The following is a 57,671-nucleotide window of genomic DNA, read 5'->3' on the forward strand; positions in this document are numbered from 1 at the left end:
GGTAGTTGTGATGTTATTATCATTGATGATTTTCCATGTCTGTCTTCAATAATTTCCATAAGTGATTGTCGGCTTTGTGCATCGAAGGGTTGTATACCAAAGTCGTCAAGTATTAGCAGGTGTTGACGTTCTATTTTGGTTATCTCTTTAATGTAGGAAGCATCGGCTTTCGCCATTTTGAGCTTGGCAAAGAGTTTTGGGGTATTAGCATAGAGTACGCGATAGCCTAACATGCATGCCTGGTGACCTAAAGCAGATGCGATATAGCTTTTACCAATACCTGTGCTACCTGTTATAAGCAAGTTTTCGTTTCGGTTAATGAAGTTGCATTCTGCCAGGCGCATCATCTGGTTACGGTCGATGTTGCGATTAGCATGATAATAGAGGTCTTCTATCGAAGCTTTATAGCGGAAGCGTGCATTAAGAAGTTGCCGCTCAATACGCCTGTTCTGTCGGTCATCCCATTCAGCATCAACAAGATGAGCCAGTAACTCATCAGCGGTGTAATCAATTGTCTGCCCGGTTTCCAGGCTGCTTTTAAAAGCGTGGAACATGTCAAAGAACTTCATCTTGCGCATTTTGTCCAGAGTGTTTGTGTTCATATAGTTGTTGTTTTTAGAAAGTTCATTTGTAGTAATCTTCTCCCCTTATATTATCATGAATGGGCATTGAGAGTTCCTCGGCAAAGAGGCTGTCCTGATAACTGTCCATCTTATTTTCAAGGATTGACTGAATGGTTTTATAATTATACACCCCATAGTCCAAAGCCCTTCTGCAGGCAATTACGAGCCGCTCGTTACCGGCTTTACGAGAAAAACCAGATAGTTATCAGTGAAACACAACGGCAATAGATGAATGTAGCGACTATCATTGTGATATGCTGCTTGCAGTGGTTTCAATTTTAAAACCCTTTCGCATGGCAACCTCCAACTAATACATCAATTTTTTATTTTTGTTTCTACTAGATCTTGTGCTTTAAAATGGGGGATAAAAAAAAGAAAGTAACAGTAGAAAGAATAAGTACATTCTATTTCTGCTACAGTTTGATCAGCTATTAAAGATATATATTTTATTTTATATTTGAAATAGTAAAGGACGTTTCAGATTTCTCTTGCATCTATTGAAATAATCTCTAAAAAAGCTTTTTGAAATGCAGTGTAGTCAAGAAGAACAAGATATTATGTAATAAATTGCTAATGGAGAGGTTGTCGATTCCTTCTTAGGCATCCTTTTTGAGTTTCTCAAAAAATAAGATTCTTTTACCTTCGACAATACCTGCAGGTGCTTACCGAGCTCTGTGTGTTACAATTAATTGCATCGATCTTCAGCCTCCCAGACCTTTCAAACAATTACGTTAATCACCTAATTCCAACTGGTTTTTTACAAGCTCGTAATAAGCTCCTTTGTTATGTGTTAATTGAAGATGAGAACCTCTTTCAACAATTTCGCCATCTTCAAGTACTATCAATTGGTCTGCATTTTTGACCGTACTTAAACGATGCGCCACCACTACTACTGTTCTTCCCTTGAAATATTCACTAAGATTTTCAATTACAGTTTTTTCATTATTTGCATCAAGGGCGCTCGTAGCTTCATCGAGAAAAAGGTAAGATGGATTTTTATAAATAGCACGGGCGAGAATAATTCTTTGTGTTTGTCCTGAACTGAGTGATACCCCTTCATCGCCAATTTCTGTCATGTAGCCTTTAGGCAAACCAATAATAAACTCATGGATGTTTGCAATTTCTGCTGCTTTAACAATAGCTTCAAAATTTTTCTCATGGCCCATTGCTATATTGTCAGCAATTGTAGCACTGAATAGCCTGCTATCCTGCAACACTACGCCGCACTTTTCTCTCCACCTACCGTGATGCAAATCTCTAAAGTTGCGGTTGGATAATGAGACTGATCCGTTAATCGGATCATAAAAGCGAAGGAGTAATTTCATGAGAGTTGTTTTTCCACTGCCACTTGAACCTACAATAGCCGTTATTTTGCCTGCAAAAATTCGGAGGGAAATATCTTTTAATACCGGCTCGCATTGTTCACCGTAACCAAATGTTACATTCGACAAAACAACATCTCCTTTATCTGGAATTTCCTCTGCAAGCCCTCGTTCTTCAGTATCTTCGTCTTCCTGTTTCATAACATCACAGATGCGCTCCATTCCCATCTTTGCGTCCTGCCACGAAGTTAAAAGTTCTTGCAACTGCTGAAGAGGACTGCTCAACTGGCCAATAATCATAGTTATAGCAAACATAGTTCCAAGGCTAATATTTCCATCCATAACGCTTTTTGCAGTAATGAAAGTAATGGTGATGGTTGTCCCCTGCTTAAAAATATCTGATCCTATTTTTTGCAATTGGGCGAGAGTTAGAGATTTGATTTTCAGTTTATATAACCCCGACTTGATTTTTTGCCACTCCCACCTTTTATGCCACATGCTGTTACTGATTTTGATATCCTGTATCCCGGTCATAATCTCTATTACTTTACTATTCTCCTTTGAATAGTATCCAAAAAGCTTGTAATCAATACTTCTTCTTTTACGCATGAACAAAAATGCCCAGGCAAAGCCGAGCAAAGACCCTGATATAAATATGGAGAAAACTAAGGTGCTATAGACTTCGAGAACAATACTTAGCACTACAAAATTTAAAAACGAAAAAATAGTATTTAGCGAGGCGACAGTTAGCAAATTTTCAATCTTGTGATGATCTGCGATGCGTTGTATCAGGTCGCCTGTAACGTGTTTATCAAAAAAAGAAACAGGCAGTTTCAGAATCTTGGTAAGAAAGTCAGACACCATAGCGATATTGATACGAGATCCCATGTGTAATAATAAGTTACTACGAAGAATATCAGTTATACTGTTTCCGATAAACAAGACCACCTGACCGAAAAGTATTAGATAAACAAAATTGAGATTGTGGCTGTTGATTCCTTTATCAACAAGGGCCCGTGTAAAATAGGGGGTACAAAGCATAATCAAACTGCCAATAATCATAATGAAAAGCAGTTTTATAAATATGTTCTTTTGGGGAACAAAGTATTTCCATAATGAATTTAGCTCATTTTTTTTATCATACTGTTTTGTATTTCCCTTATTAAAAAACGCCGAAGTAGGCTCCAGAAGCAGGGCGTATCCTTTTTGTTCCGGGCTTATCTCAGTAACTGAAGCAGCTTCATCGCTTTCACGTTGTCTTCCAAGCCAACTTTCCATAAATTCTTTCTCGCCAAATGTTACTAGACCACGAGCCGGATCGGCTACATAAAAAGTTCCCCTTTTGTTTGGCTTTGGTAGCTTGTACACTACTACAAAATGGTTTTCATTCCAATGCAATATAATGGGCGCCTCCTGCCCAGCCTCTTTTAGCTGTTCCAAATGCATTTTCATCCCAATGCAATGTAATCCTATTGCTTCAGCGGCTTTGCTTAGTCCTAAAAGCGAAACTCCAACCTTCGTCACCTCACACTTCTTTTTAATATAATCTAAAGAGTACTCCTGCCCATAGTATTCTGCCATCATTTTCAAACATGCCGGGCCACAATCTCTTGCCCCTAATTGAGTGGTAAAAGGAAATCTCATAACTTCTCATTTTTGCGGTTAAAGGCTGTATTGGGAAATTGTTTAAATTTCTACAAGCCGTTGGAATTAAAGAAAGAAGACCAAAAAGAGATGAATACGTCAGAAAACTTCTAAGGTCTTCTTTTTTTCGCGTGCTATTCTTGACTCGTAATATTTGAGGAGGTAATCATATATGACTAGTTCTACCATTCGCTGCTTGCTTAAAAACATTCGGTTAACGAACATGTGAAGGTAGCTTGACATTAATCTCAGTAGTTGAGATTTATCGTAACAAACAGATGAGGAAGACAAAATTTGTTCAATCGTATTTCTGTAATTATCGCTATTAATGCGAAATGCATCTATCGCTGTTTTTAAATCCTTGTTGTCATCTAAATTTTCACTCATTAATTGATGAATGAGTTGTTTGTTGCTGCTAAAACGTTCCGAAATTTTTTTCTGCTCTTGGGGACCTATTTTAAATTCACTTGAAAAATTATTATGGAGTATTTTTATAAGATCACGTTTTTGTTCTGTATTGTAATAAAAATCATCCAGAATAATATCAATCGCCTTCAACGCCACTTGCCATCGATACTGCTCTCCAGCATCGCCGTCAAGCATAGATATAAAGTTCAAAATAGCTACTGAATGATGATAAAAAATGCTTTCGCTCAATTCCATCGTATCGAGTCCATAACGTTCTATCTCGCGCTTATATGTTTCAAATTGAAGGTTATGTACTGCATGGTTATTCACGTAAGGCTGCAAAACAACTCGAAGCATATACACCACATGTTTCCAAAAGTCTTTCTTATTAGAATGATGAAAACGAATTCTTATGTGCTGCCCATGATCATAATACCTTATAAAAAAATAAGAGTCGATATATTTCTCAGAAATCAACTTTTCTGTTAGAGGTTTCAAAACATCCGATAAAATTTTTTCAGCGGTCTTTGTGCCGCAATATATTTTTGCGTAAAGCCATTCTGAGCCTACCGGAAAATATCGTTTAATTACATGTTTAACTTCGCTGTTAAATTCTTTATTTCTTGTTTCAGAATCAATCCTTTTATTCTTGTCAAAGGCAACAATAATTTCGCCTGCATAGTGTCCTTCTGAGCTTTCAATCCAGCAATCACCAGGAAGATCAAGCGTTTCTGTAAGTGTTATGTAACCCCTTTTAGTAATTTCTGCTAATAACAGCTTAACGCAAAATATATTTTCAAGGTGCAGCAATAGTGCGTTATCACCGTTAGACAGAAGCACATATGGCGGAAGGTTTTTCTTTTTCACAATTTTGGAAAATGCCAAAAACAGGTCATTATCATTTTTCTCATCACAACCTTTTATGTCCTCTTTTGTTACAATCCAGCGTGCCTTGGAAAGAATGTATTTTCCGTAACTCACGCGTGGAAGAAATGGACTGCTTTCAAGCGCACCCCAGTTCCAGCCCACGGTACGGATTTGCTGATACTGGAGATCGCAAAGAAACTGGTAAATAGGAAGGGTACTCATCGAAAAATTGTGCGCGGTGGTCATTCTTGGAATAACCTGCTTATTCAAGCGTTGAGAACGAAGTATTACTTTGCCGTTTTCAATTCCAACGACGAGGTCAGTTACAGGGATTTGATGTTTGTCATCTAAGGTTGAGCCACTTAAATAAGGAATTTCGTAATTACGTAAGACAGGACGCATTAGTATGTTGCCAATTCGAGATTCAGGCAGATGAACAATTTCAGCAAAAAGGCAGTCCTTTTGATGCGCTTCCTCTTTTTGCAAAATAGTTTTTGTAAAGTTTTCAATTTCAGGATGAAGATGACAAAATCTTCCAAGCAAGTTCCCTCCTGAAGGACCGGACGGGGACTGAAGAGTTATTTTATAATTTCCCTGGTTAATGTCTTCTGCTGATTTTGCATTGATCCGTACCATTGTACACATTGCATCGGGAAGCCTTGTCGGTTTAATTTCTTTTTTTGATAATTTTTCAAGCAGTTGATCAGTAAGTACTATTTCAGTTTTCCCTTCTGCGACTGCGTCATAGTAGAGCTGCAATTTAAAACCATCTGTTTCCGCGCGTTGCGTTGAATTTGCTTTTGCAGACCCGTTTCCAATGGGAAGGCCGTCAATCAGGGGAGATTCTTCCATTCCATTAGTTGCAAATTTTCCATAGCCAATGCCAGACTCCGTATCAAGTACTTCTACCAGCGGAATCCACTGGCTATCATAGCGGGTCAGAAAGGCATTTTTAAAATCAGCAAATGAATCTTGTTGTGCTACACTAGGTGAAACGAGTTGCATTAGTGTGCAACCAAATAATATCTCGTCCATCACCTTTTTATGTATAACCGCCGACGAAGCAGGACGGTAGCTATCCACCTGAACGAGTGTTTTTAAATGAACCGGAATTTCCAATTGTTTAAGATGATGAATAATTTCTAAATATAAATTATGATTATTTTTATTTTTTGGATTTGCCTTCAAGTGAGCAAATACTTTACTAACTTCTTCAAGGTGAGTAGAGTAATTATTTAGATGCTGCAGAGTTTTAAGTTTTTGCAGAAGAACAGTAAAATATTCCTCTCCTGTTACACTTGGCTCCATCTCGCTTACAAGTAACTGTCCAAAAATTAATTCATAAATATATTCAATAGCTTCATCGTGTGAAGTTGTAACATCAATAATCGCAGTTGCAAGTTCTAGCGGTGTAGCTCCTTGCCTGGCTACCAATAATACTTTTTCCAGGTAAGGTGATTTTTCTACCTGCACAAGATGATAACTGCGTCCGCTTTGCTCAGTAAACCGATGTTCTATATATCTTAAATTGTTGCCTAAAGGGTACATCGAAGAATTTGGATAAAACTTTAGCTGGTTACATACCTCTTTCTGTTTTAGCAAATGCGAATATAGCTGGCACACATAATCCATGTCGAGGCGTCCGAAACGTTGCAGGCTCTCTTTTTCTTCAAGTTTAATTGAGGTTGTGTCGGAAATTTTTCCCAAAGTACAGGAAGCAAACAAACCATAAGGTGTGCACCGGGTACACATACGGATCATATATTTTGCAAGTGCCAATTCGGTTTTCTCCCTCTTATCAGACTTCTCAATTTTGTTCTCAAGCCAGAGTAATAGTTGTTCGTACAAATCTGGAGAGCCAATATATAACGCTTCCGTTGCGATCGGTTGCTGATAAAATTTGCGCAGTGCCTCCCTTAGGATTTCTTTTGAAGACTCTGTATTTATTCCATTTGGACTTTTCCATTTAAAAAATACTTCTATCGGAAATAACGGGTTGCGAACTACAAATGAGGTATGGGGTGTGTACCATTCTCCAAAGTGATTTTTTATTTTAAACATTAGTCAGAAATATTAAGTCCCAATCGGGGTTTATGTTGAAGAAATACGATAAGTAAACCAAGGCAATGCCTGCACTTCCGTCAAGAAGGCCATATTGAGAGGTTAATTCAAAACCTTTTTTCTCTTCCTTAAACAGGGCCGAATAATAACCTCCTACATATTCTCCAGGCTTGTAGAACTGGTTCATTGTAATGTCAAGCCATCGTTGAGTTGCACTTTCAAAAGCATCATGTTTTGTAAGTTTATAAAGCTGGTGATATTGATGGATGATACCAGTGGAACCATGACAGAACGGTGCATCTGAACATGAAGAATTTTTAAAAGTTCGCAGGGTGGTTTTCAAAGCAATTTCAATTCCTTTATTCTTCCACTTATCGTTTTCTAAAGCTCTGCCGGAATGAATAAGAGCATTAGCCATACCCAAATCTCCATAACACCATGCAAGTCGCGTTTCAGTTCTGCTATCCCATCTTCTTCCCACTTCAACTGAGCCAGGAAAGCAATAAACAGGGTCATCAATAATTTCATATTGCAATAAAAATGGAATGCATGACATCAATATTGTCTCAATTTGACCTTGACGTATTCCAAGTCGGTGCACCTGTGCAAGAAATGAAATAACGCCAGGCATACCGTGAGCCATTCCAAAATTAAAATTGTCTTTATGGTAATTTTTGTAAGCCGGAGTAATCCAAACCCAGTGGTTGCCAATGGGGACGCTCATATCAGCAAGAAGATCTACAACCTTTTCAAGATACTTTTTTTCACCAGTCTCTTTATTGCGTTCAAGAAAATAAATACCAAGCCCGACGATGCCATGTAAAGGGTCCCAGTTGCCAGACTTAAAATCATAGTCCAACCCACAATCAATAAAGCTATCTAGTTGCGAAAGGTTTAAATCATCATCAGCATCAAGTAAGCCCATATTTCTCAGATGCTGAAAGACAAATGCAATGCCGGCGACGCCCCAGGACATGTTATAATGTAGCCCATCGTTTGCCAGACAATCAGCCAACTCATCTAAATAATCCATTGTGATTTGCCCGTACTCCTCCCGTGGAAATACTTTAGATAAATAAGCAAACAATAATGTTATTCCGGCTTTTCCGCTAAGCAACCCTACATTATGTGTTTTGTTTTTTCCCTTTTGTATTTCAGTTGCTATTATTTTAACCTGTTGAAGCAATGATGCACACACAACTGTAAATTTTATTTTATAAATTATTATTTAAAATTTCATTACCGGTTTTGGTAAATTCTGAAAAATTCTATGCTTGTACATATTAAGAAAAGCACCGGCATTATTTCAATTTTTATGATAGGGAATAATAACCGATGCTTTTGGCGATAAAAGATCGAAGTGCAATCTTATTATCTTAATAGTTTATCGGACAGCATATAGAGCCGAAAGTGCCTGGACAAGTGCAAAGCGTATTAAGTGTTACGCTACAGTCCAGGTTTTGGGTATTAGGCTTTGCTCCACCAAAGCGTTGGTTCATTTCAGATGCATCAAGGTTAGAGATTGTCATTTTGTTCAATCTTAGCTTTTTTACTTCTTTTTTCATTTTATTTGTTTTTTTATTTTTTGCGCCTACTCTGGTAAAGGATTTTCGGCTTCCTCCTTTCTTTAGTAAAAATAGTAGGGCGGAATAGCTTGTAAAATCGCTAATGATTAACTGGCAGGAATTACCTATTTGACGGTGGAGAGCAAATGATATTTGGACCCTATAAAAAAGTGCTACAACAGCAATTAGAAATCGTAGAATTATCTGTAGGAAGAGATTTGACTAAACCATAAAGCAGAATTTTTCAAGTAGATATATGGACGACAATAATATTATTATTGTAATAATGTTTGTGAAAAACAAAGAAATAGTAGCATGGTCTTTTTTAAAAAAGGTTAGACATCTGATGATTATCTAAAGCAAGATAATTGATAGAGCAAAAGCTTAAGTGATTGAAACCTGTTTAAAAAAAGTGAAGATATCGATATAGGTAATGTTATGATAAGAAAAAGAACACCAAATAAGTATACAAACCTAACCTGAAAAACTAATCGCATTTGCAGAAGCTGAATTGACTTAAGGAGTTTAAGGATAGCTACATCTTTACAAAACTCTTCTTTAAAAAAGATAATAATTAGCTGCTGTATTCCATTACACCTATGTCGGGTGAAACCCTCTGCATTCAAATATTTTTTATTGTCATCTTCTTTATATCGTCACACATTACTTTCCTTTCCGCTTACTATAGTTTTGTTTACCTCAATACTTCCATACGCAACTTTTAAAGTGGGTTTTCCTGCTTTCAGGCTGACAGTTCCAAAACCTGTTGCTGTAGAGATAAAGCTTGTAAAGTCTCCGATTTTAGAATCTATATACAATGTTTTGTCTACTGCATCATATCTAACACCTGTCAGTCCTTCTATCATTCCGTAGCTTGACATAGCACGAGCATACCAATGTCCACATTCGTACTCATTAAATGGATTTCTTGTTCTTCCGTCGTAACGGTCACGACAGGCACGAATTATATCAAGTGCTTCCTGCACTTTTCCCATCAGCATCAAGTGCGATGCTACCTGGTATTCGATGCCTGTCCATACTTCGTCACTATATACAAACGGCAGTGATAACTTCCCTCCTTTCGGCCATGTGCATAGTAACAGCCCGCCTTCGTTTCCTAAAGCATATGATGGTCTTTGCGGATTAGGATGGTCTGTAAGGTCTTTCTTCAAATTGTATTTATGCACTGATAGTAAATGGCTTTGAACTTTTTGCCTGTCAATAAAATTTTCTAACCCGCACATTTTTCCAATCCATGCACCTAATACACCATCGCTGAGGCAGCCGATTCCATATTGATATTTTGGTCCTTCTTTTTGCAAAATCGTTTTTGCTTCTGCTGAGTATTCACCACCAAAAGATTTTGCTGTAGCCGGGTCGGGCGCATTTAAATTCTTGTATTCAATATCCTGGATAAAATATTCGCCATTATACAATTTTGTTTCGATGTACTGTTTGCCCTTGTCGTACAATGCCTGGTATTTTCTTACATCTTTTTGTAGAAAAGTTCCCATTTTAATCACCGCAGTCAAAGCGCCGAGGTAAAAGCTGGTACACATACCATCAGGCCCCCAAAATTCAATATCATAAGTATTGTGATGTGGCTCTTCTACCACTCCTTTGCTTTTAGGATCCCAGATACCAATACAATAGTCCATACTTTTTACAACCATTGGATAAATGTTAGAAAGCCATTTGCTGTCTCCACCTATCCGCCATTCGCGGTGTACTTTCATTATGCCGCCTAACTGCCCATCTGCTGCTGCATGAAAATCATGTTTTAGAGGACTAATAGGGAGATTTGCTCTGAAGCCCTGGTGACCTTCCTTATTCTGGTTTTCGCAAAACTCTGTGTTGCGTAAAGTTCTTTCCAGTGTTGGAAACAAATGAGGTATTGCTTGCGCATAATTCCATACATGGGTACAGTTGCCGTGGCAACAGCCATTATCATCACCACAACCTTCCCAACTCCATAACCGGCCATCATATTGCCTTAGGACTGTCGGAGATTTAATGATAGTGAGGTTGGCAGCAACAGCTTCTATTATTTCTGCAGGTAACGTGCTTGCATAAAAGGCTTCTTTAAAAAGATTGGATTTTCTTTGTAGCTCTTTATAATTTTTCGCCCAGTAATCAACAACTTCGTAAATGCTGCTGAACTTGCTGCTATACCAAGGCTTGTAATTAGGTGAGGAATTTTGTTTGCCTGTTGCAACACCAAGGTCTGCCGGACCACCGCAACAACCTGAAGCAGGGTCGCAACTTTTCTTTTCGTCTTTTACTACTTCGCCTATATGCATGTCAGTTTCCGGAACATACCACGCCATCATTACCCGTATTGTTTTGCTCGCTCCTGCCGCTAATGTAAATGGTACGTACAATGAAGCTCCCGGTGCATTTTTTTCTACAGGCTCAACTGCCTGTACAATGCCATCTCTTACATTGTTCCATGCCATTGTTAAAGGGTCCCACCAACCACCGCGGAACCAGCAATAATCAACAACCGTTTTTGCATCGTCTGTAAATATTGCAAACTCACCTTTGTATTGTGGCTTATCTTTTGTTTCATCCTGGCTAACAACAAAACCATTATCTATTTTTTTTATGCTGTTCGTTGCTCCTTCATTAGCAGCTAAAAAATTTTTTGAATTGTATGAAAATACAGCATTTACACTGGCGGTACGGTTGTTTACAAACTTGTATTCAATCGCTCCGACAGGCAGGCTGGAGTTATCTTCATCTGTTGGTACAAACGGACTCCAGCCCTTAATTTGCACTTTAAGCGGCACATCAGAATCATGAAGATTGATGGTGCAAAAAGGAAATTCTGTAATAAATTCCGCAGTCTTAAATCTCGGCAGTCCAAAGGTTGTACCTGCTGCACCATTACCTGTTCCGCGTTGACCAAAAAATTTCCATTCAGGAACCTGTCCCTCCAAAACCTTTGCACCATTTTTCATTCCTTTTACAGAAATAGCAGCAAACATTGCAGGCTCATTAAAAATCTCAGGTTTGTTTCTAACGCTCATGTGAGATATCGCCCCAGTACCTTCCAGACAAAACATGCCCGCACCAATGCCTCCTATCGGGAAAGCAACCCGGTTAAGATATTCATCTTTATACGCCGTGTTATACTTTCTTTTGTGCGAAGTTTTTCCGGGATTATCTGCAGTTTCATCTTTCTTTTCTTCTGCTTTGATTTGTTCAGAATCGTTGGCTTGTAACAAAGAAGTTGGCGCTACGGCAGCGCCTACAGAACCTATTGCAATATTTTTTAAAAACGAACGTCGATTGTTATTGTCTTCCATAATATTCTTAATTATTCTATTAAAATAATGCAGCTAAATCCTCTCTTAACAAATAACCATTTAATGAACTGCATATATTGGTTCCTCTGTTGCATACTGTCCCTTGTGTTTTTTCACGCCCCATATTGCATAAAAACCAATGAAAGCAAAGCAGAAAAGAGGAAGTAAAAAAGCTATAGACATGCCTGAATGGTCAGCGATGGCACCCATTACCGGAGGACAAAACGCTCCCCCTGCAACTGCCATAACAAGGAATGATGCTGCCTTTTTTGTTAATGGTCCGAGCCCCTTAATCCCTAAAGCAAAAATGGTCGGAAACATAACTGACATAAAGAAATAAGTTGAAAAAAGTGCTATTACGCTTACCCATCCCAAGCCCATAACTACGATGCCTGTTAAGACTGTATTGATGATGGCATAAACCGCAAGTAACCGCTTCGGCGATATAAACTTCATTATATAAGACCCTGTTAAACGGCCTATCCAAAAGGAACCCATACCACCTATTGCAAGAATCAGTGAAGCCGCCTGTTCAGGATTTTTAGGCATGAAGACCTGGCCAAAAAGACCTAAGTGCAGCATCATACCTGCTATAGTTTCTTGTAAACCGGTAACAGTTTCGGTGACAAAATTGATAAAAAAAGAATTTACACCCGTTTGTGCTGCCACGTATAAAAACTGGGCGATTACTGCAAGTATAAAGGATGGATGCTTAAGTAACTCGCGGGTGGGTGCATTTGTTGCTATACCCTCTTCATTATCCTCTTGTATCGCCGGTAGCCGGGTGAAGGAAAATATAAGCGCTACAAAAACTACTATACTGCCAACATACATATAAGGTTGAATCAGTGAATCAAAGGTGCCTGAATTGCCCGACTTCTCTACGCCAAAAATAAAAAGCCCGCCCATTAAAGGTCCGAGTATCCATCCAAGTCCATTAAAGGACTGAGCAATATTAATGCGTCGGGCGGCGCCATACTTTGGACCAAGAACAGTAGTATAAGGGTTAGCAGCCGTTTCAAGACAAGATAAGCCACAGGCTATAATAAACAGTGCAACCAAAAAAGGAACAAAGGCAGCGAATTTAGCAGCGGGATAAAATAAAAAAGCGCCTAAAGCAAATAAAGATAGACCAAGTATAATCCCTTTTTTGTACCCGAACCGTTTCATAAACAATCCGGCGGGATAAGCCATTACCAGGTAACCTATATAAAGAGAAAACTGTACAAAACCGGATTCTGCTTTAGATACGTGAAGTGTGTTCTGAAAATGTTTGTCAAGTACATCCAGCAATCCATGAGCAAATCCCCATAGTAGAAACAAGATCGTTATCATTGCAAATGGCTTTCGATAACTTGTGCCATCAGCAGCCTTAAAAAGGCTCTTAGTTGTATTTTTCATATGTCAGTCGTTTTAAAAAATCATTTTACCCCCATCCTAAAGGGAGAGAAACAACAAGCGTTAAAATATTAAATTTTGTTCATAGCTCGGCAGCAATTTATTTGTATAATGCACCGTAGGTAGCACAGGCACGATAATCTGCACCTTCAGTATCTGAACCAAAGGCATTCCATGAAGATGGACGGAATATCTTTTCTTCCTGCACGTTGTGCATACAAACGGGTATGCGTAACATAGATGCTAAAGAAATCAGCAAGTGACCAATATGTCCATAGCTGATCGCACCATGGTTTGCTCCCCAGTGAGACATTACGTTGTATACATCTGTAAATGCTCCTTTGCCTGTCAGACGCGGAACAAACCATGTGGTTGGCCAGGTTCTGTCTGTTCTTTCGTCTAATATATTATGAACATTTTCAGGCACTTCAATCGTTTCACCTTCTGCAATCTGTAGTACGGGACCAATACCTTTTACGAGATTTAGACGACACATTGTTACCGGCATTCCGCCTTTGGTTACAAACTTTGATGAATAACCTCCTCCTCTAAAGTATCCGTTGTTTGCAGGATACCAGGTCGTTGACTGTAAACATGCATCAGCTTCTTCTTTTTGAATTTCCCAGAAAGGTTTCATTGCAGGTTTGCCATCGATGGTTTGCTGACCACTTCCATCGAGTGTAGCTGAACCGGAATTGATCAGATGGATAAAACCATTGGCAGCAGCTCCTTCAGGTCTCCAATTGGCAACTCTTTCAACAGCAGCCGGACTCCAGTAAGTTCGAACATCGGCAAAAATCTGGGCCGTGTTAGTAAGAAGATAATTAAACAACATGCTTACACCGTTGAGTGAATCGTTTTCGGTTGCAACCATAAATGGAGCACGAATGCCATTCCAGTCGAAAGATGAGTTAAGAATGGCTTCAGCAAAATCTCCGTTAGGTAAAAAATCTGTCCACTGCCTTTGCCCCTGGAAACCGGAAACAATAGCATCATGCCCAAAAGCTTCTTCACCAAAACCTTTTTCTTTCAGTTTAGGATTGCCAACCATTAGGTCACGTATAATAATGGTCATTTTGACTACAAATTCCCAGTCTTTGTCTTTTTGTTCGCGCGAAAATTGCTTTTCCTGCGGATTGAAGTCTTCGCCTTCTTTACAATTTTCTTTTACCCACGCCAGGCCTTTCTGAAACTCATCTTCATCATAAATATTCTTTTCTATTCGCCTGTATACTTCTGAAGAATCTACATACTCATTTCGCATTCCAAGATACTCTCTAAACATATCAGGAATAACAATAGAGCCGGCAATACCCATAGAAACGGAACCTATAGCGAGATAAGATTTACCACGCATAATAGCAACGGCAAGTCCTGCCCTCGCAAAATTTAATAGTTTTTCTTTTACATCTTCGGGTATAATCTCATCTCCTAAATCCTGCACGTCTCTGCCATAAATACCAAAAGCAGGTAGTCCAAACTGGTTATGAGCAGCTAAAGTCGCAGCGAGGTATACTGCCCCCGGTCTTTGTGTTCCATTAAAACCCCAGATTGCTTTTGGCAAAGTGGGATTCATATCCATTGTTTCACTTCCGTAGGCCCAACAAGGCGTAACCGATAAGGAAACACCAACATTACTTGTTTCAAACTTTTTTGCACACAAATTTGCTTCATGCACACCTCCTATACATTGGTCTGCGATTACACATTGTACAGGCTCTCCATTGGGATAGCGTAATTCGTTTTGATATAAGGCTGCTACATTCTGAGCCATCTTCATAGTCGTTTCTTCCAACGACTCTCTTACACCGCCAAGACGACCATCAATAATAGGTCTTATACCAATTTTTGGATAATCTGTTTGTTGAATCATATGACAAGTTGAAAATGAATTTAAAATGCTTTTATAATGTCATCGAGAGATACGCCAAACAGCTTTTTGGCAATACCATCTAATGCCTGCTCGCTTCCGGTAAAATGGAAAACCGAATGTTTGTGAGAAAGGGTTTCATTAGGCTTTAAAAATGCAGCTGGAGACACACTCTCTATTTCATAAAAGGGGCCCATTTGAGAACCATCGGCTAATGGACCATCATTATAGGCATTCACAGCGTCACCAGAAAAAGGTGGCTTGGTTGTATTCCATTCCTGGTTTAAATATTTAGCACCCGGTTCTACATCAAACATGATGGCAGTTAATACTTTGTTTTCTGAATCATAACTGCCTGCAAACGGCTTTGCTTTGCCAGGTACAACGCCAAGTTTTCCCCTGCTTTTTCCATCTGCTTTAAAGTAAAGAACATCATCAGTATGTTTTATTCTATCTGCAGGTATTTCACCAAAATAATTTGTTGTAGCCACTTTACTAAATGGCTGACCGGCGGCATTTTTAAAAGGAACGACAATAACCGTTGCAGGTGTTGGTTTAAACATATCCAACAACCACATACAGGGCATACCTGTTGATTCTGTCCATGCATTAGTACCTTTGTTTGTAAGTACATTTACGGTCTCATAACCTACTACTTTTACGGATGTATCTAATGTAGTTCCAAGGTCATTATTAATTTGCTTGCTGTCTAACATTTTAATGGTCCGATCAACCATCAACTGCATTTCGGTGCCTTTGTAGTTCGTCAGTTTCATTTCTTTTTGCATAGAAACCGAATTATTACTTTTATTGGTCACGTTCCATGTTTCCGTATCTATTGGAGCAGGTGTTTTCCAATTGTCAAAAACCATTTTAGAACCTGGCTTGAAATACAGTGAAAACCTTCCACCTTCAGGGCCAAGCCAAAAACGATTTTCGCCACCGTAAGCATTCATGTGTGCATCAACGGGCCCGCTAAATGCTTTATAATTGACCCATCCAAAACTTAATCCTTCGTTACCATCTGCGGTTGACGTAAATACTTTTGCCTGGTACTTAGGTGAGACAATGATCTGCGAATTATCACCCTCTTTTAAAACAACAACACTGTCATGCTGCTTTAAAAAATGCAGGTCGTAACCAAAAGTCCCTTCTTTATATAAAGTCGAGTCTTTGTTTTCACCCTGCTCATTTGGAGCAGAATTATTGCATGAAGAATTTATCATGGTAAAAAGTAAAAGAATGTGAAACCAGCTTTTTCTCATTGAGAAATTTTTGTTTAAATGTTTTTTACAAGTCTTTTGAATAATGCTAATTCACTTCGAGATGATCCTTATCTGTCAGCTTCGGAAAACTATTGTGAGGCTCCGACTGGTACCAAAAAGCTGTGGTTGCAATATCATCCTGCAGAGGCAAATAACGCCCGTCATGTCGCCATCCTAAAGCCTGGATAGTTACTTTTAAATTCTTTTCAAATCTTATAGGATCCATAATGTGCCAGCGGTACATGCCAAAACGTTGTGCAATTTCATAATGACCATCTCCTTTGATAACCTGGTGAAGGCCGACATACGGTGTTGAATATTCAGTGTAATTCACTTCGTCAACTCCTGCTGCATTTTTTTTCCGGGTATCAAAATCATAAGCGCCATTAAAATAATCTTCTGTGCCGGTACCGTTAATAGTTGGGTAATCAGTATCTCCGTCCATAAAAAATTTAATTTCCCCTTCGCCCCACCAGCCGTTGTTGTGTGAGCCGTAGGCCATGTATGTTCCTACATATTGACCTTTACCTACAATACTATCTACGATTACAAAATCTTTTTTATAAGGCAAAGGGTTTACTCTTCTAAACTGGGCATGAAAATAAGCAGCATCTTTAGGAACATCGGTTAGTGTATAATCGACCTGGTAATACAAAACCATGTCCTCATTATTAATGTTTTCCATGGTAATTCTGCATTTTCTTCTAAACGGCATCGGCCAGTAGCAATTAAAACCACTGCCGGGATTTACATTAACTGCCAGTGAATTAAGATGCGAAAATTTGCCCCAGCCCATTCCAAAAAAATCACCTACAGGCACTTCTACCGAAGGTTTGGTTTCGTCATCCCAATAAAAACGGAGTATAGAATAACGCCAGTTTCCGGTGGGAGTCATCCAGATGTGTTGAATAGATCCGGGACCCGTAATTTCCGCAACGTTAAAAGTGGTATGTGCTTTTATAACGACGCTTGGGCTTACTTTCCATCCTTTACCTAAATCTCGCGAAGCGTTTTTTCCTGTGCCTTCCGTAGCCATACCTCCTTTACCTTTTTCACCGGTAAAGTTTTCAGGACTTATAGAACGCGTTTTTGCATCCGACATCATGTAGATGTTGCCCATATTCATATTGAGACCATTAAAACCTGTTTGACTAAAAACTGTGAGAGATAAAAAACTTGAGGCAAGAATTAGTATTCTTCTTTTCATATGGAGTTGTTATGGGTTAATAATTATTTTGATAATGGATAATTAAAAATCTTTCATTTGTTTTTACAAAAGCTTTCAAGCAATTTTTAGTTCATTTCAACAATAGTTAGTTTATAAAGAATCCGGGCAGGATCTATGCTATAACTGTTTATAATGCCCAAGATAAAAATATTGTTGGCAAGTACATTAAAAATTATATAAAATGAATATTCAAGCTGTTACAGTAAAACATTTTTTTTGACAGCCCGAATATACTGGAAAAGACATTGTTATGTTGATGATATTATTAACAGTTTTGTCCTTTGTTGAAAAGCCAATACAGGAAAACCTCTTGCTACTAATGTAAGTAATATAGACTTTCCCCAACATCAATTTTTGAATTAAAAAAAGAATAAAAGACTATTCGATTATTTCGTTAAGCGTTTACGCGAGTAAATAAAAATATTTGTTGAAATATCAGGTCATTGTCGAAGAAAAACACTTATAAAAATGATGCAAGTAAAGGGTACTGAATTTGAGTTTGAATAAACTGGGTACGCATATAATTTTGCGGAAGAGTTAAATATGATTTTCTTTTCTTGTTACTTCAATTTCTCGTTGAAAAAATCAATTGTTCTCTTCCAGGCTAGTTCTGCAGCCGCTTTATCGTAACGAGGTGTTGTATCATTATGAAAGCCGTGGTTTACGTTAGGATATATGTAAGCCGTATATTCTTTGCCATTCTCTTTTAATGCAGCTTCATACGCCGGCCATCCCTCGTTTATCCTTGTATCCAATGCCGCATAGTGTAAGAGAAGCGGCGCCTTTATTTTCGGAACGTCTTCTTTCGCAGGCTGGCCTCCGTAAAACGGTACAGCTGCAGCAAGATCCGGAATTTTCACTGCCATCTGATTTGCAATTCCCCCGCCAAAGCAAAAACCTACAACACCCACTTTGCCATTACAATCCTGGTGATTTCTCATGTAGTTGTAAGCAGCAATAAAGTCTTCCAACATCTCATTTTGGTTGCGTTTACTTTGCAATTCACGACCTGCGTCGTCATTACCAGGATAGCCACCTAACGGAGTTAATGCATCAGGAGCGATCGAGATAAACCCTGCTAGAGCAGCTCTCCTGGCAACATCTTCAATGTGGGGATTCAAACCCCTGTTTTCATGAACAACTACGATGCTACCAAGTTTGCGTTTGGCATCAGCAGGCTTTGACAACAACGCTTTAATCATTCCGCCACCTTTTGGTGACTCATAATTAATGTATTCTGATTTTAAACGAGGATCATCGCGTTTAATTTGAATCGCGTCCTGATAATCGGGCATCAAAAAACTCATAAGCGCCGGCACTGTAAGACCTCCTACTGCGTATGTAGACAGCTTTTGCATAAAATCGCGCCTGTTGACCCGGTTGTGAGCATAGTCATCATAAAGATCAAACACTTCTTGTTTAATGTCTTCTTTTTTTATTTTGTTCATTTTAGTCTAAATGTATTTACCTTAAAAATAGGTAATTCCGCATCATTGGGTTTCTTTAATGCACTTTATATTTCAATATTTTTCCACCAACATTCAAATTGAACTTGTATAAAAGAAAAGGAGAAAAACAGGTAATAATAGTCGAAGAGTGAATGAAATCTTTATTAACGTAAAAGGGAAATAAATGTATGTAAATAGAAATCGTGCTTCAACATTATATAAACCCTAACAATTCGAATTGGCTGCTAAGAGATTGGTTATTCATGCAGAAAAAGATAATTAGATTTTGGAAGACATCTTCTAAACAGATTTTTGTTGTAATTTTCATCGTACTAAATAAATGGTATTAATTTTCTCAGCTTATTTGTTTGTAAGTTATTTTGTTCAAAGCCAATTCTCTTGTATGATCCAACACAAATTGCAACAAGAAGAAATCATAATTACAATAAATATTTAAGATATGAAAAATTTAAAATACTATATGATGCGGCTCATTGCGGTAGATATTTTCCTTTTGACACTTATATGTTGGACAAATAATTGCAATGCTCAGTCCACTCCTAAGCGATCATTACTTGCACTTTCTAAAACCAATCATACGCTGGCAATTGTAGACCCCGTTACATTAAATATTATCGCTCGCATTCCTGTTGGCGAAGATCCGCACGAAGTTGTCGCTTCTTCAGACGGACGAACTGCATATGTTTGCATTTACGGAGGCGGTGCCTTACATGAAATAAACATAATTGACCTTGTTGCTCAAAAACCTTTATTAAACCTCGATACAAGACCACTCTTCGGGCCACATGATATAACATTTGTTAATGGGAAGGCATGGTTTACCGCAGAAGGTTCTAAATCGGTCGGTCGCTATGACCCCGCCACAGGAAAGCTCGATTGGAGCATGGGAACAGGTCAGGACAGGACACACATGATCCACGTTACCGAGGATGGGAAAAGGATCTACACGACAAACGTCTCTTCCGGAACTGTCAGTATTCTTACAGATACACTAATCCAGCCCGGAAAAATGGCGCCTCCTAACGCTAAACCGCGGGAGGGTTGGGTTCAGACCATTGTTTCTACTGCCAAGGGCTCCGAAGGATTTGATGTGTCACCAGACGGCAATGAGTTATGGACCGCATCAAGTGAGGATGGAACCATTTCCATTATTGATCTCACAACAAAAAAATCAGCAGCGAAAATTGATGGAAAGGTTGTAGGTGCTAACCGACTCAAATTTACGCCCGATGGTAAGTTAGTATTTATTTCGAGTCTTCAAACAGGCGACCTGACCATTTTTGATGCTAAATCACATACTGAAAGGAAACGACTGAAACTTGGTCATGGCGCTGCAGGAATTCTTATGGATCGCGATGCATCACGTGCTTTTGTTGCTTGCTCGGCTGATAATTATGTGGCTATCGTAGATCTCAAAACTTTAGAAGTTACCCGTCATATTGATGTTGGCGGAGTACCTGATGGTCTTGCATGGGCAGTTCAGCCTTAAGTTCTTTAAGGAATTACACATTGCATTTGGCACCCTCGGTTTCCAAACCGATTTTTTTCGCTAATAGAGCGTGCACTTATCTATAAAAATCTAAAGTGTACGGTATTAATTGAAATGCTGTAAAAGTACGCTCAAAATAAAATTTAGTCCCATCTACCCTTGTTATTGTATTGCGAGTATTAATACGAAATGAAAAATTTTTTGGTGAATAAAGAAAATGTTTCTACTATTGTCTCCTGTATGATACAATGAAAATACCTGCAACATTTATTTCTTCAAAGTTTTCGTATTCTAAGATCACCAATGGGTTGAGTTTTTATGATACATATTTTATAGTCATTCCTTCTAAATATAATTTATACAATAACACATTAAAAAAGCTCCGATGAAAAAAATAACGATTTGCTTTCTCAACCTTATTTTAATATGTTTTTTTGCGTCAGCTCAGTTAGAGACAGGAGAAAATGTAGCTGTAACAAGCACCGACGCGGGTAAAGTACGCGGATATATACACAACCGTATTTATACTTACAAAGGCATACCATATGCAGAGGCAAAACGCTTCGAAGCACCACAAAAGCCAGAACCCTGGACAGGTATACGCAGTTCAATGACTTATGGTCCGGTTGCACCATTAATGGATCCAACCACCTCTGTACAGGACGAAAGCGAGTTTGTTTATCATCACGATTGGGGCTACACAAATGAAGATTGTATGCGTGTTAATGTTTGGACACCCGGTATAAACGATGGAAAGAAAAGACCTGTAATGTTCTGGATACATGGTGGTGGTTACACATCCGGTTCCTCGCAGGAGTTACCTTCTTACGATGGTGAAAACCTTTCTAAAACAGGTGATGTTGTAGTGGTCTCTATCAATCACCGTTTGAATATTCTTGGCTTTTTAGATCTTTCGGCGTACGGCGAAAAATACAGGCATTCTGCAAATGTCAGCATGCTCGATATTAAGGCTGCGCTGGAATGGGTAAAAACGAACATAGCCAATTTTGGAGGTGATCCAGGCAACGTCACGATTTTTGGTCAATCGGGCGGTGGAGCTAAAGTAAACACATTGATGGCTATGCCTTCGGCAAAAGGTCTCTTTCAAAAAGCCATTAACGAAAGCGGCTCGTTTAGGATGAATATGCTGGATAAAGCTACTACGAAAGCCATTAGCGCAGAAGTATTAAAAGAATTGAATCTCGGCGCTGACCAGGTGGATAGCCTGCAGACCATACCCTTTGCGCAATTGAGTGCGGCGGGTAAAAAGGCACTGAGAGTCATTGAAGATAAATTTAAGGCGCAAGGAAAGCCTGTAGGTGGTTTTGGTTTAAGTTGGGGACCTAGCGTCGACGGTGAGGATCTGCCCTACCAGCTTTTTTCAGCGGAAGCCTTTGAATTATCTAAAAATATCCCTTTGCTAATTGGCACTGTAAAAAACGAGTTCATGCCTTCGTTATTTGGCGGCATAAGCAATGCGCCTATCGACACAATCATGAACTATATCAAAAAGCAACAAGGCAGTAAGGCTGATGCTTATATCGCTGCAGTGAAGAAAGCCTATCCAAATGATACAAAACCTTCTGATTTGATTGACGTGGACGTGATGTTCCGGCCTGGTGCAGTAGCGCAGGCGAATAAAAAATCGGCACTCCACATGTCACCTGTTTACATGTATCTTTTTACATGGCAATCACCGGTACTGGACGGAAAATATAAAGCGGTGCATTGCATCGAACTCCCTTTTGTTTTCAATAATATTGCCCGTTGCGAAGAGATGACAGGTGGCAAAAAAGAAGCTTATGTATTGGCGGATAAAATGAGCAAAGCCTGGATTAAATTTGCAAGAACGGGCAACCCCAACCACAAAGGTTTACCTAACTGGCCCACCTTTAATGCAACAAATACGGCAACTATGCATTTCGATAATAAATGTGAAGTAAAACCGCAAATGGATAAAGAATTATTTGATCTCCTTAGCTTATAAAAATTCAACATCATACTTCAAATCACATTGCTTTGCGTTTATTTCATTTTAAAAATTTTGTTCAAATAAGTTTGCATGAAGAATATATTTTTCTCGCTCTTCCAGTTGCCATCTGAATGATTATTGTCGAATACGAAAAGAGGAAATGAAGCGAGGTAGAGTACTTATTATTGGAGGAGTTGGCAGATTAACAGTTGCCTTAAGTTCACATAAAGCAGAGTTCTCCAATTTGTCTCAACATTTTTGTCGTTCATCTCTTTTTTTAACTAGTAAACTGCTGGTGCGAGTATTTTTAATCTCAATGCTATTCTTCTACTTAAAAAAATTTTTCAGTTATGCCATATCGCACTTTCTTTCTCAATAAAAGCATTCGCAATCGTTTTGTTGCCAACTGCCTTGAATCATATACTTTTATCATTGAAATTATTCTATTAAAAACATTACAGCAAATTGATTGATCTGCTCATGAGCATGTTTTTTGATATCTTTAAAAAGAGGCAAGCAAAACGATCTTTAATGGAGGGGATAAAACTTTATTTTCAGATTCCGCTATTGCATTAAGCAAACGTAAAAAAATAATTGAGCCGATCACAATCATTTAACTACTTAAATATTACACATGACAAACAGAAGAAAATTTTTACAACAAACCGGTGCTGCAGCTTTGGGTGGTTGGTTGTTGCCTCGTCTCGCCAATGCGAGTTTGTCCAACAAGGCAGTACAACCCATCGGCCTTCAGCTATACACGCTGGGTGATTTAATGACTACTGATACAAAAGGAACGTTACAAAAGTTAGCCGCTATCGGTTATAAAGAATTAGAAAGTGCGGGGTCACAAAAAGGAAACTTTTACGGGTATAAGCCTAAAGAGTTTGCAAGCATGGTAAAAGACATGGGCATGAATTGGCGTTCTGCTCATGTAGGTGGTGCTCCTTTTACAATAGAACAGGTAATGAAAATGGCAAAGACGGCAGCAGACTCTGCAAGAATGCAGAAAATCGCCGAGCGGATTAAGAATATGCCTCCAATGTTAAACCTCAAAAATGATTATCAAAGACTGGCTGATGATGCAGCCGAAGGCGGCATAAGTTATTTGGTATGTTCGAGCATACCTGTTAATACGTTAGATGAAATCAAAACGGCAGTAGAGGTGTTTAGCAAGGCGGGTGAAGCCTGCAAGAAAGTAGGTGTGCAATTTGCCTACCATAACCACACTACTGAATTTGACCAAGTGGAAGGGCATCGTCCTTTTGATTACATCCTTTCCAACACTGATAAAGACATGGTGAAGATGGAATTGGATCTGGCGTGGGCCACAAAAGCCAATCAGGACCCCGTTGAACTATTCAAACTGCACCCTGGTCGTTTTCCATTGTGGCACGTTAAAGACCTGGATAAGACCAACAAAAATCCAGCAGAAGTAGGAACAGGATTAGTTGATTTCAAACGGATTTTTGACAACGCGAAAGAGTCGGGCATGAAGTATTTTTTTGTAGAGCAGGATCAAGCCCCGCAGCCACTACAAAATGTTACTAATAGTTTTAATTATTTAAATAAATTGTTGGGCTAATTACTGGCTCGAACGTTTTATAAATATTTAATCCTTTAATGTCGGCCCGGCATTTCGTATAATCGTTATTTTTTGTACTTCATCTAAGTAACCCTCAAGTGCAAAACCAACGGTTGATCAAAATAAAAAGTCAATCAGTACTAACTATGCCCGGTAGTGTTTCTCAAAACACTACCGGGCATAAATGAAACGCCCTCATTGACCAGCAACTTAACCTGTGTGCTACGACCAGTAGTCATTGTTCCATCCCTGCCCGTCAGCAAGTGTTTATTTACAATTAGAGATTCGTCATGCAATTGGCGAATGCGAGGACAGCATCAGAAATGGCTCCTTTAACAATGCTGGTCTTCGTTATAGGCATCCCGCTACAACTTAGAAAATTGCTTATAAACAATTTTGTCTTCACTTAGAATTTTTACAGTGTATACGCCACTCGAAAAAGCCGAAACATCAAGTTGTACAACTGTATTTAAAATGTTTGATTGAATAGTTTTCATTACAACTCCAGCAGAAGATATAACTGATATTATCGCAGGCTTACCTTTATTCAATCCCGTTGTACTAATGCTTATTATATCATTTGCAGGATTAGGATATAGTTTTAAACTTATGGAATTATTTATATTGCTTTTCCCATCTCTTAAAGATGGTCTGTTGCTGACCATAGGCGTATTCTGCAAGGTTACTGTAACTGTTATTGGATCAGATGTAGATGAGAGACCTTTATCATCAGTAGCTTTAGCTGTAACAGTGTAAGTACCAGGTTGTACATCTCTCCACCAGCATGTATAGGGATAGCTGTATTCTGTTCTTAATAATGTTTTTCCAACAAAAAATTCTACTTTACTTATTTTGTCATTGGCATCTTTTGCTTTCGCAATTAAATGAACTTTAGCATGAGCACTAAATACTGAACTATCTGCCGGAGTTACAATACTTACCACCGGTGGCACATTAGAATCAACTACTGATACTTCTATACTGTTAGAAGTAATTACGTTGCCCTTAGTATCGTATGCTTTTGCAGTAAGGTGATAAGTGCCAACTGGAACATTTGTCCATAAGAAACCGTAGGGAGAAACGACCTCTGTATGCAATAAAGTTGTATCACGGTAAAATCTTACTTTTTTTATAGCTGCATCGTCATCCGCAACAGTTGCATCTAGTTTAATTCTTGCCGGCGCGGTATATTTTACAATGTTATCAGCAATCGTAAGTTTTACTATTGCAGGTTTATTTAATCCCAATTTGTAACTCGCTACCGCTGTTTGTGTAAAGTATGTATATGTAAAATTGTCTGGGGTTAATATATCACTTGCGCCGATCGCATAGACCCTATCCCCTCCTATAACTAATTGGTTGATACGATCACGACTTAAAGTTTGATTAGCATGATCGAAATTTGTTACCAATTTACCTCCTTTGCCAAAAGAGGAGTCAGGTGTGCCATCAGAATTATATTTCACAAGTGCAAAATCAAAATAATCGGAGCTAAAGGTTTTTATCGTATATCCTCCAACTAATATTTTTTCATTTTCGTTGGTAACAATTGAAGTTGCATAATCATTGTTGGTATCAAAGTCAGTAATTACTGTACCCTTATTTACAAATGACTCATCAAGCTTACCATCGGAAAGATAACGACTAACGGCAAAATCATCACTTGAAGACGCTGCACTTCCTATGTATCCCGCTGCCAAAATTCTATTATTCTTGTCTACGGTAATTGACATAATGATTATATTGGTAATTAACTTTCCGCCAGAGCCAAACGATTTATCTATTGAACCATTAACATTGTACCGAACAATAGCTCCGTTTCCCGAAACTAATATTTTACCGTCTTTTTGGAGTACCAGGGAATAGGGGTAGTTCAAATCAAAATCTAACGAGACTTTTCCTTCAACTCCAAAAGAATTGTCAATCGTTCCATTACTGTTGTAACGCATTATAAATTTTGACCCAAATGCTACGATTTTTCCATCTGGCTGTATGGCTATCTTTTCAATTTGCCCTACACCAAAGTCAGAAACCACTTCTCCGTTTTTTCCAAACGAAGAATCTGGGTTTCCATCTGAATTATAGCAAACAAGGAAAAAAGCGCCAGATGGACCGTTAGGTATACTTGTAGATCCTCCTACTACAATTTTTCCATCCGTTTGAATAGCAACACTGGTAGCCACATCAGTGTTGTCAAAACCATATCCGAAGGGATCATAAGAACCGTCGTTGTGAAAGCCTTTCGTTCCTCCGCGAAAAGAGGTATCAAATGTGCCATTTCTATTAAAACGAGTTACTATAAAATCAACATAGTTTTCCGGAAGTTTGTAAATAGGTCTGCTGGCCCATCCAACGCAAACAATTTTACCATCTTTTTGAATAGCGCCGCTGGTGAAGTTTGAATTTAAATCAAAACTGTTTTTAGCATAACCGTTTGTGCCAAATGAAGAGTCTAGGAAGCTATTATGAGGATCGTTAACCACAGAAAAATGGACAGCAGACGTAGTTGAAAGGCCGCGATTATCGGTGGCTTTAGCCAATAAAACATGGTTTCCAGCAGGCACATCCTTTAATATGAAGGTTTTGCCAATGGAAGGATGGTTAGCAAAAGTGAAAGTTTTTAATAATATAGAGTCATTGTAAAATTCTAATCTACTTATTGTTCCGTCAGAGTCTGATGCAAAAGCATCCATCCTAACAACTGCGGGTGCTGCAAAACTTGCAAATTCAACAGGATTTGTAATATTTACAATGGGCTTTTTATTAGGCACTACCGACATACTGATGGGATCACTTGTAGTAACAGCGCCACTATCATCGGTCGCCTTAGCAGAGATAGTATAATTACCTATTGGTACGTTTATCCAGGTATATTGATAAGGAGATGCTTTTTTTGTTGCTAATAATACTGACCCATTATAAAATTGTACTTTTTTAATTCTTCCGTCGGCATCAAAAGCCTCAGCTTCTAAATGGATAGTTATAGGTGCCAGGAAAACCTGGTTATTTGTTGGCCCTATAAGTCGTACGACCGGCGGCAGATTGGTTACAACCGATATCAAAACCTGAGATGAAGATGTAGATAAGCCACTATTATCTATAGCTTTAGCAGTAATAATATAAGAGCCTGCTTTTAAATTCTTCCAGCTAAAAGAGTAAGGGCTGGTATCATCAGTAGCCAGCAATGTTTTTCCATTATAAAATTCTACTTTAATTATTGTGCCGTCAGTATCGGACGCAGTAACATCAATTACAATAGTTGCAGAAGTGCTGTGAACCGAATTGTTTATTGGGCTGGTGATAATTACAGATGGCGGAATTGCAGTAACGGTAGCGGTAAATTCACAACTTTTTAGTGGCTGAGCGGCTAACGCATAATGAACAACAGTCGTTCCTTTATTAAAAATTTTACCACTGGCACTTCCCGTTCCGGTGCCGATTGTAGCACCTGTAAAAGTATAATTAACCAGAGAATTACCACCCGTCAAAATAGGATCTATACCGTTGATTATGGCAGTATTTTTCCCTTTATCTACAGGTACATTTTTAGAAGAAGGGCAGGCAAGATTTGGGGTCTCATCCAGCAGATAAGCTGCAATTACTCCATTACTATCCGCCACGCCTACTACATACAATCTCTGCCCAGAGATAACTGTGCCCTTTATTATATCAGAACCTGTGCTTACTTCTGTTATTTGTTTCCCGCCGGTTGAAAAATTGGTATCCAGACTACCGTCAGGAAAATAACATGCAATAGCAAAATCAGAAGTATTTTCTGCCTTATAACTACCGCAAATAATTATATTGCCATTTGGTTGAATAGCCATTGAGTATGCTGTAGCCTGACCTGGGCCAAACTGGGTATTTTGTATCCCGGTAGAATTAAATGTATTATCCAAACTCCAATCAGAATTATACCTGGCAATAGAGAACCCGTTTTCAGAAGATCCGGAAGTAACTATTTTCCCATCATTTTGTATAACTAAAGAAGAAATATTGAAAGGAGATCCTACCGTCCCATAATACTCTTCCGGAGGCGTTCCATCAGCATTAAATATAAAAATCTCGTGGGCCGACGAACTCGTGACTATTATTTTCCCATCGTCTTTAACAGCTATGAAAGAAGTATGGAATGGAAATTCATAATATGATACATCTAAAACTCTTTTTCCATTACCTGCAAAAGTAGAATCCGGTCTCCCATCCGATTTGAACCGGTATACAAAAAGGGCGTTAAGATTTAGCGGCCATCCTGCTGCTACACCCGCTGTTGCTGCTACAATTTTACCATCAGTTTGAATTGCTAAAGAGGATCCCGCCCCTTCATAAAACAATTCTCCGTTAGTCCCAAAACTATTGTCAATAGTTCCATCAGTATTATATCTTATTGTGAAAGATCGAGTTCCGTCATTTGTATTAACATTTCCCGATACTAATATTTTACCATCTGGCTGAATGACTAATGATAAAGCTTCGGAAGCATACTGAAAATTAGATAATACTGTGCCATCATTTGAAAAAGTACTGTCCAAATTACCATCAGCATTATACCTTGCTAATGCGAAGTGTTCTTTTACAGAACCAACTACAACGATTTTTTTGTCATTTTGAACAGCAATACTTGTATAAGAAGAATTGGCAGGAAAGCCGGCTTTAGCAATACCCATAACGCCAAAAGAAGAATCGATCTCTCCCCCTTGAGAAAAAATATTTGCAGAAAAGAAAAAAGATACCGTAATAAGTAAAATTATTTTTTTCATGTTTCAAAATTTATCATGGTCAGCAAATAACTACTCTAAAAAAACCTTCTTTTCTTAAGGTTATTTTTAACATCAGCAGGTATTGAATTACTTATTGAAGTGAGGAAGTAAAATATTCAACAGGCAAATAAAGATGGAAAGTTAAAAGCAGCATTTTTATGATGAAAGGCAGAATAAATTATGATACTGATCCACAAAAACTAATTATGGAAGCTATAGGATTGTGGAAAGTTTTGCAACTTTCAATACATGTTGTGGTAAAACAAAGTTTAATACCAGGCGCGGCAGCAGAGTAAGGGCTAATAGAGTTCGGAATGATTTCAAAACCTTTTTAAAATAATAACTTCAAAGGGTTAGCCTCTATACAATAGGTACATTTTTTTATAAAAATTTTAAAATTCGTTTCTATTCATTCACGTTTTCCGCCGCCTGGCTTTTTATCAGATTCAATTCTTCCTCAGTTTTATCTTCTATGCTTCTAAAATCGTTGCTTGCCTCTTTTTGAGCCCTCAAAATTTCATCAAGTTTTATATGAATTGCTAAAGTATCTTTATTTGAAGATTGTTGAATGACAAACACCATTAAAAAAGTAATAATTGTAGTTCCAGTGTTTATTACAAGTTGCCAGTTTTCAGAATAATGAAATATTGGGCCACATATTCCCCATATAATTACAATCAAACATGCTGCTATAAAAGCCCAATAGCTACCAGCAGCTTTGGTTATTTTCTTTGAAAATTTATCAAAGGTTTGAGAGAGCGTCATTTTTTTATTTTTTGAGATTAAAGATACCGTTAATAGGAATGTTTTTATGTTCATTTTCTTAAAAAACTACTTCAAGTTCTTGTTTTTAGATTGCTTTCTAAATTGATAAATGTTGCAATTTTTAGAAAAAACCACCTGAAGGAAAAGATGCCTGATTTATTATTACAAAGAAGGAAATGCTAACAGAAATAATATTCGACTGAGAAGTTGCAAAAATTATTCAAGCCAATATATTTTATCTAATTATCAAATTTCATTTTTCAAAGAAGTGCTTTTTATAGTTCTTCTTTTCTTCAATATCCAATATACTCCCTTTACATCCGTTTGCCATTTTGGTAGCACTATAACAAGTATTATCTCTTCTATAATATCAGCGATAGTAACAAGGGCCGTTGTATAAAACAATAATGAAACGGGTTGTGGCAGAAAAAACATCAATATAAAAAACACGCCCTGCAATATGGCTGCAATTTTTGCTAAGTATGTATGAAAACTACTTAATTTTCCATACTGCCGAAGTGATAAAGAAACTTGAAGTATATACAAAACCAGCATTACAGAAATAACGACATAATTGCTTTTTATAAATAGTGGCTTGAGCATAAATAAGCCGATAATGGCAAGTAAAACAGTAAGGTCATCGGCAATAGAATCTAATCTTGAGCCCAATACACTTGTCACTTTATATCTGCGGGCAAGAAAACCATCAATAAAATCAGTAAAGAAACTTAGGCTTAACAGCCAACTAAATGTATGGATCTGTTTATCTACAAGCAGGAGTAACAGGACCGGGGCCGCAATTAAGCGGTAAAGGGTAATGGCATTAATGATATAATAGGCAGGCTTATTCATTCTTTAAAGAGAATCAAATAAGCAAAAACAAAAGGAGCGGAACCGAGCAATGAATCAAAACGGTCGAGCATACCGCCATGACCAGGCAAAATAGTACCGGCATCTTTAATGTTAAGACTTCTTTTCATTAAAGATTTTGTAAGATCTCCAACTGTACCGAAAACTACAATAAGTAGTGTAATAATGACCCAATCGACGGTATCGGTATCTAAAAGAAAATGAGTAGCAAAATATGAAACCAGAAGAGCAAGAATAGCTCCCCCTATACTTCCTTCCCACGTTTTGTTTGGAGAAATGCGCTCAAACAATTTGTGTTTACCAATGGCCTTTCCAACAACGTAAGCCCCCGAATCGCTTGTCCATAAAACTAAAAAATAGCAAAGCATCATGTAAGGATGATACCTGGATTGAGGAAACGGAAAAAAAGCTATAGCAATAAAGAAAATAACTGGAATCGTTATATAAATTATACCGAGAAAAGTGATTGCTATGTTTTGAAAAGGATTTGCTGATCTGAAGTAAAGTTCTTCTGCAAAAATTAAAAAGGCAAACGGAATAGAAACAAGCAAAATCTTCCAATTATAAAAATGACATACAACTAATGAGAACGTGATTAACATGACTAATGATAGAAGCATTCCTGAAATGTTTCGGGGAGTAAGAAACTTGGAATGAAACAAATGATAAAACTCCAGCAAGGCAAGGCAGTTGATCAGGATTAAGAGTGCAATGAAACTATAAGTACCTTCAATTATAGATGCTGTAATTACAAGTATTAAAAAAGCTCCGGTAATTAGTCTTTTTGATAAATTATTCATAAGCATTTCTAAAAAGCAACCGCAGCTTAATTTTTAAAAATTAAAGGACCTATATGATGTAGCTTTTACAACTTTTGGCGTTTTATCATTAATTTTTTCGGTATTTATGCTTCTATCATTTTTGCACTTTACATTCATCTTATTACAGCAATTCAGTTTGCTTTCGGGAAGATAGAAACTTCTTCTTAGGCTCCATTTTACGCTAATTTTTATAACACCAGTCGACCTTCACCCAGTGTTTCACGAATAAATTTCTGAATCTCTTCAGGAAGCACAGCGATCATATTATTTGTCTCACTTTCGCTTACAAAATAATGTAGGGTTCGTAAAACTGCTTTTAGCGCCTGCATTGCAGTCTCATCATTGCCAAAATCATAACTCGCTGTTTTACCGTCTTCCATTCGTATTTCGTCGAGAAAATCTTTTAAATGTTTTATACGGGTAAAGGAATTAGAAGGACTCCAACCATCTACGTATACACTTTTTAATGCCATTGGTAATTGTGATAGTAACTGAAGTGATTCTTCGACTGTAAGCCTGTTACGCAAGGCATGCAACACTGCACGTAATATACGGCCAGCCTTATCCCGCGACACCTTCAAGTCGTCTGCAAGCATTTTGACTACCTCATTTCCTTTCGCTGCATATTTTTCAAAATCTAGTGACATATACTTATCATTTATTGTGTTTATAATCTCTGTCAATTTCGAAAGTCCGTTTTAATATAAATAATGATACTTATCTAAGGGTCTTTAAAATAATGACAAATGTTTTTAAATGACTTGTTATAAGCATACGGACTTTGCCTTACATCTTGTATTGTAATAATTATATTTACAGTTTTATATTATGCTTTTACTTTTTGCCAGCGTTTTAAATACGGAAGAATATTAAGTGACTTTTCAATAATATCAGCTTGAATGTTCATTTTCGGCATTTGAGCAGCAAGAAATGACTTCATTTGTTCCATCGTCATATCCGGATTTATAAATGCACCATTCTGGTAACAATACTTGCAATACTCGCTGCTTTTTGAACCATCTTTTTCGGTACCCCTGTCATTAATATTGTCAATGGGCATTGTACAGCTCTGGCAAAACATTTGAGGATCCATGTTATAAATATTTTAGGGTGAATATTTTAATAAAATTGATTTTCGCCAATACAGATCCTTTAGATTGTACTTAGAGGCTAGTCCTCTTCTTTGGCTTTGATCGCTATTTTGTTTACAGCTTTCATTTGCTGTTGTTTCTTTTAGGAGAGAGACACTCATTTTTTAAGAAGCTTTGTATTAATGAATTGCGAATGCAAATCATTAATACACTACAATTGTTTTGTGTATGTTTTTTGCAGGCCGCCTTGTTTTAGGTACAAGCAAACGCAGTATTCCTTCTCTGTACTCCGCACCCGCAAATTCCGCATCCACATTTTTTGGTAGCGTAATTTGCCTTTTAAAACAGTCATAATTAAATTCATGTAAGTGAAAATTTTCAGGTTCACTTACATCGCATTCTATATGCATCACACAAACAGACAAAATATTTTCATCTGCTTGTATAAGAAATTCCTCTCTTTTTACGCCCGGTATGGCCACTTCCACTTTAAATGCGTTGTCTAATTCTGCTACGTTTACGGCCGGGAGAAATGTGTCAGCTTTATCCAGCCGTTTTAATTCTTCCTTTATTTGCTCCTCTTTCAGCAAGGGCACGTATTCTCCCGGATAAATAAGATCGTCAGAGTGATGGGATATTGAATTTTCCATTTTCGTAGTTTTAGTTGAGAAGAAACAACAAAACTACCTCCTCTGCAAGCTAATTTAATTGACCGTAATAATACAATTAAGTGATTCTGGTCATATTAAAGCTCCCTTTAAAAACTACTGCAAGGCAGCAGTTGGCACTTTTTGTATTGTTTGTGCCGCAGTCGTTTTCTCAGCGGCTCGTTTACCTAAAATATTTTCAAGGTCTTCTTTAAAAAGAACTTCTTTTTTTATTAAAAGCTCTGCCAGTTCAACTAGAAGGTCTTTGTTTTGCTGTAATATTTCTTTTGACCTGTCATATGCTCCTTCCACCAGTTTTCGAACTTCTTCATCAATTAGCTTTGCTGTTTCTTCACTGTATGGTTTTTGAAAACCAGTATCCCGCTGACCAGTAGAATCATAGAAACTGATGTTGCCAATTTTTTTATTGAAGCCATAATACACTACCATCATGTATGCTTCCTTTGTTACTTTTTCCAGGTCATCCAAAGCTCCGGATGACACTTCGCCAAACATAACTTCTTCCGATGCCCGGCCGCCTAATGTGGCACACAAATGCTCTACGAAAGCAGACTCAGTCCTTAATTGTTTTTCCTCTGGTAAATACCATGATGCACCTAAAGATTTACCTCTCGGAATGATGGATACTTTTACCAATGGATCAACCTGTTTCAATAACCAGCTAACGACAGCATGTCCGGCTTCGTGATAAGCAATTATTTTCTTTTCTTCAGGCGAAATGATTTTACTTTTCCTTTCAGCTCCCGCGACCACTCTGTCAATTGCATCAAAAAAGTCCTGTTTTCCAATTTTCGCTTTTTTATTTCGCGCTGCAATTAAAGCAGCTTCGTTACAAATGTTGGCAATATCAGCACCTGAAAAACCAGGAGTTTGGGATGCAAGAAGTTCGACATCTATTGTTTCATCCAGTACAAGTGGGCGCAGATGAACTTTAAAAATCTCTTCCCGTTCTTTCAGGTTTGGAAGCTCCAGATAAATGTGCCTGTCAAACCTTCCGGGCCTTAGCAATGCCGGATCAAGCATGTCAGCACGGTTTGTAGCTGCCAACACAATTACTCCACTATTGGTACCAAAACCATCCATTTCTGTAAGCAACTGATTTAAAGTACTTTCTCTTTCATCATTGTCACCTCCTATAAAAGCACCTTTACCTCTCGACCTACCAATGGCGTCTATCTCATCAATAAAAATAATACACGGCGCCTTTTCCTTCGCTTTCTTAAATAAATCACGAACCCTTGATGCACCAACCCCTACAAACATTTCGATAAATTCTGAACCTGAAATGGAAAAGAAAGGCACCTGGGCCTCTCCCGCAACAGCTTTTGCCAGTAATGTTTTCCCTGTCCCCGGCAACCCAACCAGTATCACACCCTTTGGAATTTTCGCCCCTAACTTTGTAAAAAACTCAGGTTTTTTTAAAAAATCGACAATCTCCTTCACTTCCATCTCAGCTTCTTCAAGCCCTGCTACATCATCAAAAGTTATGTTGCTTTTTTCCTTTTCAATTAAAGTAGCCGTAGATTTTCCAAAATTGAAAATAGAAGAGCCACCACCGGTTCCCATACCACTTGCCCTGCCAAGTAAAAAATTCCATAGTACAAAAAGCAGGATGAAGGGAAGAATTGTACCCATAATATCCCAAAACCAACTCCTCTTCTTTATATAACTCACATCAATTTTATCGTTTGCGGCAACATTTTTTTCAGCTTCATCTAATTTTCTCTCAAACGATTCGACTGATCCAATATTAAAGGAATAATGTGGCCCCAAATTCAAGGCACTTCCAACTGGTCTTGTAAAAGCATCTTTAAATTGAGGATCATTAGCGAATTCTTTTTTAATGTACACTTCCGCTTTTTCGTTGTTTATCACTACAATTTTCTCGACAGCCTTACGGCTTAGTATATCCTTTTGAAATTGTTGCCACGTTATTTCTTTTCCTTCTGAAGAAGGATTTAATATTGAGGGCAGCAGTATTATAGCAAGCATTAATAAATAAACCCACCAGTTAAACCACTTCTTTTTTGGTGGAACTTGCTGCTGCCTGCCTGGCTTTAAAGAGTTATTGCTGTTCTGACTCATACAATGGTGATAAAACCTATAAACTCAATTTTCATTACTACATTAAAAAAATATGTAACCGAATGTTTGGCTTAATAGAATGTCATAATTTGTTCGCTGTACCTCCAATTATTATTTCTTCAAACCTTATAACTTAACTATCAGTACAAAAACTATCAGTACAAAAACCCTTTAGTACTGATAGTTGGGTTAACCGTCAATGATTGTATGAGATAGTTTTATTGCTATTATGATGCCTTTTTAAATTTGTTCACTTCTTCTAATTCACCGTCTTCAACCCGTACCATCACGTAGTTTTTCAATCCCTCCAGGTTCACTACCCAAATATCCCGGTTAGATTCTTTTACGTTAAAAGCTCTCGTAATTTTAAATTCTTCATACGCTGATTGTATCTGTTGCCGTATTGCATCGGGAAGATTTTTTTCACTGCCGAAAGCGACGTCATATTTCAAGTAGCCATTTTTCTTAAAAAGTGCGTTATGATCCATATCATTCATAATAAATTTGGCTAGGTAATCTTTATCCTGCCTGTACCATTTGAGGTCCTGCGCGTCAGGAAATGATTTTCTAAAAGCCTTATTCACTTCTTTAGTAACCATGGCAGTAGAAGTAACTGTAACAGGTGCCAACTGAACAATTGAATCTTTTACCTGTGAAAACAATTCGGACAGGGGAAAAGCTAAAACCAACATGCAGATTAAAAGTTTCTTTTTCATAAAAACATTTTTTTTTAATTAATAATAATAAACCCGTTGTTGTTGAGATAGTAAAAAACTCAATTACTTCTCTTTTACATTTACAAAAAAACATCTATAAATTTTTCAAAAGAATGACGTACATCAGTATATATTATGATATAAATAATATGACTACCTATTCAAAGCCCATTGTTTCAACCTATTTTAAATAAAAAGCATACTTATATCTATTTTAGATGTTAAAAAATAGTGGTTAATATCAGTAAGTTTAATAACAAACCGCTTTTTGTTAGATACTATCGCTCTCTTTAGGCACAACCTATATCATGCTTTATGTACTGCGTTACATCATACATCTTGATGATCACGATCATTACGGAAAAGCCCAAGAAATCGTTGCTTTAACTTTTTTAGACTTAATTTTTTTTCCTCGAGATAAAGCGTCACAACGCACGCAACGAAATCAATAAGAAAAAGAGCCAGTATCAAAATTTTATTCATAATTATTTTTCTGCCGTTTTACTTTTCATCAAATGCGCAAGTATTCATTGGAGCAAAAGCAGGCATTAGCATCCCCGACTTAAAGGGCAACAATGAGCAAAGCAAAGGATATACATCGCGCCGGGGAATCTATGCAGGTTTAGCGGTCAACTTCAAACTAACACCATTAATTTCCCTACAGCCTGAAATCAATTTTTCTCCGCAGGGAGGACAACGTAGAGGCTTACAACCAGTGCCATCAGAAGCATTTAGAGGCACCGGTTTACCTCCCGGTACCGATTTATACGCCCGCTTTAAAAGTGAAACTATTTTAAACTATCTGGAAATCCCTTTATTAGCCAAACTGACATTTGGTACGAAGTTGAAATATTACGCTTGTTTTGGTCCACACATTGCTTTTTTACTTCAGGCCAAAACCAAAACCAGCGGCAACAGCCTATTATATCTTGATCCATCTGGCAGTACTGCTCTGATGCAATATGGGTATGTGCTTCCACCTGTTTCTTTCAATAATACAGTAAATATTAAGGAAAGTATCAAAACTGTAAATGCTGGCATACAAGGAGGTGGAGGGCTACAATACCCTATCGGCCACGGAAATATTTTTTTCGAAGGCAGGGCTATTATAGGTCTTACCAATATACAAACACACCCTCAAACAGATGGAGAAAATAAAACCGGTTCTCTTGCCGCAGCAGTCGGTTATTTGTTAAAACTAAAATAAGCAAAAACCATATATACCGAAGAATGACGACTGTCATTCGATAAAGTAACCTTCCTCATTGCTAATGGATACTGGATGAACTTATTTTGATGAGGGATTATAAAAAAATTGGCAAAGCGGAATACATATTTAGCCTAAGAGTTGTGCGACGCAACCAAAGAAGAATAATAGTACAGCAAACAATTCATTTTAAAATCTACCACAAAAAAACAGAAGGATATGAAACAACTAATTTCACTCCTTTTGCTGTTAACTGTAATTAGTAACGCAAAAGCTTATCAAATAAAATCAGGTGATAATGTAGTAATTAACACCCCGTTTTACGACAATCTGTATGTAGCAGGCGGAACTGTTACTATAGATGCTCCCATTTATGGAGATCTGATAATAGCAGGTGGAAATATTACCATTAATGACAGTGTGGCTAATGATGTTTTATTGGCCGGTGGCACAGCCACAATAAATGGAAATGTAGGCGATGACATACGCTGCGCAGGCGGTCAAATGTATGTACGAAAAAATGTAGGAGGAGAACTTTTTGTGACCGGTGGAAGAATAGAAATAGATAAGGATGTTATTGTAAACAAAGGATTGATGAGCAGTGGCGGCAATATAATTGTCAACGGCACGATCAAGGGAAATGCCAATGCTTTTGGTGGCAATATTGTTTTTAACGGGATTGCAGAAAAAGGACTGGATTGCCGCGGAGGACAAATAGAAATGAATGGTACAGTAATGGGTAAAACCATTCTGGCTGCCCAGCAAATTGCAATTGGCAATAATGCTTCATTTAATAATGATGTCCGTTATTGGGACAGGCGAGGAACGTTGGATTTTAGACAGTCAGTAAAAAACGGAAGTGCTATTTTCGATCCCTCTTTAAAAGTAACAAGCGGAGAATGGTATTTTTTTGGTTTTGCAACTATAATAGGTTTATTATGGTACGTTGGTATGGCCCTGTTGATGATAGCACTTGTACAATATCTGTTTAGCCGCACAATGCAAAAATCAGCAGAAACTGTCTTTAACACCGCCGTCAAATCTGCAGGGTATGGGTTATTGTTTTTAATAAGTGTACCTATAGCCACAATTATATTAATGGTAACCGTGATTGGAATACCTATAGCAATTATGCTTGCATCTGCCTATATCATGCTAATTCTGCTGTCAACTGTTATTACTTCTGTTGTTGCTTCTAACTGGATCAATAACCGCTACAAATCTAACTGGAAATACAGGCATTTGGTCTTTACTGCCTTCGGTGTGTTTATAGTTCTTAAAGTAGTTTCATACACTCCGTTTTTTGGTCCTTTGGTAATGCTTGCATTAGTCTGTACTGCCTTTGGTGCTATTTTATTGAACATCAACTGGAAAAGAAAACAACAAAACAATATTGTACATGAAGAACCAATAGAATATGCAACTTAATGATAGATATTTAATATGATTTATATTTCATCATAAGAGTCGCCATAAAAAATAAGTGGCGACTTTTCTTTCTCAATTTGTTAGTTCAATTAGCAATATATCATTAGGGAAAGACATCATCAATTAATACATATCATATAAAAAAACAGTTGAAATACTATTAATCGACCTCCGGCTATTAATATGGAAATAAGTAAAAACATATTTATCTCTTTCTTACTTAACAGAATTCACAAAAAGGTAGAATTCATTCTATTAATATTTTGCATGGGTTGTATTTATTGTAATCAACGAATAAATGTAAATACACAGAATTTTATAAACACTAGGGGCAACTTTCAACCAACTCATATTTTAGATAGCACAGATAAAGATACAGCCAAGCTTGACACAGCTTTATACAAGAGGATAGTGGCGAGACTGGCACATAATAATCCGAATGGGGGATGGCCGGTAAAAACAGCCTATCCCCTACCCGGTGCTATACTTCCTTTTAAAAGAATTGTTGCTTATTATGGAAACCTGTATTCTGCCGGCATGGGAATACTTGGTGCATTACCACCCGATCAAATGCTAGCGAAGCTTCAGGGTGAAGTGAAAAAATGGGAAGTAGCAGATACCTTAACACGTGTACAACCCGCTCTACATTATGTGGCTGTAACAGCACAACGAAAACCAGGAGCAAGTGGCAATTACAATTTACGTATGCCGCCTCGCCAAATAGACCGTATTTTGGAAATCGCAAAAAAAATCAACGCTATTGTCTTTCTTGATATACAAGTCGGCCATAGCACAGTGCAGCAAGAAATACCTTTGTTAAAAAAATATCTTACACTTCCGAATGTACACCTAGGTATAGATCCTGAATATTCTATGAAGTACGGAGAAGTTCCGTGTAGTGTTATCGGAACTTTTGATGCAGAAGATATCAACTATGCTTCAGATTACCTGGGGCAGTTGGTGCAGGAGTATAAGCTGCCTCCTAAAATCCTGGTAGTTCACCGTTTTACAAAAGCCATGGTTACTAATTATACAAAAATAGAAACCCGACCACAGGTGCAAATAGTAATGAATATGGATGGCTTTGGATACCCGGCAAAAAAAATTGATACGTATAAACACTTCATTGCAGGAGAGCCTGTTCAATTTACCGGATTTAAACTATTTTATAAAAATGATGTTCAGGTTCCTAAATGGCCAGTGTTAATGAAACCAGAAGAAATATTAAAACTATATCCACAGCCTATTTATATTCAATACCAGTAATGGCACCCTTTAAAACTTAAGAAGTTTCTTTATAAAAACTTTATTTAAAAGAAGTTTTAATTGCAGATAGTAACTGTTTTGTTGACCAGTTACCTGCAACAAGTATTCGCCGTATAGTGTATAATGGTTCTTTTTCGCTTTGCTTTCCTGATAATTGAAAAGCCTCTTTTATCCCACGCTTTTTTAATTCATCAATAGCTGCATCATTCCACGCGCCAAAAGGGTAAGCAAAGCTTTGTACCGGCTTGCCTATAATTTTCTCCAGGTAAAGGTTAGGTTTGTCTAATTGCACTACCCAATCCTTATCGTGTAACGTTCTCAGATCAAAGTGATCCCATGTATGACCACCTATAATATGTCCTTTTTCCGAAAGTGCTTTTAATTGCCCGGCTGTCATATATCCAGGCTTTCCTACGCATACCGTCATTATAAAAAAAACACCTTTAAAACCATATTTTTCCAGTTCCAGCGCTGCAATTGAATAATGTTCTCTGTGAGTATCATCAAAAGTAAACATAATAGGTTTGGGAGGCAATGGTGTACCATCAATCAAATAGGTCCATAATTGTGCCGGCAAAATCGTATGATAACCACTGTCTGCCAGTATTTTTACCTGTGCTTTAAAAGCGTTTGTACTTACTGTATAATCAGAACCGGCTCCGATGGTTACATCGTGAATGTTATGATAACATAAAACAGGCGCTTGATTTAATTTTTGTATAGCAAAAACGCTGGCAACGGAAGGGTTTATTATTGGTTGCTGCGATATCTTTTGCTGTTGATTTCTTTTTGTTTCTCCTGCACCACAACGCTGAAGCACAGTTACTCCTATTAATAATATAATAGTGTAAATAAGTTTCATACAAATAATTTTACAAGGTCTCGTAAGCAAAAGCAACTCAATTAAAAACCCCTGCCAGTTTTAGTAGCAGGGGTTTTTAATCCACCAGATGCGCTTACTGTACAGCAATTTGTTTATTCGATGCAGTCTTTTTAACTTCTTCTTTCTTAGGCAATATAAGTTGCAATACGCCATCAGTATAAGAAGCTGCAATACTATCTTTGTTTACATCTTCAGGCAGGGTGAAGCTGCGTGAGAACGAAGAATAATTATATTCTCTACGTGTAGATTTACCCTCTTTTTCTTCTTTTTCTTCTTCCTTTTCTGAACTGATAGCAATCATATTCCCCTCGACGTCTATTTTGAAATCTTCTTTCTTTAAACCAGGTGCCGCTACTGAAACTTTGTATTCTTTTTCATTTTCAGCAATATTTACAGCGGGTACGGTAACTGTACCGGGAAAGATGCTCTCTTTATCGAACCATTCGTTCCAGGGTTTGAAAAAATCATCAAATACAGATGGAAATGTGCGTGTAGGTCTTGTTAATGCATTCGTTGCCATAACTTTTGGTTTTAAATGAAAAAATTATTTTCGATAACAAATCTATCTTTTACAACACCATAAAGCAACGTCTGAGGTCAGTATGAGGGGTGAGTTAAATCAGTATTTATATGATCGTTTACACAACTGCTTTAATCCTTGAAAGTTTGCTGGTAAATTTTTAGCCAAAGAAAAAAAAGGCATTACAGCTAAAAAAGGCATCATGAACTGTGGAGTAGAGGATACATTTCTAATTACTTCATCAACATGTTATCATTCTCATTAGATAAATCGACTGATGAAGGCGTTACGTTGACATTGCTATTTTTTGTATCTAATCCTTTTTTAATGGTTATAAGAAGCTCTTCCTTTGTAAAAGGTTTTTGCAAATATTCATTCGCTCCTTTTATTAAATTTCTTTGAACCTCTGGGCAAAAAGAACCAGCAGAAAAAAAGATGAGAGGAATATTACGAACAGTATCATCCTCTTTAGCCAACTTCAAAAAAAAGCTACCATCTGTTTCAGGCATCATCATATCGCAAAGAATAAGGTCGGGTTGATAACTTTTTGCCAATTCAAATCCTGCCCTTCCGTTCTCTGCCACAAGCACAGTATAGTTATTTAGCAAAAGCAGCTCTTCAGTATTTTCTCTTATTTCAGCATTATCTTCTATAATCAATATCTTTTCCATCTATCAAACAAAGCTATTTGTTAGATGAAAAAATAGATATGAGTTTAATCAGAGTGATGAATAATTATAAGCAGGAATTAATATAGCGTTTTATACTAAGGGATGATCCTATTGTTTGATGGCTGTTTTTAAAGGCAGCATTTATTGCTAAGGAAAGAAAAGTTGTGTACTGCCTGCTTTCACCCCGTTTGTGAAGTAAACAAGCGTCTTAAATGTTCGAAATATCAGGATTAATAACCTGTGAAGAATCTGCATTTATACGAGCGGGAAATTCGACCGTAAAAGTTGAACCTTCATTTTCTTTGCTCAAAAAATAGATATCTCCCTCCAGTAGTTCAACATATTTTTTTACAATGTTTAATCCGAGCCCAGTGCCTTGTATATTAATTGTATTGTTTGCCCTGAAAAATTTGGAGAACATATCCTTTTGAGCCTCTAAAGGAATACCAATACCTTCATCGCGTATAGAAATAAAAACTTTTTCGCCTTTTTTATCTACTGTAATATAAATTTCCTTTTCTTCCGGAGAATACTTGACTGCGTTTGAAAGAAGATTTAATAATACATTTCTAAGTATTTTTTTATCCTGCAGCACTTCTTCAGGCGGGCCATTGTACATGTACCTGATTTGCTGTTTTTTCTTCTGCAACATGCCATCCATTTCTTCAATAATATCCTCCATAAACTCATGAAGATTAAAATTGATACTTTTAACTTCAACCTTACCTTGCTCGAGCTTGTCTAATGAAAGGAAATTGTTAAGTATGTCTGTGAGGTTTCTCACCGAGGACTTAATACGTTCTATATGCTTGCGCCGTTTCTCATCGTGCTCAGGGTCTATATAATGTTCCACTAATCCGACACTTGAAAGGATAGCGCTTAAAGGTGTTCTGAATTCATGTGAGGCCATGGAAACAAAACGAGATTTCAGTTCACTTAATTCCTTTTCACGCTCCAGCGCTTCTGTCAATTCGAGTGTTCTTTCTCTTATTTTCTTCTCAAGACCTTCATTGATCCGCGTGATTTGCTCTTCGGCAAGTTTACGTTGTGTAATATCTGATCGTATGGCCAGGTACTGGTAAGGCTGTTCGTTTTCATCTAAAAAAGGAATGATGGTAGTGTCTACCCAATAAAACGACCCATCCTTTGCCTTGTTTTTTAGTTCGCCTCTCCATACTTTGCCTGTAGTAATTGTTTCCCAGAGATCACGAAAAAATGCTTTAGAATGATAGCCGGAGTTGATGATGCGGTGGTCCTGCCCGATTAACTCCTCTTTGCCGTATTTAGATATTTTACAGAAATTGTCATTGACATATTTTATTACTCCTTTTTGATCAGTAATTGCTACAATTGACGCTTCATCTATTGCATGCCTATAATCCAGCACTTCAGATTTGCTTCTCTGCAACTGCACCCTAAGTTCTGAATTAAGTCTTTTAATTTCTTCTTCCGCTTTTCTTCGTCTTGTCATATCACGCGTCACCTTTCCAAATCCAATGAGTTTTCCCCTCGAATCTTTTAGCGCTGTGAATACAACATTTGCCCAAAACACGGAGCCGTCTTTACGAACCCGCCAACCCTCATCTTCAACCTTGCCCAATTCTTTCGCCATTTTCAAGTTCTGCTCGTGATGCCGATTTTTGAAGTCTTCCTTCGTGTAAAAAATCGAGAAATGTTTACCGATTATTTCACTTTCGGTATAGCCTTTAATTTGTTCTGCTCCTTTATTCCAGCTAATTATATAGCCATCGGGATCAATCATAAAAATTGCATAATCCTTTACGTTTTCCACCAAAAGCCTATAACTAGCCTGATCTATTTGAGGATATTCTTTTATCATAAAGTCAGTCTATTAAGAATTTGAAAAAAATAGAACTTCAATACTCACATTGCCATTTAAAAGCAGATGATTTTACAATTGATTATAAAATTACAGAATTTAACTTTATAACAAAATTGTATTATTTGTTCGTTTTTGATTATTAACTATTCATGAGTTGTCATCGTTGTTCCATTATGGTTTCTTTTAACTGCATCTGGCTAACTAACAATACCCATTCTTCATAATGTATTTTTAAATAGTCTTTTTAAACAACTGGCATAACAATTAGCCTGGATAATATTATTTAATCGTTTAGTAACGCTGTAATCGAGCCACCCTCCTGTATTCTTTCTATAGCAGCAGAAAATAATGGTGTGACGTCTAAAACAGTGATTTTATTCATTAGCTCCCTGTTTTCGAGGTTGAGAGGAGGAATGGTATTGGTGATAACAATGTGATCCAGACCTTCTTCATTCAATACTTCCCAAGCTCTGCCACTAAAAATGCCATGTGTAACTACTGCTATTACACCTTTCGCCCCAGCACTTTTGCAAGCGGTGACAGAGCGGGCAATAGTAGTGCCGGTACTAATCATATCATCAATAATGATAACAGTTTTACCTTTTACATCTCCTACAATTGTCTCACCTGTTACTACACCTGCCTTTCGGTACTTTTCCTTAAAAACTAAGGAAAATTCTTTTTGTATTCTTTTGTTCAGTGCCTTTTGAAAAAGTTCAGCTCTTTTTACCCCACCTACATCTGGCGACATAATAACAATATCTTTCCCTGCAATAATAGGAACCAAGTGATCAATAAATATTTTTTTAGCCTCCAGATTTTCCGTTGCGCATCTAAAAGCATTTTGAAAGGCGGAAATATTATGTATATCTATGGTTAAAACCTGGTCCGCGCCAACCGTTTCAAACAATGCCGCTACGTAGCGTGTTGTAACCGGTCCCCCCGGTTCTGACTTTTGGTCTTTACGTGCATAACACAGGTAAGGGACAACTGCGATCACCTTTCTTGCTGAAGCATCTTTTAAAGCACCGATAAAAAAAAGAAGACGGCAAAGCTTGTCATTTATGCTTAAGTGCTTATCGGCATACAAAGATTGTATTACATAAACATCTTCATTTCGTACACTCTCAAGCGGACGGCTTTCATGCTCGCCATCTTCAAATTCTGTTTCTTCATGTTTGCCAAGTGGAAGGCCCAGATGTTTGGCTACCAGTTCTCCAAATGTCTTACTGCTGTTAAGTGCAAATAGTTTCATAAAATACTAAAGTTGGCTAAATAAATAAATGCATACTCAATTTCATCGTCATTTGCTTGTTTTACAGAGGTCCAAAAGGAATGATTACAAATCAAAAAGCGATAAAAAATGGATTCTTAGGATCAGGTTTGTTATAGACTAGTTCTGTTTTTAAATCTGTATGATACACTCCCCGGTTGGAAGCATTTAAAATAGCATGGGCAGCAGCGGTATCCCATTCCATAGTTGTTCCCAATCTCGGGTATATGTCGGCCTGATTTTCAAGCAGCAACATAAACTTAAGGGCACTGCCCATTGACTTTAGTGTAACATTTCCAAATTGATTTATAAAATCTATTGTTTCTTTTGATAGATGTGACCTGGATGCTACTGCTGTTAAATGTTCTTTTCGCAACAGCTCATCAAACTTCTTTCTTTCAGATAACGGTTTAAACTCAATTTGTTTTCCTTTTTCTTTTTTGAACACTCCTGTTTCATTTGAACCGACGTATAGAATATCCATGCAAGACACATATATTACACCTGCTATCGGCTTGTTATTTCTTACTAATGCAATATTAATTGTAAACTCTCCATTTTTATTAATGAACTCTTTCGTTCCATCAAGTGGGTCTATTAGCCAGAAGTGCTCCCAGTTTTTTCTTTCATCAAAGTCAATACTTACCCCTTCTTCCGAAAAAACCGGCAAATTTGTTTTAGAAAGATGTTTATGTATGGTGGAATGGGATCTTTTATCAGCAATTGTTATAGGAGTTTCATCTGGCTTCAGTTCTGCTAAAAATGTCTCAGACAAGTAGACATCCATAATTACTTTACCCGCCTCAAGTGCTGCAAGTTGTGCTACATCTAATAAGTGCCGGACATCGTCCATTTTCGTTTTGCTTTATACACTTTGCTACTTACACAGCAGCAATAACAAGGTTTATACTAATAAAAATAAAACTATTCTGCAATACTTACTTGGGTAAAAGGCCTATCAGGTATTTTGTAGAATAAACATAAAACTATTAGGAGTAAATAGTTATTTTGAAAACTGATCATCAGAATTTATAGGATTAACTTAAAAAATACAAAGGCGACAAGTGACAACGGTCAGTATTTCCTGTGATGGGTGTCATAAGAAGATGAATTAACGTATGATAGCTTTATGATTTTATTAATAAAATCGTAAAAGAAAATGATCTTACATATTGAAACTCCGCATTTCGAATCGGATACAAGCCTTGAAGAACTTATACGTTCAAAATTTGAACATTTGGACAAATTATATCAGCGAATTGAAAATATTGATGTAGTACTGCGAAAAGTTAATGATGACCATGATAGAAACTGCGAAATAGAAGCAAAGCTATTGGTGCCTAAAAAAACACTGTTTGCCACAGAGCGCGAAGAAACATTTGAAGAAGCCTTACGAAAAGTAATAAACGATGTAGAGCATCAGTTACGAAAACATAAGGAAGAACTTAATGAAAAAAGATAACTATATTATCGATAGTTATTGCACACAAAAATTATTAACTTATTGTAGTCTTGGTTTTGACCGTTGGTTGAGAAGTATTAGATGGCGTATAAGTGGTAAGCTACCAGCATGGGTAGAAATTATCGATTATAAATATTTTGGCAAAAGAAGTATTAGCCGATGAAAATGACTGTTAATTATACAAATGCCTGGGATGCCTTATCTATTATTCATTCCGGAAACAGGGTGTTTATACAGGGAAGTGCACAAACACCCTCTTTTTTATTGAAAGAACTTGCAAAGGGGGCAAGTCGTTTTAAAGATGTTGAATTGGTCTTCATCTCTGTGTATGGAGATCTCGAAGTGGATAAACCGGAATATGCAAACAATTTTCGTATTAACTCCCTGTTTGTATCTGCAGCAGTCCGTAATGCAGTTTGTGAGGGAAGGGCGGATTACGTGCCTGTTTTTTTAAGTGAAATACCCAATCTTTTTGCTCAAAATATTTTACCTGTAGATGTTGCATTGGTACAGGTTTCGCCACCTGATAAACATGGCTATTGCTCTTTAGGTTTATCTGTTGACATTGCGCGATCGGCCGTCAACAATGCAAAATATGTAATTGCACAGGTAAATCCCCATGTACCCAGAACGCATGGCGATGGTCTTATTCACTGCAGTCGCTTCTATGCGATGGTTACCTGTGATGATCCGCTTTATGAAGCGAATCTAAGCATAGAAGAAACAAAAGAGGAATTAAGGATTGGCGAGTATGTAGCCAGCTTAATTGAAAACAGAAGCACATTGCAAACAGGCATTGGAACGATACCTAACGCTGTACTAAAATCATTAACCAATCATAAAGACTTAGGTATTCATACAGAAATGTGCTCAGATGGGGTTATTGATTTAATTGAGAAGGAAGTAATTACGAATAAGTATAAAAAAATTCATCCTAACAAAGCAGTAACAGCTTTTGCTTTAGGTACGCGAAAGTTATACGATTATGTGGATGACAATCCTTTTTTCCAGTTTTTAGATATTGATTATGTAAATGACCCTAATGTAATTTGCCGAAATAATAAAATGGTGGCTATAAACAGTGCTATTGAAATTGATATAACAGGGCAAATTTGTTCTGATTCTATTGGTACTTATCAGTTTTCTGGTGTGGGCGGGCAAATGGATTTTATAAGAGGCGCTTCACTAAGCGAAGGAGGTAGGCCTATTATTGCCTTGCCATCGCGCACAGCTAAAGGCATTGCCCGCATTGTTGCTACTTTAAAGCCTGGTGCAGGAGTAGTTACAACAAGAGCTCACGTACATTACGTAGTAACAGAATATGGCATTGCTTATTTATTTGGCAAAAACCTCAGACAGCGTGCTAAAGCCCTGATTAATATCGCCCACCCTGAAGATAGGGAAACATTGGAAAAAGCTTGTTTTGAACGCTTTAAAGTATTTTAACTGCCTTTTTGGTTATTTGTATTTACATCATTATGCAACTTAATGCTTCAATGCTGATTAAGGACTCTCCATTCTAACTCATCCTATAAGTTTTTATAATTGATGTTCATATCGACTCCGGCATTGAAGTAAATTTATTCGTTTTTTCATTTTTCCTACATGCGCTTTTATTATCCATTTGATTGTTTTGGTTGAGATAGATTAGTGTTCCTGCAATAATTATTGACCCATATCATAATCATCAGTGATTGCTATCATCATCTTAATGAAAGAACAGAAGTAGCTTTAAGCAATCTGTTAACCTATGCCTTAAAATCAGGCAGCGATGACCCCTTTTTCATACACGACTAAATCAGGTCTTATAAAAAACATCAAAAGCGATTTACTTAAACAGGTTGTCATTAATGGAAGTACTTATTTTTTCTGGTAATGGGTAATCCTATTCTGAACCTGTTAAGTATCTTATGCGACGAGCAAGGTGACCGGAAGCAGAATAAAAATTTATTTAAAATTAGCTAACAATTTAAATCTTCAGTTATGAATATTGAATTTCATACACCTCATGGAGAGGTTAAGGAATGGGTAATCAACTATGTAAAAGACGAATTAATAGAGTTGTATCACCGAGATAACGAGATTAAAAGAGCAGAGGTATATTTCAATGAGCAAACAGACGGCCTCACACGTTATCAAGTGTGCGAAATTGATCTGGCAATATATGGAGAAATGCTTATTGTGGAGCGAAAGGCTGACAGCTATGATCAAGCAGTGCGCGATGCGCTCAAAGAGTTAAGTGAAAAAGTGGATGAACAGATAAGAATACGAAACAGACTACTTGATGAAATAACCAGCACAGTAAAGGTGTAAGAAAAGTCTTACACCTTAAGGTCGAATTTGTTCGCGGAAATGACTTCTTAATACCGTGTAATAAGGGCTATGTGTTGATGAGCGGCAAGCGCGCCATTTGCTACTAGTGTTACTTCCTCATCCTTTTCTAATGCTGTTTCAATAAGTGTATTTACGGCATCAGGCAGTATTGTATAATCTTCTCTAACAGGATGCAGGTATAAATTGTAATCATCATTTTTTATTAAAAAACCAGAGAGCCTAAAATCTTTTTCTACTAACAATTTTAAACCCCTACCCTCTTTTACCGCTTTCCAGATGTCTGTAATTCCGGCAATTCCGTGTCGTTGTCCAATTTTTTCTTCAAATTCCCTGACCAGTTTCTGTTTGGCTTCATCAAGGAATGCTCTCATTGCTTCCCATGTTAATGCCGCCAATTCTTTTAATGGCATATAAGTATAATTTCCGTGCATTTCGCCTGCAATATTTTTGTGCTTTGTTATATTGTTGAAATAAGATACATCCTTGTTCGCTCCTGCTACTATCAGGCAAGTATTATCAGTAACATAAGTATTCAATACCTCGTCTGCCTGTTGTAAGAAATCCTCATAACGCATTTCTTCAAGTTGTGATTTATCTCTTTCAAATTCCTTTGTAAAAGCATTACCAACGTAAGATGACCCGCGTGAAGGCCGGTTATATTCATAATCATCTTCGTGCTTCATTGGAAAATGAACATCATTAATTTCCTCAAGAGCATTCAACTTTCCCTTATACAGTTTTGCTTCTTTTTCGGTTAAAAGCAATACCAAATAGGGTTGTAAGTAATAATCCTGGTATAACAAATCCCTGATCTCAAAGGAATCTGTAATAATTACCTTTTCTTCTACCGGAAAAAAGAACTGAACCTGTTGTTTGAAGTTGGGAGAAACAAACAACCCGATTCCTTCCGCATTGTGATCGAAATCAATTTGCCCATATAATTGATCAAGTGATTCAATCAGGGGCTTTATCTCATCTTTTTCGTATTTATATTGCAAATATTCTTTCGCCTTATTAACCATTCTTTCAACTTCTACAGGATCTGCTCTTCTTTCAGGCGACAGCCTGTGGGTGGGAACGATAATGGAAATACAGATTTTTCCTTTCTCCTTTTGCATTCCAACTAATTCTTCTCGTGTTAAATAATCGGTTTTCATATGAAAGTTGTTTTCAATATCTTAATATTTTTTTTCGAAGGGGATTCATTTATTAATAATGGGCAACAAAAACAGGCAAGCTGGTAGTTCTTCCATTATCCTCCGCATCATTTTCAAAAAATGACGCAAGCAATCCTCTTCCAAAAGCGCCCATCACAACAAAGTCATTTTTCTTTTTAAGCAGGTAATTAAAAAAGGCTTCGGTTACATCTCCTTCCAGGCGGACAAATTCAACATCGTGGTAGTGGTATGTGAGCCATGCTGTAACCGTTTGCACTTCTTCAGGGCCAATTTCGCTTTCAGCGTTTAAATCAATTATCTTGACTCTTTTGTTTTTAAACTCAGGAAATAAATAGGTAAACTGTTTAATAGCAAATACTGATGATTTACTTCCACTATAACAAAACACTATATTGTCGATACTGCTAAAAGTTTGTGGAGCGATAACTACAGGACACTCAGCATTGTTTAATATATCTTTTACAAACCGTGTGGGCAAACCTTCATACATTCCCGAAAATGACGTTCTTGCATCAACAATCAATATATCCGCAAATCTCGTTTTGCTTATAATATCAATTTCCGGTATACCATTATCAACTTCAACAAAAGCCTTCACGCCTTCCTGCCCGGCCATATGCTTAAACAGGCGAATATTTGCATCTCTAATAGCAATATTATCTTCAATGGATTCGGTGATCGAAATAGATTCGACCGAGGTTGTTTCTTCCGTCTGACTAATCACTATTTCCTTTGCAATAACAATGTTTTCGAGGAAAATACCAGTAAGTTTTGAATTGGTGAGCCGCGTAAGATAACAGGCAAAGCGAACTGCATTGGCATCTACGTTCTGGCTATCGATAGCTAGTAATATCTTTTCCATAAAAAGTGTTTCAATAAAGGTATTGTTCCACTTTTCCATTGTTTATGATTGCCATCATCATCACTACTGATTCACATTAGTGCTTTTAACTATACGCTAGTGAGTTGAATGGCTGGCTTTTACAAAAAAATACAATCTCTGCTAATCACGGAAATGATTAAAGAAAAGTTGCTGAACTGGCAGTTAGTAGAATTATATGTATAATAAATAAATTATTTGCGTTAGGATTGGGTTAATACATAATAAAGGGAAACGTTTTTTTATAAATAGAAGTTTGTAAATTTCTTGTTACGCTCAACTTTCTGTACAAATCTTTCTAATCAAATCAGCTTTAGCCTCAGACTCTTTGCTCCAATACTTTATGTTATTTTCTGTATCGGTTGAATACAACGTGGTACACATTCCTTTATATCCTATTGTCCAGCAGTAACCATACTCGTTATGTTCTATCATAGCCCACTTGAAATGAGGATTGGCAGGTAATTCATACATTTTATTAACCTTCATATGCTCAACGAAGATTTCAAAACGCGAATCTGTTATTTTTGTTTCTTTTCTCATTTCTTCTTTCATTTAGCAAGCTTTAATTTTAGCGCCACCCATGAGAATGTTAATGGCCGCTGATGAAGTAACTAGGGAGTAAATTATTTCTTTTTCCTGAATAAATCATTTTATCATTACATTAATAAATAATATTAATTTATTTACAAGTTCTTATACCCGTTTCTCTATAAATAAACGATTGATTTCTATTAATTTTTTGAAATAAACTTAATTACGACTAAAAATTGAAAATAAGAATTATGAAAAATAGTCTATAATAATACATTCTGAAGAAAAAGATAGGCGACACTAAAGTATATAACTATACCGGTGACATCTACCAAAGTAGCGACAAAGGGCGCGGATGAAACTGCAGGGTCCGCACCCATCCTCTTTAATGCAATAGGAAGCATAGAGCCAGCCAGCGTTCCCCACAAGACAACACCTATTAAAGAGACGCCTATGGTACAGGCAATTAACATCCAATGTTCACCGTACAAATTCTGAATGACACCATGCTGCATTAAAAAATGCCACGCTATAATTCGGACAAATCCAATTGCTCCAAGAATACTTCCTAAGGTTAAGCCTGAAAATATTTCCCGCCTCATAACGCGCCACCAATCAGTTAAATGGTCAACATCACCCACAGCCATTGCCTGGATGACTAATGTAGAAGCCTGGGAGCCGCTGTTGCCACCGCTTGACATAATTAGTGGTATAAAAATAGCAAGCACTGTAGCCTTTGAAATTTCATCATTAAAATAAGCCATAGCTGTAGCGGTAAACAACTCGCTCAAAAACAAAACAATCAGCCATCCTGCTCTTTTCTGTATCAATTTAAAGAAAGAAATTTCCAGGTATGGTTCATTTAGTGCTTCTGTTCCACCCATCTTTTGCATGTCTTCGCTAAACTCTTCCTGTGCTACCCACAATATATCGTCAATGGTAACTATACCTAGCAGCACGTTGTTATCATCTACAACAGGCAACGCAGTACGGTTATTCATTTTAAATACCTGGTTTGCGTACTCCTGGTCATCTTTTACATTTAAAGAAATCACCCTTTCATCCATTAATTCGCGCACTTGCCTGTCTGGAGCGGCAAGTATAAATTCCTTTATCCGCAGGTCGTCTATCAATTGTCCCTTTTCATTTATTACATAAATTACATCTATTGTTTCTGTATTCTTAGCGTACTTACGGATGATCTGAAAAACTTCTTCTACTGTATTGTGCTCGTAAACATACACATAATCGGGCAGCATTAGGCGACCGACACTGCCTTCGGGGTAACCTAATAACGAGAGCGTTACTAGTCTTTCCTCAGGATCGAGCAGTTTTATAAGGTCTCTTAAAACTTCTTTAGGCAAATCCTCCAAAAAATCTGTTCTGTCGTCTGCCTGCAGTTCGTTTAAAAGCTCTGCGGTTTTAAAGGAAGGAAGCTCTGAAACTATTCGTTTCTGGGTAGGGAAATCAAGAATTTTAAAAGTACTGGCAGCGCGATGTATTGATAAATTGGCAATTATCTGGGCTTCATAATCAGGATAGTCTGATAGTAGATCTGCGACATCTGCAATATTCTGGTCATCCAAAAACTCCCTGATGGCCAGTTTATCTTCAGTGGCAATCACTTGCTCAAACTTTTCCTGTATGCTTTGTTCTTCTATATCTTCTAATTCTAAAGCCATGCTGCAAATTAAGTATTTTGATTGCTTAATTTTTATTTACTGTTTTCAATTTCTTTAACTTCGGCCGCCAACAAATATTTATGCTGTTACCAAATCTTGTTATTGCCCCTTCGGAAAATCGTGGAAGGGGAGTTTTTACTACCAAAAATATTCCCGCAGACACTGTTATAGAAATTTCCCCGGTGATAGAATTATCGCAAAAAGAAAGAAAGCAAATAGAAGGAACCAAACTATATCACTACATATTTGAGTGGGGGAAAAGCAAGCGTAAAGCTGCCATGGCTTTAGGTTATGTCTCCATGTACAATCATTCGTTTGAGCCTAATTGTGAGTATGAAATGGATTATGAAAACGCCACAATGACTATAAGAACAATTAAAAACATTAGGAAAGGAGAAGAATTATATTTCAGTTACAACGGAGACCCTACCGATAAAACGCCGCTGTGGTTTGAGACGACCTAGAGGATTTTCATTTAATTGCGAGAATATGCTTAAGCGAATCAGTTGAAGTAGTTTTACTATTTAAACTGAAAATTTCAGAATTAATCATTTAGTCCAAAAATCTTTTATTTTTCAATAATAGCTTTTTTTACCGACCGTACATCTCTTTTCAACATTGTTGTGTCACTCACTTGTACAATCACTTTCCTATTCAGCTTTTTTTGTGTTTTAAGTAAAAGGCAGCAAAATAAAACACGTTAGAATCTACAGGTCGAAGATTTAAGCTGCTTCGTCTTTTTCTTTTTTGGTAGGTGTTTTTATAATCCACACTATATATGTAACACCTGCGTAAATCAAAGCGATGCCTGCTAATGTACTGGTTATGGTAGCAGTTTTACCTTTCGTTACTGAGCTAACTATTATTAACGCAATAGTTATTATAATCAGGAATATTTTTTTTTAAAGACCTTTAAATATCGCGATAGCATATTGCTGAATTTGTAAATAAATATATTAGGTGCACCGGCACTCTTGTAAACTTCGACGAATAGCGGTAAAAGTAAAATTTTAAATGGTTATCTTTTAATGATTCTTTTCTAATGATTGCACGTAATTGAAAGTGTTATTGAATAATAGTAAGAAAAAATTATAAACGGCAAATAAGCGTATAAGAAAAGCCTTTACATTTTTGTGTTTGTAAAGGCTTTTATCCATCAATGGCAGTATAAATATTTATATCAAAATACTTAAGCAGGCCTGATCCAAATATTGCGGAAGCTAATTGGTTCACTTTTATCGCCATGTGCCTGCAATTTTATAGGTGCAGGACCATGTTTTTTGCGATAAGCGGGTTGACCAATGTATTGAGTAGGGCCTTTTAGCTCTGTATTGTTTTGTACCAGAACACCATTAAAATAAACTGTCACTCGGGCAGGGCTTAGCAAACTTCCATCTTCATTAAAACGTGGAGCTTTCCATGCAACATCATAATTTTGCCATTCTCCCGCAGGAAGATTAGGATTTACCAGTGGAGCAAACTGCTTGTAAATACTGCCCGCCTGTCCATTCACGTACGTTTTGTTTTCGTAGTTATCCAGTATTTGCAATTCATACCCCTCGTCGCCCTTGCCTATGGAAGCAAGAAATAAACCGCTGTTGCCCCTTGCCTGGCCAGAACCGGTAATATTTTTAGGTACACGCCATTCTACATGCAATTGGTAATCCTGGAAAGACTGTTTGGTTTGTATATTACCGCCGCTTTTATTTACCGTCATTATTCCTCCCGATACATTCCAGGTAGCAGGTTTGGTAGTGTCATCAGTAGTTACCCAATTATCAAGGTTTTTTCCATCAAATAAAATAATGGCATCTGAAGGAGGTTTCGTGCTCGTAACCGGCCCCGGAGTAACTTTTGGAGGTACGGGTGTATAAAATTCCGTATCTTCCGGCTTCCCATTTTGCTGAGCTACAGCTATGCTCATGCTTACTGCTAATGCAACTAAAGAACACAAAGATTTCTTCATTCTGGCTATTTTTGTTTAAAAGATTTATTTCATTCAAATATCAAAAAAAATATAACAATCGCGGTAAAAACTTTACCTGCTTTATTTGTTTCAGTTGTTAAAAAGGTGGTGATCGGCAGAGAGTTTGACATGTCTGCCTTCGCAAAAATTTAGAACTTATAAATTATCCCCGGCATAACTGCACCATTTAAATAATTAAATGTATAAGTAAGTTCTCCTCTTTTTTTTGCAGTTGCGGCCGAACCCACCACTTGCCTGTTTCTTTTTACAACTTGTTTTGCGCACAAGTATCCCATAGCAAGAGCAAGCGGGTAATCACTTGCCCAGTGTACTTTATTATTAATCATAGCGTAGCCAACCAGTCCTGTTATAGAATACCCTACTGGTTTAATCCATTTTTTCTCGGGATAATTTTCAGAAAAAATAGTAACTGACGACATTAATGTAGCAAGATGACCTGATGGAAACGCATCAAAATTAGGCGTATGATTCTGGTATTGTGAAAAAGAGGGTAAAAAATTCCATTTCCCTCCTGGTGTAGTAGTTTCACTTGGGCTTTGCCTGCCTGTTACTCTTTTCACTATTTGTGTACTTACACCCATAAGTATAAACGCTTCTGCTAATTGACTCGCTGTACTTAAAGCTCTGTAATCTTTATTTATTTTGCCATAAGTGTATAGCCCCGCGCCAATCAACAGGCTTGGGAAGCCTTGCCCTACCTGGTATAAAGCTGTGTTTACATTTGCAGGCAATCTAAAGAGACTTACATCTTTGCCACCCATTTTAAAATTTAAAAGGTTTTTATTTTTTTCTTCGGCGTGGAGGTGAATGTTATCAGAAAATTGAATAACCCCATCAGCAATGGCCTGGTCGCAAAGCAACAATAGTCCTGTACTGCCTGCTATCAGAAGCCACGGCTTTACACTTTCTTTTTTAAAAGCTGCGGAAGCAATACCCGCAGCATCACCCGGAAGATTTCTGATAAAACCAAATTGTCTAGGCTTGGTGTAAACAAGCGATTTACCATTGCCTACGTTATATACCATCTCGTCATTTATCCTGGTAATTTTTTTATCCTTATTTATACTATCATTCGTCGCCTGAGAACGGACCACAGAATAGTGAATGATGATTAGAAGAAGTATCGCTATTTTTTTGAACATAAAATACTTAGATTATTAGAACACCGGATTTTATTTTAAGAAGGAAAATTTTTTGGCAAGCTAATATATTAAGCCTAATTAATTTTTATAAAAACAGTATAAATTATTTAAAAGCACATTTTCTATTTAAACTGAAAGTATATTAAAGTGATTGCAGAGGCAATCATTAAAACCAGGGTTATGCCACCAAAAAGATTTGATATCAGGGAGTTTGTATGCTCTTTCATTATCTTTTTGTTATTACCAATGTGCAAAATAATAGCAACTAAAGGAGGCGCGGTCAACCCATACAAAATAGCCGTATAGTAAAGCGCTTTTATAGGACTGATGCCAATAAAATCTAAGGACAACCCAACGAGAAGAGAAATGATAATGGAAATATAAAAAGGCTTTGCCTCAGGAAACTTTTTATTAAGTCCTGCATCCCAACCAAATGTTTCTGCCAGCATATATGATTGCGAACCTGCAAGAACGGGTATTGCCAATAACCCAGTGCCTATTACTCCGATTGCAAATACAAGATATGTCATCTTTCCTGCAATTGGCTCAAGCGCTTTGGCTGCCTGGTCTATTGTTTCAATATGCCTTACACCCGCGGTATACAAAACAGTTCCGGCGGTAAGAATAATAAAAAACATAACGATATTAGAGAAAAGCATTCCAATATTTACGTCGAGTTTCATTTCATCAAGCACACGTTTATTTACTATTATTTTTCTGTGACTTTGCTCATTACTTTCTACCTCCATCGTTGCCTGCCAGAAAAAAAGATAAGGAGAAACAGTGGTACCAAGAATAGCAACCAATATGGATAAAAACGCTTTATCAAATCTTATCGTTGGTATAATGGTACTTTTTGCAATAACTGCCCAGTCTTGTTTTACCATAAAAGGAACAGCAATATATAACAGCAATGAAATACAAAGCCACTTCAAAATCATTGCTATTTTTTGATAAGGATACTTTATGATCACGTACAAGAGCAAAGCGGTAAACCCTACGCAAAAAACTGCTACTGGCACTTTAGGAAAAATCATATGCGCAACAGCTCCCATGCCTTGTATATCGGCCCCAATGTTGAGAGTAATTGCAGGAAATCCAAATAATAACATTGAATAAAGAACCGTTTTTGAATAATTTTTTTTTAATGTAACTGTTAGCCCCTGTGCAGTTACAAGACCAATTCTTGCACACATACCCTGTATGGCAGCCATTAACGGAAAAGTGATCAGTGAGGTCCAGAGAGTTGAATAACCAAATTGGGAACCCGCCTGCGAATAAGTTGCAATGCCTGAAGGATCGTCATCACTGGCACCGGTTATCAATCCCGGACCTAAAATTTTAATAACTCTTTTAATTTTAGCTAAAACCTTTGTTGAATTATTCATCTATTATTACCAATGTAAATGAAACATGTAATGCAATATAAAGACATTTAGAATCTTACAATGAATATAATAAAAGAGAACTTTCTAAAGTATTTGAACATGTTTCAATAGACAGAAAGAGATTTTTACCATGTCTTTAAAAA

Annotated in this window: 44 protein-coding genes; 11 read left to right on the forward strand and 33 right to left on the reverse strand. The window is 37.3% G+C overall.

All coding sequences use genetic code 11. The features are described from left to right. From B154_RS0121380 to B154_RS0121430, 11 genes are all read right to left on the reverse strand, one after another. The coding region (locus B154_RS0121380; RefSeq protein WP_018616397.1) for an ATP-binding protein at nucleotides 1-602 on the reverse strand (602 nt) is incomplete at its 3' end. 752 nt (nucleotides 603-1,354) lie between these two features. Continuing rightward, complete coding sequence (locus B154_RS0121385; protein WP_018616398.1) at nucleotides 1,355-3,589, reverse strand: peptidase domain-containing ABC transporter; 2,235 nt, start codon at nucleotides 3,587-3,589, stop codon at nucleotides 1,355-1,357. Nucleotides 3,590-3,688: 99 nt separating this feature from the next. Continuing rightward, nucleotides 3,689-6,925: a lantibiotic dehydratase gene (locus B154_RS0121390; protein WP_018616399.1), complete on the reverse strand. Its 3,237-nt coding sequence runs from the start codon at nucleotides 6,923-6,925 to the stop codon at nucleotides 3,689-3,691. Continuing rightward, nucleotides 6,918-8,123, reverse strand: a complete 1,206-nt coding sequence (locus B154_RS0121395) for a lanthionine synthetase C family protein (protein ID WP_018616400.1) — start codon at nucleotides 8,121-8,123, stop codon at nucleotides 6,918-6,920. Before B154_RS0121395 ends, B154_RS0121390 begins: the two co-directional genes overlap by 8 nt. A 178-nt stretch (nucleotides 8,124-8,301) precedes the next feature. Then, complete coding sequence (locus B154_RS0121400) at nucleotides 8,302-8,490, reverse strand: class I lanthipeptide (protein ID WP_018616401.1); 189 nt, start codon at nucleotides 8,488-8,490, stop codon at nucleotides 8,302-8,304. Nucleotides 8,491-9,146: 656 nt separating this feature from the next. Beyond that, entirely contained in the window at nucleotides 9,147-11,798 is a 2,652-nt protein-coding gene (locus B154_RS0121405; RefSeq protein ID WP_018616402.1) for a GH116 family glycosyl hydrolase, read from the reverse strand. A gap of 60 nt (nucleotides 11,799-11,858) precedes the next feature. Next, nucleotides 11,859-13,199 (reverse strand): sugar MFS transporter, encoded by a 1,341-nt coding sequence (locus B154_RS0121410; RefSeq protein WP_018616403.1) that lies wholly within the window; start codon nucleotides 13,197-13,199, stop codon nucleotides 11,859-11,861. A 97-nt stretch (nucleotides 13,200-13,296) separates the two neighbouring features. Next, nucleotides 13,297-15,069, reverse strand: a complete 1,773-nt coding sequence (locus B154_RS0121415; RefSeq protein ID WP_018616404.1) for an L-fucose isomerase — start codon at nucleotides 15,067-15,069, stop codon at nucleotides 13,297-13,299. 20 nt (nucleotides 15,070-15,089) lie between these two features. After that, nucleotides 15,090-16,331 carry a DUF6786 family protein gene (locus B154_RS0121420; protein WP_018616405.1) on the reverse strand — a complete coding sequence of 414 codons (1,242 nt, stop codon included), beginning with the start codon at nucleotides 16,329-16,331 and terminating at the stop codon, nucleotides 15,090-15,092. Between the two features lie 46 nt (nucleotides 16,332-16,377). After that, on the reverse strand, nucleotides 16,378-17,538 hold the full coding sequence (locus tag B154_RS0121425) for a glycoside hydrolase family 172 protein (protein ID WP_018616406.1): 1,161 nt from the start codon (nucleotides 17,536-17,538) through the stop codon (nucleotides 16,378-16,380). 581 nt (nucleotides 17,539-18,119) lie between these two features. After that, nucleotides 18,120-19,007 (reverse strand): dienelactone hydrolase family protein, encoded by an 888-nt coding sequence (locus B154_RS0121430; protein ID WP_018616407.1) that lies wholly within the window; start codon nucleotides 19,005-19,007, stop codon nucleotides 18,120-18,122. A 460-nt stretch (nucleotides 19,008-19,467) separates the two neighbouring features. On the opposite strand from B154_RS0121430, the gene B154_RS0121435 reads away from it, so the two are divergent. The 3 genes from B154_RS0121435 (at nucleotide 19,468) to B154_RS0121445 (ending at nucleotide 24,074) form a co-directional block, all read left to right on the forward strand. Then, nucleotides 19,468-20,517, forward strand: a complete 1,050-nt coding sequence (locus B154_RS0121435) for a YncE family protein (RefSeq protein ID WP_026260348.1) — start codon at nucleotides 19,468-19,470, stop codon at nucleotides 20,515-20,517. Between the two features lie 385 nt (nucleotides 20,518-20,902). Next, nucleotides 20,903-22,504 (forward strand): carboxylesterase/lipase family protein, encoded by a 1,602-nt coding sequence (locus B154_RS0121440; RefSeq protein ID WP_018616409.1) that lies wholly within the window; start codon nucleotides 20,903-20,905, stop codon nucleotides 22,502-22,504. A 619-nt stretch (nucleotides 22,505-23,123) separates the two neighbouring features. Continuing rightward, nucleotides 23,124-24,074 carry a sugar phosphate isomerase/epimerase family protein gene (locus B154_RS0121445; RefSeq protein WP_018616410.1) on the forward strand — a complete coding sequence of 317 codons (951 nt, stop codon included), beginning with the start codon at nucleotides 23,124-23,126 and terminating at the stop codon, nucleotides 24,072-24,074. A 365-nt stretch (nucleotides 24,075-24,439) separates the two neighbouring features. Here the strand turns inward: B154_RS0121445 and B154_RS32575 are convergent, their stop codons facing one another. After that, nucleotides 24,440-28,834 carry an Ig-like domain-containing protein gene (locus B154_RS32575; protein WP_018616411.1) on the reverse strand — a complete coding sequence of 1,465 codons (4,395 nt, stop codon included), beginning with the start codon at nucleotides 28,832-28,834 and terminating at the stop codon, nucleotides 24,440-24,442. A 158-nt stretch (nucleotides 28,835-28,992) separates the two neighbouring features. Here B154_RS32575 and B154_RS32580 point away from each other — a divergent pair, with 158 nt between their 5' ends. Continuing rightward, a complete protein-coding gene (locus B154_RS32580) occupies nucleotides 28,993-29,130 on the forward strand; it encodes a hypothetical protein (RefSeq protein ID WP_018616412.1) in 138 nt (45 codons plus the stop codon). A gap of 109 nt (nucleotides 29,131-29,239) precedes the next feature. Here B154_RS32580 and B154_RS0121460 read toward each other — a convergent pair whose 3' ends face one another. The 8 genes from B154_RS0121460 to B154_RS0121495 form a co-directional block, all read right to left on the reverse strand. Continuing rightward, complete coding sequence (locus tag B154_RS0121460) at nucleotides 29,240-29,653, reverse strand: low affinity iron permease family protein (protein WP_018616413.1); 414 nt, start codon at nucleotides 29,651-29,653, stop codon at nucleotides 29,240-29,242. 192 nt (nucleotides 29,654-29,845) lie between these two features. Then, nucleotides 29,846-30,451 (reverse strand): CDP-alcohol phosphatidyltransferase family protein, encoded by a 606-nt coding sequence (locus B154_RS0121465; protein ID WP_018616414.1) that lies wholly within the window; start codon nucleotides 30,449-30,451, stop codon nucleotides 29,846-29,848. Continuing rightward, on the reverse strand, nucleotides 30,448-31,269 hold the full coding sequence (locus tag B154_RS0121470) for a phosphatidate cytidylyltransferase (protein WP_018616415.1): 822 nt from the start codon (nucleotides 31,267-31,269) through the stop codon (nucleotides 30,448-30,450). Before B154_RS0121470 ends, B154_RS0121465 begins: the two co-directional genes overlap by 4 nt. Before the next feature lie 209 nt (nucleotides 31,270-31,478). Continuing rightward, on the reverse strand, nucleotides 31,479-31,937 hold the full coding sequence (locus tag B154_RS0121475) for a DUF2267 domain-containing protein (RefSeq protein WP_026260349.1): 459 nt from the start codon (nucleotides 31,935-31,937) through the stop codon (nucleotides 31,479-31,481). Between the two features lie 179 nt (nucleotides 31,938-32,116). Next, nucleotides 32,117-32,383: a zinc ribbon domain-containing protein gene (locus B154_RS0121480; protein ID WP_018616417.1), complete on the reverse strand. Its 267-nt coding sequence runs from the start codon at nucleotides 32,381-32,383 to the stop codon at nucleotides 32,117-32,119. Between the two features lie 201 nt (nucleotides 32,384-32,584). Beyond that, a complete protein-coding gene (locus B154_RS29415) occupies nucleotides 32,585-33,031 on the reverse strand; it encodes an Hsp20/alpha crystallin family protein (RefSeq protein WP_018616418.1) in 447 nt (148 codons plus the stop codon). A 114-nt stretch (nucleotides 33,032-33,145) separates the two neighbouring features. Continuing rightward, nucleotides 33,146-35,134, reverse strand: a complete 1,989-nt coding sequence (gene ftsH, locus B154_RS0121490; RefSeq protein WP_018616419.1) for an ATP-dependent zinc metalloprotease FtsH — start codon at nucleotides 35,132-35,134, stop codon at nucleotides 33,146-33,148. Nucleotides 35,135-35,361: 227 nt separating this feature from the next. Continuing rightward, the gene (locus B154_RS0121495) at nucleotides 35,362-35,850 is read right to left on the reverse strand and encodes a hypothetical protein (RefSeq protein ID WP_018616420.1); all 489 of its coding nucleotides are present in this window, start codon (nucleotides 35,848-35,850) and stop codon (nucleotides 35,362-35,364) included. A 529-nt stretch (nucleotides 35,851-36,379) separates the two neighbouring features. Between B154_RS0121495 and B154_RS32000 the strand changes: the two genes are divergently transcribed. From B154_RS32000 to B154_RS0121515, 3 genes are all read left to right on the forward strand, one after another. Continuing rightward, nucleotides 36,380-37,057 carry a porin family protein gene (locus tag B154_RS32000; RefSeq protein ID WP_281166893.1) on the forward strand — a complete coding sequence of 226 codons (678 nt, stop codon included), beginning with the start codon at nucleotides 36,380-36,382 and terminating at the stop codon, nucleotides 37,055-37,057. 219 nt (nucleotides 37,058-37,276) lie between these two features. After that, a complete protein-coding gene (locus tag B154_RS0121510; protein WP_018616423.1) occupies nucleotides 37,277-38,485 on the forward strand; it encodes a hypothetical protein in 1,209 nt (402 codons plus the stop codon). A 267-nt stretch (nucleotides 38,486-38,752) separates the two neighbouring features. After that, nucleotides 38,753-39,751 carry a hypothetical protein gene (locus tag B154_RS0121515; RefSeq protein ID WP_018616424.1) on the forward strand — a complete coding sequence of 333 codons (999 nt, stop codon included), beginning with the start codon at nucleotides 38,753-38,755 and terminating at the stop codon, nucleotides 39,749-39,751. A 40-nt stretch (nucleotides 39,752-39,791) separates the two neighbouring features. On the opposite strand, the gene B154_RS0121520 is transcribed toward B154_RS0121515, so the two are convergent. The 6 genes from B154_RS0121520 to cysQ form a co-directional block, all read right to left on the reverse strand. Beyond that, nucleotides 39,792-40,613: a polysaccharide deacetylase family protein gene (locus tag B154_RS0121520; protein WP_018616425.1), complete on the reverse strand. Its 822-nt coding sequence runs from the start codon at nucleotides 40,611-40,613 to the stop codon at nucleotides 39,792-39,794. Between the two features lie 94 nt (nucleotides 40,614-40,707). Continuing rightward, on the reverse strand, nucleotides 40,708-41,154 hold the full coding sequence (locus tag B154_RS0121525) for an Hsp20/alpha crystallin family protein (protein WP_018616426.1): 447 nt from the start codon (nucleotides 41,152-41,154) through the stop codon (nucleotides 40,708-40,710). A 233-nt stretch (nucleotides 41,155-41,387) separates the two neighbouring features. Then, nucleotides 41,388-41,825 (reverse strand): response regulator, encoded by a 438-nt coding sequence (locus B154_RS29420; RefSeq protein WP_018616427.1) that lies wholly within the window; start codon nucleotides 41,823-41,825, stop codon nucleotides 41,388-41,390. Between the two features lie 208 nt (nucleotides 41,826-42,033). Continuing rightward, a complete protein-coding gene (locus B154_RS29425) occupies nucleotides 42,034-43,665 on the reverse strand; it encodes a sensor histidine kinase (protein ID WP_018616428.1) in 1,632 nt (543 codons plus the stop codon). A 286-nt stretch (nucleotides 43,666-43,951) separates the two neighbouring features. Then, complete coding sequence (locus B154_RS0121540; protein WP_018616429.1) at nucleotides 43,952-44,923, reverse strand: ribose-phosphate diphosphokinase; 972 nt, start codon at nucleotides 44,921-44,923, stop codon at nucleotides 43,952-43,954. Between the two features lie 91 nt (nucleotides 44,924-45,014). Further along, the gene (cysQ, locus tag B154_RS0121545) at nucleotides 45,015-45,794 is read right to left on the reverse strand and encodes a 3'(2'),5'-bisphosphate nucleotidase CysQ (protein ID WP_018616430.1); all 780 of its coding nucleotides are present in this window, start codon (nucleotides 45,792-45,794) and stop codon (nucleotides 45,015-45,017) included. A gap of 306 nt (nucleotides 45,795-46,100) precedes the next feature. Here cysQ and hpf point away from each other — a divergent pair, with 306 nt between their 5' ends. The 3 genes from hpf (at nucleotide 46,101) to B154_RS0121565 (ending at nucleotide 48,716) form a co-directional block, all read left to right on the forward strand. Then, complete coding sequence (hpf, locus tag B154_RS0121550) at nucleotides 46,101-46,403, forward strand: ribosome hibernation-promoting factor, HPF/YfiA family (RefSeq protein WP_018616431.1); 303 nt, start codon at nucleotides 46,101-46,103, stop codon at nucleotides 46,401-46,403. Nucleotides 46,404-46,562: 159 nt separating this feature from the next. Beyond that, nucleotides 46,563-47,849, forward strand: a complete 1,287-nt coding sequence (locus B154_RS0121560; protein ID WP_018616433.1) for an acetyl-CoA hydrolase/transferase family protein — start codon at nucleotides 46,563-46,565, stop codon at nucleotides 47,847-47,849. A 537-nt stretch (nucleotides 47,850-48,386) separates the two neighbouring features. Next, a complete protein-coding gene (locus B154_RS0121565) occupies nucleotides 48,387-48,716 on the forward strand; it encodes a hypothetical protein (protein ID WP_018616434.1) in 330 nt (109 codons plus the stop codon). 47 nt (nucleotides 48,717-48,763) lie between these two features. Here B154_RS0121565 and B154_RS0121570 read toward each other — a convergent pair whose 3' ends face one another. The 4 genes from B154_RS0121570 to mgtE all read right to left on the reverse strand — a co-directional run bounded on the left by B154_RS0121570 (nucleotide 48,764) and on the right by mgtE (nucleotide 53,011). Further along, complete coding sequence (locus B154_RS0121570) at nucleotides 48,764-49,894, reverse strand: baeRF3 domain-containing protein (protein WP_018616436.1); 1,131 nt, start codon at nucleotides 49,892-49,894, stop codon at nucleotides 48,764-48,766. A gap of 52 nt (nucleotides 49,895-49,946) precedes the next feature. Further along, complete coding sequence (locus tag B154_RS0121575) at nucleotides 49,947-50,777, reverse strand: universal stress protein (protein ID WP_169337688.1); 831 nt, start codon at nucleotides 50,775-50,777, stop codon at nucleotides 49,947-49,949. Nucleotides 50,778-51,071: 294 nt separating this feature from the next. Further along, entirely contained in the window at nucleotides 51,072-51,350 is a 279-nt protein-coding gene (locus B154_RS0121580; protein WP_018616440.1) for a hypothetical protein, read from the reverse strand. A gap of 242 nt (nucleotides 51,351-51,592) precedes the next feature. Further along, entirely contained in the window at nucleotides 51,593-53,011 is a 1,419-nt protein-coding gene (gene mgtE, locus B154_RS0121585) for a magnesium transporter (protein WP_018616441.1), read from the reverse strand. Between the two features lie 80 nt (nucleotides 53,012-53,091). Between mgtE and B154_RS0121590 the strand changes: the two genes are divergently transcribed. Further along, nucleotides 53,092-53,475, forward strand: a complete 384-nt coding sequence (locus tag B154_RS0121590; protein ID WP_018616442.1) for an SET domain-containing protein — start codon at nucleotides 53,092-53,094, stop codon at nucleotides 53,473-53,475. A 725-nt stretch (nucleotides 53,476-54,200) separates the two neighbouring features. Here the strand turns inward: B154_RS0121590 and B154_RS0121595 are convergent. The 3 genes from B154_RS0121595 to B154_RS0121605 all read right to left on the reverse strand — a co-directional run bounded on the left by B154_RS0121595 (nucleotide 54,201) and on the right by B154_RS0121605 (nucleotide 57,528). Next, nucleotides 54,201-54,977, reverse strand: a complete 777-nt coding sequence (locus B154_RS0121595) for a 3-keto-disaccharide hydrolase (protein WP_018616443.1) — start codon at nucleotides 54,975-54,977, stop codon at nucleotides 54,201-54,203. A 149-nt stretch (nucleotides 54,978-55,126) separates the two neighbouring features. Beyond that, nucleotides 55,127-56,140: a phosphatase PAP2 family protein gene (locus tag B154_RS30985; protein WP_018616444.1), complete on the reverse strand. Its 1,014-nt coding sequence runs from the start codon at nucleotides 56,138-56,140 to the stop codon at nucleotides 55,127-55,129. Nucleotides 56,141-56,262: 122 nt separating this feature from the next. Continuing rightward, nucleotides 56,263-57,528 (reverse strand): NRAMP family divalent metal transporter, encoded by a 1,266-nt coding sequence (locus B154_RS0121605; RefSeq protein WP_018616445.1) that lies wholly within the window; start codon nucleotides 57,526-57,528, stop codon nucleotides 56,263-56,265. Nucleotides 57,529-57,671 lie beyond the last annotated feature (143 nt).

Origin of the sequence: Segetibacter koreensis DSM 18137 (genome assembly GCF_000374045.1) — a bacterium.
GTDB lineage: Bacteria > Bacteroidota > Bacteroidia > Chitinophagales > Chitinophagaceae > Segetibacter > Segetibacter koreensis.

Excerpts from the sequence above, each read along its gene's own strand:
- B154_RS0121385 (WP_018616398.1), bottom strand. The coding sequence starts at position 3,589 with ATGAGATTTCCTTTTACCACTCAATTAGGGGCAAGAGATTGTGGCCCG.
- B154_RS0121390 (WP_018616399.1), bottom strand. The coding sequence starts at position 6,925 with ATGTTTAAAATAAAAAATCACTTTGGAGAATGGTACACACCCCATACC.
- B154_RS0121400 (WP_018616401.1), bottom strand. The coding sequence starts at position 8,490 with ATGAAAAAAGAAGTAAAAAAGCTAAGATTGAACAAAATGACAATCTCT.
- B154_RS0121405 (WP_018616402.1), bottom strand. The coding sequence starts at position 11,798 with ATGGAAGACAATAACAATCGACGTTCGTTTTTAAAAAATATTGCAATA.
- B154_RS0121410 (WP_018616403.1), bottom strand. The coding sequence starts at position 13,199 with ATGAAAAATACAACTAAGAGCCTTTTTAAGGCTGCTGATGGCACAAGT.
- B154_RS0121415 (WP_018616404.1), bottom strand. The coding sequence starts at position 15,069 with ATGATTCAACAAACAGATTATCCAAAAATTGGTATAAGACCTATTATT.
- B154_RS0121420 (WP_018616405.1), bottom strand. The coding sequence starts at position 16,331 with ATGAGAAAAAGCTGGTTTCACATTCTTTTACTTTTTACCATGATAAAT.
- B154_RS0121425 (WP_018616406.1), bottom strand. The coding sequence starts at position 17,538 with ATGAAAAGAAGAATACTAATTCTTGCCTCAAGTTTTTTATCTCTCACA.
- B154_RS0121430 (WP_018616407.1), bottom strand. The coding sequence starts at position 19,007 with ATGAACAAAATAAAAAAAGAAGACATTAAACAAGAAGTGTTTGATCTT.
- B154_RS0121435 (WP_026260348.1), top strand. The coding sequence starts at position 19,468 with ATGAAAAATTTAAAATACTATATGATGCGGCTCATTGCGGTAGATATT.
- B154_RS0121440 (WP_018616409.1), top strand. The coding sequence starts at position 20,903 with ATGAAAAAAATAACGATTTGCTTTCTCAACCTTATTTTAATATGTTTT.
- B154_RS0121445 (WP_018616410.1), top strand. The coding sequence starts at position 23,124 with ATGACAAACAGAAGAAAATTTTTACAACAAACCGGTGCTGCAGCTTTG.
- B154_RS32575 (WP_018616411.1), bottom strand. The coding sequence starts at position 28,834 with ATGAAAAAAATAATTTTACTTATTACGGTATCTTTTTTCTTTTCTGCA.
- B154_RS32580 (WP_018616412.1), top strand. The coding sequence starts at position 28,993 with ATGATGAAAGGCAGAATAAATTATGATACTGATCCACAAAAACTAATT.
- B154_RS0121460 (WP_018616413.1), bottom strand. The coding sequence starts at position 29,653 with ATGAACATAAAAACATTCCTATTAACGGTATCTTTAATCTCAAAAAAT.
- B154_RS0121465 (WP_018616414.1), bottom strand. The coding sequence starts at position 30,451 with ATGAATAAGCCTGCCTATTATATCATTAATGCCATTACCCTTTACCGC.
- B154_RS0121470 (WP_018616415.1), bottom strand. The coding sequence starts at position 31,269 with ATGAATAATTTATCAAAAAGACTAATTACCGGAGCTTTTTTAATACTT.
- B154_RS0121475 (WP_026260349.1), bottom strand. The coding sequence starts at position 31,937 with ATGTCACTAGATTTTGAAAAATATGCAGCGAAAGGAAATGAGGTAGTC.
- B154_RS0121480 (WP_018616417.1), bottom strand. The coding sequence starts at position 32,383 with ATGGATCCTCAAATGTTTTGCCAGAGCTGTACAATGCCCATTGACAAT.
- B154_RS29415 (WP_018616418.1), bottom strand. The coding sequence starts at position 33,031 with ATGGAAAATTCAATATCCCATCACTCTGACGATCTTATTTATCCGGGA.
- ftsH (WP_018616419.1), bottom strand. The coding sequence starts at position 35,134 with ATGAGTCAGAACAGCAATAACTCTTTAAAGCCAGGCAGGCAGCAGCAA.
- B154_RS0121495 (WP_018616420.1), bottom strand. The coding sequence starts at position 35,850 with ATGAAAAAGAAACTTTTAATCTGCATGTTGGTTTTAGCTTTTCCCCTG.
- B154_RS0121510 (WP_018616423.1), top strand. The coding sequence starts at position 37,277 with ATGAAACAACTAATTTCACTCCTTTTGCTGTTAACTGTAATTAGTAAC.
- B154_RS0121515 (WP_018616424.1), top strand. The coding sequence starts at position 38,753 with ATGGGTTGTATTTATTGTAATCAACGAATAAATGTAAATACACAGAAT.
- B154_RS0121520 (WP_018616425.1), bottom strand. The coding sequence starts at position 40,613 with ATGAAACTTATTTACACTATTATATTATTAATAGGAGTAACTGTGCTT.
- B154_RS0121525 (WP_018616426.1), bottom strand. The coding sequence starts at position 41,154 with ATGGCAACGAATGCATTAACAAGACCTACACGCACATTTCCATCTGTA.
- B154_RS29420 (WP_018616427.1), bottom strand. The coding sequence starts at position 41,825 with ATGGAAAAGATATTGATTATAGAAGATAATGCTGAAATAAGAGAAAAT.
- B154_RS29425 (WP_018616428.1), bottom strand. The coding sequence starts at position 43,665 with ATGATAAAAGAATATCCTCAAATAGATCAGGCTAGTTATAGGCTTTTG.
- B154_RS0121540 (WP_018616429.1), bottom strand. The coding sequence starts at position 44,923 with ATGAAACTATTTGCACTTAACAGCAGTAAGACATTTGGAGAACTGGTA.
- cysQ (WP_018616430.1), bottom strand. The coding sequence starts at position 45,794 with ATGGACGATGTCCGGCACTTATTAGATGTAGCACAACTTGCAGCACTT.
- hpf (WP_018616431.1), top strand. The coding sequence starts at position 46,101 with ATGATCTTACATATTGAAACTCCGCATTTCGAATCGGATACAAGCCTT.
- B154_RS0121560 (WP_018616433.1), top strand. The coding sequence starts at position 46,563 with ATGAAAATGACTGTTAATTATACAAATGCCTGGGATGCCTTATCTATT.
- B154_RS0121565 (WP_018616434.1), top strand. The coding sequence starts at position 48,387 with ATGAATATTGAATTTCATACACCTCATGGAGAGGTTAAGGAATGGGTA.
- B154_RS0121570 (WP_018616436.1), bottom strand. The coding sequence starts at position 49,894 with ATGAAAACCGATTATTTAACACGAGAAGAATTAGTTGGAATGCAAAAG.
- B154_RS0121575 (WP_169337688.1), bottom strand. The coding sequence starts at position 50,777 with ATGGAAAAGATATTACTAGCTATCGATAGCCAGAACGTAGATGCCAAT.
- B154_RS0121580 (WP_018616440.1), bottom strand. The coding sequence starts at position 51,350 with ATGAAAGAAGAAATGAGAAAAGAAACAAAAATAACAGATTCGCGTTTT.
- mgtE (WP_018616441.1), bottom strand. The coding sequence starts at position 53,011 with ATGGCTTTAGAATTAGAAGATATAGAAGAACAAAGCATACAGGAAAAG.
- B154_RS0121590 (WP_018616442.1), top strand. The coding sequence starts at position 53,092 with ATGCTGTTACCAAATCTTGTTATTGCCCCTTCGGAAAATCGTGGAAGG.
- B154_RS0121595 (WP_018616443.1), bottom strand. The coding sequence starts at position 54,977 with ATGAAGAAATCTTTGTGTTCTTTAGTTGCATTAGCAGTAAGCATGAGC.
- B154_RS30985 (WP_018616444.1), bottom strand. The coding sequence starts at position 56,140 with ATGTTCAAAAAAATAGCGATACTTCTTCTAATCATCATTCACTATTCT.
- B154_RS0121605 (WP_018616445.1), bottom strand. The coding sequence starts at position 57,528 with ATGAATAATTCAACAAAGGTTTTAGCTAAAATTAAAAGAGTTATTAAA.